The 54,603-nt window shown below is 62.2% G+C and carries 57 protein-coding genes, 2 tRNA genes and 1 pseudogene; 37 read left to right on the top strand and 23 right to left on the bottom strand.

What is annotated here, in order from left to right; genetic code table 11:
• The first annotated feature begins 41 nt into the window (after window positions 1-41).
• A complete protein-coding gene (argC, locus tag E7681_RS03970) occupies window positions 42-950 on the top strand; it encodes an N-acetyl-gamma-glutamyl-phosphate reductase (protein WP_136337983.1) in 909 nt (302 codons plus the stop codon).
• 41 nt (window positions 951-991) lie between these two features.
• Here argC and lipB read toward each other — a convergent pair whose 3' ends face one another.
• A complete protein-coding gene (gene lipB, locus E7681_RS03965; RefSeq protein WP_136337982.1) occupies window positions 992-1,645 on the bottom strand; it encodes a lipoyl(octanoyl) transferase LipB in 654 nt (217 codons plus the stop codon).
• Between the two features lie 118 nt (window positions 1,646-1,763).
• Here lipB and E7681_RS03960 point away from each other — a divergent pair, with 118 nt between their 5' ends.
• Window positions 1,764-3,362, top strand: a complete 1,599-nt coding sequence (locus E7681_RS03960) for a peptidoglycan-binding domain-containing protein (protein WP_136337981.1) — start codon at window positions 1,764-1,766, stop codon at window positions 3,360-3,362.
• A 123-nt stretch (window positions 3,363-3,485) separates the two neighbouring features.
• Window positions 3,486-3,572: transfer RNA gene (locus E7681_RS03955), tRNA-Leu, on the top strand.
• A gap of 223 nt (window positions 3,573-3,795) precedes the next feature.
• Here the strand turns inward: E7681_RS03955 and E7681_RS03950 are convergent.
• From E7681_RS03950 to E7681_RS19400, 3 genes and pseudogenes are all read right to left on the bottom strand, one after another.
• Window positions 3,796-3,981, bottom strand: a pseudogene (locus E7681_RS03950) (ATP-binding protein); the annotation flags it as partial.
• An 813-nt stretch (window positions 3,982-4,794) separates the two neighbouring features.
• Entirely contained in the window at window positions 4,795-4,947 is a 153-nt protein-coding gene (locus E7681_RS19405) for a hypothetical protein (RefSeq protein WP_168733155.1), read from the bottom strand.
• A gap of 465 nt (window positions 4,948-5,412) precedes the next feature.
• Entirely contained in the window at window positions 5,413-6,270 is an 858-nt protein-coding gene (locus tag E7681_RS19400; RefSeq protein WP_425471376.1) for a tyrosine-type recombinase/integrase, read from the bottom strand.
• Between the two features lie 327 nt (window positions 6,271-6,597).
• On the opposite strand from E7681_RS19400, the gene E7681_RS03940 reads away from it, so the two are divergent.
• Window positions 6,598-7,806: a folylpolyglutamate synthase/dihydrofolate synthase family protein gene (locus tag E7681_RS03940; protein WP_168733154.1), complete on the top strand. Its 1,209-nt coding sequence runs from the start codon at window positions 6,598-6,600 to the stop codon at window positions 7,804-7,806.
• 102 nt (window positions 7,807-7,908) lie between these two features.
• Window positions 7,909-9,138 carry an acyl-CoA dehydrogenase family protein gene (locus tag E7681_RS03935; protein WP_136337978.1) on the top strand — a complete coding sequence of 410 codons (1,230 nt, stop codon included), beginning with the start codon at window positions 7,909-7,911 and terminating at the stop codon, window positions 9,136-9,138.
• Window positions 9,139-9,293: 155 nt separating this feature from the next.
• Here the strand turns inward: E7681_RS03935 and E7681_RS03930 are convergent, their stop codons facing one another.
• From E7681_RS03930 to E7681_RS03920, 3 genes are all read right to left on the bottom strand, one after another.
• Entirely contained in the window at window positions 9,294-10,352 is a 1,059-nt protein-coding gene (locus tag E7681_RS03930) for a YeeE/YedE family protein (protein WP_136337977.1), read from the bottom strand.
• 39 nt (window positions 10,353-10,391) lie between these two features.
• Window positions 10,392-10,730, bottom strand: a complete 339-nt coding sequence (locus tag E7681_RS03925) for an ArsR/SmtB family transcription factor (protein WP_136337976.1) — start codon at window positions 10,728-10,730, stop codon at window positions 10,392-10,394.
• A gap of 99 nt (window positions 10,731-10,829) precedes the next feature.
• The gene (locus E7681_RS03920) at window positions 10,830-11,201 is read right to left on the bottom strand and encodes a thioredoxin family protein (RefSeq protein WP_136337975.1); all 372 of its coding nucleotides are present in this window, start codon (window positions 11,199-11,201) and stop codon (window positions 10,830-10,832) included.
• Between the two features lie 72 nt (window positions 11,202-11,273).
• Here E7681_RS03920 and E7681_RS03915 point away from each other — a divergent pair, with 72 nt between their 5' ends.
• From E7681_RS03915 to E7681_RS03845, 15 genes are all read left to right on the top strand, one after another.
• Window positions 11,274-12,011 (top strand): cytochrome c biogenesis CcdA family protein, encoded by a 738-nt coding sequence (locus E7681_RS03915; RefSeq protein ID WP_136337974.1) that lies wholly within the window; start codon window positions 11,274-11,276, stop codon window positions 12,009-12,011.
• A gap of 21 nt (window positions 12,012-12,032) precedes the next feature.
• Window positions 12,033-12,614 (top strand): thioredoxin family protein, encoded by a 582-nt coding sequence (locus E7681_RS03910; RefSeq protein WP_136337973.1) that lies wholly within the window; start codon window positions 12,033-12,035, stop codon window positions 12,612-12,614.
• 119 nt (window positions 12,615-12,733) lie between these two features.
• Window positions 12,734-13,204 (top strand): sulfur oxidation c-type cytochrome SoxX, encoded by a 471-nt coding sequence (gene soxX, locus E7681_RS03905; RefSeq protein ID WP_136337972.1) that lies wholly within the window; start codon window positions 12,734-12,736, stop codon window positions 13,202-13,204.
• 29 nt (window positions 13,205-13,233) lie between these two features.
• Window positions 13,234-13,650, top strand: a complete 417-nt coding sequence (soxY, locus tag E7681_RS03900; protein WP_136337971.1) for a thiosulfate oxidation carrier protein SoxY — start codon at window positions 13,234-13,236, stop codon at window positions 13,648-13,650.
• Between the two features lie 26 nt (window positions 13,651-13,676).
• Window positions 13,677-14,006, top strand: a complete 330-nt coding sequence (soxZ, locus tag E7681_RS03895) for a thiosulfate oxidation carrier complex protein SoxZ (protein ID WP_136337970.1) — start codon at window positions 13,677-13,679, stop codon at window positions 14,004-14,006.
• 60 nt (window positions 14,007-14,066) lie between these two features.
• A complete protein-coding gene (gene soxA / locus E7681_RS03890; RefSeq protein WP_136337969.1) occupies window positions 14,067-14,918 on the top strand; it encodes a sulfur oxidation c-type cytochrome SoxA in 852 nt (283 codons plus the stop codon).
• Between the two features lie 145 nt (window positions 14,919-15,063).
• Window positions 15,064-16,761 (top strand): thiosulfohydrolase SoxB, encoded by a 1,698-nt coding sequence (soxB, locus tag E7681_RS03885; RefSeq protein WP_136337968.1) that lies wholly within the window; start codon window positions 15,064-15,066, stop codon window positions 16,759-16,761.
• Between the two features lie 83 nt (window positions 16,762-16,844).
• Window positions 16,845-18,131, top strand: a complete 1,287-nt coding sequence (gene soxC / locus E7681_RS03880) for a sulfite dehydrogenase (protein ID WP_136337967.1) — start codon at window positions 16,845-16,847, stop codon at window positions 18,129-18,131.
• Complete coding sequence (locus E7681_RS03875; protein WP_136337966.1) at window positions 18,115-19,179, top strand: c-type cytochrome; 1,065 nt, start codon at window positions 18,115-18,117, stop codon at window positions 19,177-19,179. The genes soxC and E7681_RS03875 overlap by 17 nt, the downstream gene beginning before the upstream one ends.
• 231 nt (window positions 19,180-19,410) lie before the next feature.
• The gene (gene hemA, locus E7681_RS03870) at window positions 19,411-20,634 is read left to right on the top strand and encodes a 5-aminolevulinate synthase (RefSeq protein ID WP_136337965.1); all 1,224 of its coding nucleotides are present in this window, start codon (window positions 19,411-19,413) and stop codon (window positions 20,632-20,634) included.
• 177 nt (window positions 20,635-20,811) lie between these two features.
• Complete coding sequence (locus E7681_RS03865) at window positions 20,812-21,441, top strand: ATP-dependent Clp protease proteolytic subunit (protein ID WP_136337964.1); 630 nt, start codon at window positions 20,812-20,814, stop codon at window positions 21,439-21,441.
• A 145-nt stretch (window positions 21,442-21,586) separates the two neighbouring features.
• On the top strand, window positions 21,587-22,849 hold the full coding sequence (gene clpX, locus E7681_RS03860) for an ATP-dependent Clp protease ATP-binding subunit ClpX (protein ID WP_136337963.1): 1,263 nt from the start codon (window positions 21,587-21,589) through the stop codon (window positions 22,847-22,849).
• A gap of 117 nt (window positions 22,850-22,966) precedes the next feature.
• Window positions 22,967-23,350 (top strand): NADH:ubiquinone oxidoreductase subunit NDUFA12, encoded by a 384-nt coding sequence (locus E7681_RS03855; RefSeq protein WP_136337962.1) that lies wholly within the window; start codon window positions 22,967-22,969, stop codon window positions 23,348-23,350.
• Window positions 23,351-23,360: 10 nt separating this feature from the next.
• Complete coding sequence (mlaD, locus tag E7681_RS03850; protein WP_136337961.1) at window positions 23,361-23,831, top strand: outer membrane lipid asymmetry maintenance protein MlaD; 471 nt, start codon at window positions 23,361-23,363, stop codon at window positions 23,829-23,831.
• Complete coding sequence (locus tag E7681_RS03845) at window positions 23,828-24,211, top strand: DUF2155 domain-containing protein (RefSeq protein ID WP_136337960.1); 384 nt, start codon at window positions 23,828-23,830, stop codon at window positions 24,209-24,211. Before mlaD ends, E7681_RS03845 begins: the two co-directional genes overlap by 4 nt.
• Here E7681_RS03845 and aat read toward each other — a convergent pair.
• The 4 genes from aat to E7681_RS03825 form a co-directional block, all read right to left on the bottom strand.
• Window positions 24,175-24,825 carry a leucyl/phenylalanyl-tRNA--protein transferase gene (gene aat, locus E7681_RS03840; protein WP_211089763.1) on the bottom strand — a complete coding sequence of 217 codons (651 nt, stop codon included), beginning with the start codon at window positions 24,823-24,825 and terminating at the stop codon, window positions 24,175-24,177. The genes E7681_RS03845 and aat overlap by 37 nt on opposite strands.
• A 49-nt stretch (window positions 24,826-24,874) precedes the next feature.
• The gene (gene accC / locus E7681_RS03835; RefSeq protein WP_136337959.1) at window positions 24,875-26,224 is read right to left on the bottom strand and encodes an acetyl-CoA carboxylase biotin carboxylase subunit; all 1,350 of its coding nucleotides are present in this window, start codon (window positions 26,222-26,224) and stop codon (window positions 24,875-24,877) included.
• A 10-nt stretch (window positions 26,225-26,234) separates the two neighbouring features.
• Window positions 26,235-26,720: an acetyl-CoA carboxylase biotin carboxyl carrier protein gene (accB, locus tag E7681_RS03830; protein ID WP_136337958.1), complete on the bottom strand. Its 486-nt coding sequence runs from the start codon at window positions 26,718-26,720 to the stop codon at window positions 26,235-26,237.
• Between the two features lie 176 nt (window positions 26,721-26,896).
• The gene (locus E7681_RS03825; RefSeq protein ID WP_136338446.1) at window positions 26,897-27,433 is read right to left on the bottom strand and encodes a LuxR C-terminal-related transcriptional regulator; all 537 of its coding nucleotides are present in this window, start codon (window positions 27,431-27,433) and stop codon (window positions 26,897-26,899) included.
• Between the two features lie 142 nt (window positions 27,434-27,575).
• On the opposite strand from E7681_RS03825, the gene E7681_RS03820 reads away from it, so the two are divergent.
• The 3 genes from E7681_RS03820 (at window position 27,576) to E7681_RS03810 (ending at window position 30,423) form a co-directional block, all read left to right on the top strand.
• The gene (locus tag E7681_RS03820; protein ID WP_136337957.1) at window positions 27,576-29,096 is read left to right on the top strand and encodes a class I adenylate-forming enzyme family protein; all 1,521 of its coding nucleotides are present in this window, start codon (window positions 27,576-27,578) and stop codon (window positions 29,094-29,096) included.
• Entirely contained in the window at window positions 29,093-29,896 is an 804-nt protein-coding gene (locus E7681_RS03815) for a 3-hydroxybutyrate dehydrogenase (protein WP_136337956.1), read from the top strand. The genes E7681_RS03820 and E7681_RS03815 overlap by 4 nt, the downstream gene beginning before the upstream one ends.
• 92 nt (window positions 29,897-29,988) lie before the next feature.
• Complete coding sequence (locus tag E7681_RS03810; RefSeq protein WP_211089762.1) at window positions 29,989-30,423, top strand: helix-hairpin-helix domain-containing protein; 435 nt, start codon at window positions 29,989-29,991, stop codon at window positions 30,421-30,423.
• 149 nt (window positions 30,424-30,572) lie between these two features.
• On the opposite strand, the gene E7681_RS03805 is transcribed toward E7681_RS03810, so the two are convergent.
• From E7681_RS03805 to E7681_RS03785, 5 genes are all read right to left on the bottom strand, one after another.
• Window positions 30,573-31,328, bottom strand: a complete 756-nt coding sequence (locus E7681_RS03805; RefSeq protein WP_136337954.1) for an ABC transporter ATP-binding protein — start codon at window positions 31,326-31,328, stop codon at window positions 30,573-30,575.
• A gap of 12 nt (window positions 31,329-31,340) precedes the next feature.
• Window positions 31,341-32,096: an ABC transporter ATP-binding protein gene (locus E7681_RS03800; protein ID WP_136337953.1), complete on the bottom strand. Its 756-nt coding sequence runs from the start codon at window positions 32,094-32,096 to the stop codon at window positions 31,341-31,343.
• Window positions 32,097-32,108: 12 nt separating this feature from the next.
• Window positions 32,109-33,308, bottom strand: coding sequence for a branched-chain amino acid ABC transporter permease (locus E7681_RS03795; protein ID WP_136337952.1), 1,200 nt, complete (start codon window positions 33,306-33,308; stop codon window positions 32,109-32,111).
• A 3-nt stretch (window positions 33,309-33,311) separates the two neighbouring features.
• Window positions 33,312-34,343 (bottom strand): branched-chain amino acid ABC transporter permease, encoded by a 1,032-nt coding sequence (locus E7681_RS03790; RefSeq protein WP_136337951.1) that lies wholly within the window; start codon window positions 34,341-34,343, stop codon window positions 33,312-33,314.
• 119 nt (window positions 34,344-34,462) lie between these two features.
• The gene (locus E7681_RS03785; RefSeq protein ID WP_136337950.1) at window positions 34,463-35,809 is read right to left on the bottom strand and encodes a substrate-binding protein; all 1,347 of its coding nucleotides are present in this window, start codon (window positions 35,807-35,809) and stop codon (window positions 34,463-34,465) included.
• 218 nt (window positions 35,810-36,027) lie between these two features.
• On the opposite strand from E7681_RS03785, the gene E7681_RS03780 reads away from it, so the two are divergent.
• The 5 genes from E7681_RS03780 (at window position 36,028) to E7681_RS03760 (ending at window position 42,021) form a co-directional block, all read left to right on the top strand.
• Window positions 36,028-37,341, top strand: coding sequence for a helix-turn-helix transcriptional regulator (locus E7681_RS03780; protein ID WP_136337949.1), 1,314 nt, complete (start codon window positions 36,028-36,030; stop codon window positions 37,339-37,341).
• A gap of 80 nt (window positions 37,342-37,421) precedes the next feature.
• Complete coding sequence (locus tag E7681_RS03775) at window positions 37,422-37,787, top strand: response regulator transcription factor (RefSeq protein ID WP_136337948.1); 366 nt, start codon at window positions 37,422-37,424, stop codon at window positions 37,785-37,787.
• On the top strand, window positions 37,787-38,053 hold the full coding sequence (locus E7681_RS03770) for a hypothetical protein (protein WP_136337947.1): 267 nt from the start codon (window positions 37,787-37,789) through the stop codon (window positions 38,051-38,053). The genes E7681_RS03775 and E7681_RS03770 overlap by 1 nt, the downstream gene beginning before the upstream one ends.
• Before the next feature lies 1 nt (window position 38,054).
• Window positions 38,055-40,742, top strand: coding sequence for a sensor histidine kinase (locus E7681_RS03765; RefSeq protein ID WP_136337946.1), 2,688 nt, complete (start codon window positions 38,055-38,057; stop codon window positions 40,740-40,742).
• Between the two features lie 85 nt (window positions 40,743-40,827).
• The gene (locus tag E7681_RS03760) at window positions 40,828-42,021 is read left to right on the top strand and encodes a FliM/FliN family flagellar motor switch protein (protein ID WP_136337945.1); all 1,194 of its coding nucleotides are present in this window, start codon (window positions 40,828-40,830) and stop codon (window positions 42,019-42,021) included.
• Between the two features lie 4 nt (window positions 42,022-42,025).
• Here the strand turns inward: E7681_RS03760 and E7681_RS03755 are convergent, their stop codons facing one another.
• The 4 genes from E7681_RS03755 to E7681_RS03740 form a co-directional block, all read right to left on the bottom strand.
• Window positions 42,026-42,442 (bottom strand): protein tyrosine phosphatase family protein, encoded by a 417-nt coding sequence (locus E7681_RS03755; protein ID WP_136337944.1) that lies wholly within the window; start codon window positions 42,440-42,442, stop codon window positions 42,026-42,028.
• Between the two features lie 10 nt (window positions 42,443-42,452).
• Window positions 42,453-42,887, bottom strand: a complete 435-nt coding sequence (locus tag E7681_RS03750; protein ID WP_136337943.1) for a DUF6691 family protein — start codon at window positions 42,885-42,887, stop codon at window positions 42,453-42,455.
• The gene (locus E7681_RS03745) at window positions 42,887-43,312 is read right to left on the bottom strand and encodes a YeeE/YedE family protein (RefSeq protein ID WP_136338445.1); all 426 of its coding nucleotides are present in this window, start codon (window positions 43,310-43,312) and stop codon (window positions 42,887-42,889) included. Before E7681_RS03745 ends, E7681_RS03750 begins: the two co-directional genes overlap by 1 nt.
• Window positions 43,313-43,430: 118 nt before the next feature.
• A complete protein-coding gene (locus E7681_RS03740; RefSeq protein ID WP_136337942.1) occupies window positions 43,431-44,294 on the bottom strand; it encodes an MBL fold metallo-hydrolase in 864 nt (287 codons plus the stop codon).
• Between the two features lie 160 nt (window positions 44,295-44,454).
• Between E7681_RS03740 and E7681_RS03735 the strand changes: the two genes are divergently transcribed.
• The 3 genes from E7681_RS03735 (at window position 44,455) to E7681_RS03725 (ending at window position 47,196) form a co-directional block, all read left to right on the top strand.
• Window positions 44,455-44,772, top strand: a complete 318-nt coding sequence (locus E7681_RS03735; RefSeq protein ID WP_136337941.1) for a TraR/DksA family transcriptional regulator — start codon at window positions 44,455-44,457, stop codon at window positions 44,770-44,772.
• Between the two features lie 25 nt (window positions 44,773-44,797).
• On the top strand, window positions 44,798-45,013 hold the full coding sequence (locus E7681_RS03730; RefSeq protein WP_136337940.1) for a hypothetical protein: 216 nt from the start codon (window positions 44,798-44,800) through the stop codon (window positions 45,011-45,013).
• A gap of 119 nt (window positions 45,014-45,132) precedes the next feature.
• Window positions 45,133-47,196 (top strand): enoyl-CoA hydratase-related protein, encoded by a 2,064-nt coding sequence (locus E7681_RS03725; RefSeq protein ID WP_136337939.1) that lies wholly within the window; start codon window positions 45,133-45,135, stop codon window positions 47,194-47,196.
• A gap of 1 nt (window position 47,197) precedes the next feature.
• Here E7681_RS03725 and E7681_RS03720 read toward each other — a convergent pair whose 3' ends face one another.
• The gene (locus E7681_RS03720) at window positions 47,198-47,413 is read right to left on the bottom strand and encodes a hypothetical protein (protein WP_136337938.1); all 216 of its coding nucleotides are present in this window, start codon (window positions 47,411-47,413) and stop codon (window positions 47,198-47,200) included.
• A gap of 159 nt (window positions 47,414-47,572) precedes the next feature.
• Between E7681_RS03720 and E7681_RS03715 the strand changes: the two genes are divergently transcribed.
• Window positions 47,573-47,842: a DUF2312 domain-containing protein gene (locus tag E7681_RS03715; protein WP_136337937.1), complete on the top strand. Its 270-nt coding sequence runs from the start codon at window positions 47,573-47,575 to the stop codon at window positions 47,840-47,842.
• A 9-nt stretch (window positions 47,843-47,851) separates the two neighbouring features.
• Here the strand turns inward: E7681_RS03715 and E7681_RS03710 are convergent, their stop codons facing one another.
• On the bottom strand, window positions 47,852-48,727 hold the full coding sequence (locus tag E7681_RS03710) for a hypothetical protein (protein WP_136337936.1): 876 nt from the start codon (window positions 48,725-48,727) through the stop codon (window positions 47,852-47,854).
• A 108-nt stretch (window positions 48,728-48,835) separates the two neighbouring features.
• Between E7681_RS03710 and E7681_RS03705 the strand changes: the two genes are divergently transcribed.
• The 5 genes from E7681_RS03705 (at window position 48,836) to E7681_RS03685 (ending at window position 54,195) form a co-directional block, all read left to right on the top strand.
• On the top strand, window positions 48,836-50,497 hold the full coding sequence (locus E7681_RS03705; RefSeq protein WP_136337935.1) for an ABC transporter permease: 1,662 nt from the start codon (window positions 48,836-48,838) through the stop codon (window positions 50,495-50,497).
• A 45-nt stretch (window positions 50,498-50,542) separates the two neighbouring features.
• Window positions 50,543-50,618: transfer RNA gene (locus E7681_RS03700), tRNA-Thr, on the top strand.
• A 759-nt stretch (window positions 50,619-51,377) separates the two neighbouring features.
• Entirely contained in the window at window positions 51,378-52,175 is a 798-nt protein-coding gene (locus tag E7681_RS03695) for a HipA family kinase (RefSeq protein ID WP_136337934.1), read from the top strand.
• On the top strand, window positions 52,172-53,095 hold the full coding sequence (locus E7681_RS03690) for a hypothetical protein (RefSeq protein ID WP_136337933.1): 924 nt from the start codon (window positions 52,172-52,174) through the stop codon (window positions 53,093-53,095). Before E7681_RS03695 ends, E7681_RS03690 begins: the two co-directional genes overlap by 4 nt.
• 272 nt (window positions 53,096-53,367) lie before the next feature.
• Entirely contained in the window at window positions 53,368-54,195 is an 828-nt protein-coding gene (locus E7681_RS03685) for a hypothetical protein (RefSeq protein ID WP_136337932.1), read from the top strand.
• A gap of 174 nt (window positions 54,196-54,369) precedes the next feature.
• On the opposite strand, the gene E7681_RS03680 is transcribed toward E7681_RS03685, so the two are convergent.
• Window positions 54,370-54,603: integrase core domain-containing protein (locus tag E7681_RS03680; protein WP_168733153.1), on the bottom strand; the 234-nt coding region annotated here is incomplete at its 5' end.

The raw sequence follows: 54,603 nt of genomic DNA, 5'->3' as shown, positions 1-54,603 counted from the left end.
TGTAGGCGAGGGAACCATATCAAACAGATCAGGAGGACGCCATGACGACCAAGGTATTCATTGACGGCGAAGCCGGAACCACGGGGTTGCAGATCCGTGACCGCCTGATCTCGCGCCCGGACATCCAGTTGGTGCAGGTTGATCCCGCGCGGAGGAAAGAGGATTCCGCCCGGTACGAGGCTTTTGCCGAGGCCGACGTGGCGATCCTGTGCCTGCCCGACGATGCGGCCAAGGCTGCCGTCGCGCTGTCTGCCGATCTGAAGGTGCGGATCATCGACGCCTCGACCGCGCACCGGGTCAATCCCGATTGGGCCTTTGGCCTGCCCGAGCTGTCGGCCGCCCAGGCCGAGCGGATCAAGTCTGCGCGCTATGTCGCCAATCCGGGCTGCTACTCGACCGGCGCAATCGCGCTGCTGGCCCCGCTGGTTGCGGCGGGTCAGATTCCGGCCGATTTCCCGATCACCATCAACGCCGTGTCGGGCTATACCGGCGGCGGCAAGGCGATGATCGGCGAGTATGAGGACGGCACCGCGCCTGCGCATTTCGTCTATGCCACCGGCCAGAAGCACAAGCACCTGCCGGAGATCGTGAAATACGCCGGCCTGTCGGTGACGCCGATCTTTGTCCCCGCCGTGGGCAATTTCGCGCAAGGCATGGCCGTGCAGATCCCGCTGCACCTGTCCTCGCTGGGCACCGGGGCAACCATGCAGTCGCTGCATGATGCGCTGTCGGCCCATTATGGCACCGGCGGCAACATCCGCGTCATGCCGATCGAGGATCAGGACAGCCGCATCGTGCCGACCGAGCTGAACGACACCAATTTCCTGAACATCTCGGTGCGCGGCGACGCGGCCACCGGGCGCGTGGTTCTGATCGCGGTGCTGGATAACCTGGGAAAGGGCGCTTCGGGCGCTGCCGTCCAGAACCTGGACCTGATGATCGGCGCCTGAGCGCGCTGACCGAAACAGCCCGTCAGGGCGGGCGAGGGGGCTTACCCCTCGCCGAACACTTTCTCGAACGTTACGCGCAGCGCGACGTCCAGATCGCCCATTTCGACCGGTAATCCCAGATCGACCAGGCTGGTGACGCCATGCTCGGTGATGCCGCAGGGCACGATGCCGGAAAAATGGCTCAGGTCCGGCTCCACGTTGATCGAGATCCCGTGGAAGCTGACCCATTTGCGCAGTCGGATGCCAATCGCCGCGATCTTGTCCTCTTGCGGTTTGCCGTCGAACCGCAGCGGACGGTCATTGCGCACGACCCAGACGCCGACGCGGCCCTCGCGGATTTCGCCCTTCACGTTGAACTGGTCCAGCGTGGCGATCACCCATTCCTCTAGCTGCTGCACGAACTTGCGCACGTCATGCCCGCGCTTGGCCACGTCCAGCATCACATAGACCACCCGCTGCCCCGGCCCGTGATAGGTGTACTGCCCGCCGCGTTTGGACGGGTAGACCGGAAAGCGGTCGGGGTCTGTCAGGTCCGCAGGCTTGGCCGAGGTGCCAGCGGTGTAGAGCGGCGGATGCTCGACCAGCCAGATGCATTCGTCCGACTCACCTGCATGAATTGCAGCCGCGCGGGCCTCCATGAAGGCGACGGCGTCGTCATATCCGGTCAGGCCCTCTGTCGTAATCCACTCGACCATGTGTGTTTTTCCGTTCCAGCCCTACAAATGCAGGAGGCAGCAGGGCGTTTTTTGTCGCCCGTCCGAAAGGTCTGGGCTACGCTGATTCCATTGTTTCACTTTATAAGGAGCGCAAGGGATGATTTCCAAGACGCTTAAAACCACCTTGGCGGCAGCTTTGGTCCTGACCTCTATGACTGCCCCTGTCTTTGCAGATAATCTTGGCGCGGCGATTGTCGGCGGTCTGATTGGCGGGGTCATCGTCAACGAGGCCAACAAGAACAAGCGACGCACTTATACCAACAACGCCAACTCGGTCACCCGACAGCAGAACCGCGAGGTGCAGACCTCGTTGAACTATTTCGGGTTTCCAGCGGGCACCGCAGATGGCGTGATGGGGTCGCGGTCGCGTCAGGCCGTTGCGAACTATCAGGCATTCATGGGCTATCCGGCCACCGGCCAGCTGACCCAGTACGAGCGTGACTTCCTGGTTTCGTCCTACAACCGCGCGCAGATCGGCGGCCCGCAGGTCATCAAGGCGATGCAGGGCCCGCAGGGCGTGCGCGGCGTGCTGATCGTCTGGCGTGACGAGGCGCAGGGCACCCGTACCGCAGGCTATTCCACCGGCTACGGCGGCCTGCCGATCGAAGTCAGCAATGCGATTGACGAGATCGCCTCCAGCACCGAACCCAGCGCCGAGCAGCTGATGCAGCGGTCGGGCTTCATGCAGCTGGCGGATATGAACAATGACGGCAAGAACGACTACATCCTGGATACCTCGGTGTCGGGCAGCTCGTTCTGGTGCGGCGCGTCGCATTGCACCGTGATGGTCTTTGCCTCGGCGCCCGAAGGCTATCGCCGCATTGATTTCCAGGCGCGCGGCGTGACCCCGGCCAGCTTCAGCTGCCATCTGACCACCTGTTCGCTGCGCGAGCAGGGCACGATGACAGCCGCAGCGCCGGCCCAACCCGCGCCGATGCAGCCCGCCGCGCCGTCCACCGTGATGGCGTCGGGGCAGTCCGGCGGCATGGCGACGATCAAGCCGTTCAACATGGCCCCGAGCGAGCCGCCGCAGGCGTCGCTGGCCAGCCATTGCAGCAAGGTCAGCCTGCTGACCAATTCCAATGGCGGTTTCATGACCGTGTCGAACCTGCGTGATCCCGACCTGGCCCTGTCCGAGCAGTTCTGCCTGACCCGGACCTATGCCATCGGCACCGGCGAGGCGATGGCCGCCAAGGTGCAAGGCGCCAGCCAGGCCCAGATCGACACGCAATGCGACGCGTTCGGCCCGGCGCTGCAGCCCTATGTCGACAGCTTGGGCAGCTCGGACGCGATGTCCCTGAAGGGCGACGTGCAGAAGTTCGTTCTGGGCTCGAACATGTCGATCCAGCAACTGGCTGCGACCGCGCGCATCTGCCTCTACTCGGGCTATCGCCGCGACAAGATGGACGTGGCGCTGGGATCGGCCCTGCTGATGGTCGGCGTCGGCCAGACCCCCTATGCCGAACTGGTGGGTCACCACCTGTCGCAAGGCTTTGGCGCCCCGCAATCGGCGCAACTGGCACAGCCCTGGTATGACATGGCGCTGCAGGCGCTGGACAGCGGTGTGGAGCCCGTCTTTGCCCCCGGCCAGCCCGAGCGGATGGACGTGATCCGCGCGGCCTCGGCGGCGCTGAACGGTGGCGGTCTGCCGACGGCCAGCCCGGCCTCGACCCTGCCCACCTTCAAGATGGAATAACCGCAGGATACATCAAAGAAAGGGCCGGTCACTGACCGGCCCTTTTGCTTTGGCCGATCCGCGAAATTGCCCCTTCACAACCGCGCCGCCCTCGTCTATACGCGCCCCACTACCTGATCACGTGCGGCCGTGGCGGAATTGGTAGACGCGCAGCGTTGAGGTCGCTGTTCTTTAACCGGAGTGGAAGTTCGAGTCTTCTCGGCCGCACCAACTTTCCAAGAAAGTTGTTTTATTACGGGATCTTACTCGGTTGAGATCTATTTCGTCCACCCATGAACCCACCTTGTAAGCCCCACTAAGGCTAGTTGCCGGTGTTAATTGGCAGAGGAAGGCAACTTACGTAAAAGTTGGTTGTCCATGCCTGTTGATTTCCGCTGAGAAGTGACCCGGTATTTTCACCGAGATTTGACCCACCCTTATTGTTTATCAGCGGTTATGTTGTGGTCAAAGTCGTCGTCTTCTTTCGTTTTTTCTTTGCCGCCTCGGAGCTGGCCTTGAAGCGATAACTGTCGTCGCCGGTTTCGAGGATGTGGCAACGGTGTGTGAGCCGGTCGAGCAGCTCACTGGTCATCTTGGCATCGCCAAATACCTGCGCCGATTCCGAGAAGCTGAGCAAGGTGAAGCCTACGAGCCCGATGTGCAGGTCCATTGGCGTAAGGAATGCTCCACATACTGCCTCGCTCCGACCAGGCACAGACGAGAGGAAATCCCCTACCGGATCTTCGAACAGGTCTTCAGCAAGGACGTGAAAGGCCTGCCTCTGGGGCAGCGCGTGGCAGAAGAGATCATGGACACCGCTTCGTCGAGGAAGCCTGAATTTGACGATCTCGCGGTGGAGATCGGATTGAACAACAGATCGGGAGACGACGCCCGAAAGTTTCTTGAGAGCGAGCCAGCGGATGTCAGCCTGCTTCAGTTGAAAGATCTGCTGTCCAAGCAGACGCTTCGAATGGTCGAGAAACTTGCCGCGCCCGCCGTCGAGAGAGTCGAGAACCCCCTGATCAAGCTATCGAAGGTTGCAGGAGATTTCCGAGAAAGGAACGCTATTGAGGATGGCGATTACAGGATCGAGCTGCGGATCGGCGCCGTCGCCGGCGATCAACATGCCTCAACCATCGGGCTCTTTGCCTTCCTGTACGGACGATCTCTAATCGAAATCCGGAACTCTCTGGCAGATGGGATTGGATCGGTTTCCCTCGATATCGATGAGCGCCTGACGAGGCAAAGCCCTGTCCCCCCGCTCAAGAAGGAGATCGATCCTGACGCCGAGACCTCGGATGCCGCGTCTTCGGAGGAGGACGAGGGAACCGTCTGGCTGCCCGTTCCGCTCGAGTTCGTTCTCGTGAATGGAGAAGAAGGCTCGGAGATCGACAGCGAGTTGGCCGTCGAGTGGCTGCCTGATGATCTGGCTTACATTGCGCTTTTCTGGATTTCAGTCTGCGGGGAGGACAGAGTAGCCGTCACCGCTGAGCACCATGCACCCTCGAACCGGGGTGGCGAGGCTTGGATTGAGGAAGTGGCTCATCGTGTTCTGCCATTTGAGAATGGCAGCGCGCGGCCACTCCCAGAGGATGTCCTCCAGCATCCAATCATTAATCGATTGGTGGAAATCCGATCAGGGTTCCGGGATGAGGCGGGCAAGGATGGTCTCTCCTCTGAATTGCTGAACAACGTGTTTGATCAGTGGTCGGCGTTGCTAGCAGAGGCGCGCAGGGCCTTTATCCCGGACGGCGACGTCCCAGCCGGCATGATAGAGTTTCTGAATGCTGATTGCGTGCAGGGTTTCGACGGTGACCGAGTGCTCATGCTTCAGTCACACCCCCTTAAGCTCAGGTGGATTGCCGCCTACCTTTCGAAGTCATCTCAGCTGGCCGCGGATGCTATCGACGGCACTCTGCGTCTGAACGAGCAGAATGAGGCGCTGTATCTGAATTGGATCCAGGGGCTTTCGCCTCACCAGCAGCCCTCGATCCACTCTGCGGCTGATGGACATATTCTCTTCGCGGACGGCGAACGCGGTTGGACGGAGAACTTTCAGAGAGCAGCCTCGTCAGGAGGTACGGCTTCGGGCGATAGGATACACTCCAGCCTCGTCGCGGAAATTGTCCGACAGATAACGGCATACCTTCATGCCCATCCCTACAAGGCCGACGGTCTTAGAATTCTTGTTGTGACTGGCGGAGCAAGTGCGCTTCCGGCAGATATCGTCCAGGGCGTAAGGAAGGGTGAATTCAAGAACCTTGCGATGACGATAGAACTCGTCGCGCCGAAAAGTTGCTGGGATGGCATAGAAAGCAGGCACTTCTTGCCACGGCATCGCGGGGATATGTTTGCGTTTTTGCCGGGACTTTCCGAGCAATGCCCTCGCCTTGGCGGTTGCTTGCAGATCAACTTCCAATCCCATGGCCGCAGCGTAGTTCATGACGATACCCAATCGGCTCATCGCCTTGTTTGCGGTCTCACCTTTGCTGTGCCAGATCGGCGCTAGGGTGTTCTTGATGTCTTGTTGGTCGATCTCTTCAATCGGTACTTTTCCCAGCCTCGGCAATACGTGGAGCGCAAGTGGGGAAAACCAACGACCGGCCTTGCCATCATTCTTCAACTCGGCTTTGCGGGCCTCGTATGCTTCTTCGGCAACCGACGCCAGCGTGTGATTGACTTTTGCTGCCTCCCTGAGCAGACGCTGTCGCTCTTTGATCGGGTCTTTGCCTTCACGCACCACGGCACGCCATCGTTCCGCGCTGTCGCGGGCTTCTTTAAGGCTGACCTCGGACAGGGAGCCAAGCCCCATTTCCCGACGCCTTCCGTGGATTTGAACCCGGAGGAACCATTGGCCACCGCCATCGGTACGCTTGTGAAGCCACAGCCCACCTCCGTCATTGAATTTACCGGGAGGAAGGGCTTTCACCTTCAGCGCGGTTAGTTTGTTAAGCGCGGGCACCCGTCCACCTCTGTATCCACCTCAATTGCTGGGACAGAGTGAAACAAGTAGAAACAAAAGGAAACAAAAAATACACCTAAGTAGTTGAAAAAATGTGAAAATATCTGAATAGGTGAAACACACGGAAACAGCCACGAATAGGCGCGTTCAAGTCTTCAAAGCATCTCGGCCGCACCATCTCACCCCCTGATTTGGGTGGACATTTCCCGACATTCCCCGTCTTTTGCCTGCATCTGACCCCTTCAGAGCGGAACCCGAATGTCTTGGCGCGACGACCCCGAATTCAATCGGACAATGGATGCGATCTACGCGTCGTTCATGCGGCGCAAACCGCGCCTTGAGGGGCGGCATGACCGTGAAATCCGCGATCCGGCGCTGATCCTGACCATCGCGGCAGAGCTGGATCTGCTGCCGCCGCCCGAGCGCACTGTCCGCATCACCGGCTCGAAAGGGAAAGGGACCACCTCGCGCATGATTGCGCGGCTGGTCGAACAGGCGACGGGGCAGCGAGCCGGCCTGATGGTTTCACCCGAAGAGATCGAGCATAACGACCGCATGCGTGTGAATGGCGTCGCCCCGACAAAGGCCGAGTTCATCGCGCTGTTCGACCGCCTGCGCCCCGCGTTGGAGCGGGCCGAAGCGCGGTTAGCGGGCGACCAGTACCTGTCGCCGTTCGGGGTGTTCCTGCTGATGTCGCTATTGCATTTCCGCGATCAACAGGTCGATTGGGTGATCCTCGAAGGGGGGCGCGGCGCTGCGTATGACGAGGTTGGGCATATCCCCTCGCGCGTGGCCGTCGTCACCTCGATCATGTTGGAACACCCGGCAAGTCTGGGACCAACGGTCGAGGATGTGGCTGCGAACAAGCTGTTTGCCGGCGCATTGAGTCCGCGATTGGTCTGCCCCGAGGATGTGTCCGCCTGGAACGACCGTCTGGGTGTGGTGCCCGCAGACCGCGTCGTCGTGGTCACCCCGGCGGAAAGCCAACCGCTGCTGCCGGATTGGATCGTGCAGGATCAGGCGCTGGCCCATCGCGCGGCCTGCGAACTGCTGGGGCGCGAGATTGCCCCGACCGATGTCACCGGCCAGTCGGCTGCTTTCGGGCAGCTCGGGCAGGGGGTGTATTTCGACGCCTGCATCAACGCGGCTTCTCTGGATCGCGGGTTCCTGTCCCAACTGACTGCAAGCCAACAGGTGGTTTTCGTGGTCTCGCTGCCGGATGACAAGGATGCCTCCGGAATCACCGGCTACATCAGCCATCACCTGCACGCGCCTTTCCACGAGATCGCCCTGACCGGCACACGCGGCTATCTGCACTATGATCGCGCGCTGGCCGAAGGGCGCGTCGCCGCCCAGATCCACTATGAAGACGCCGCAGAACTGACCCGTGTCGCGACCGCGCTGAAACAGCGTCACGCAGCCCAGACCCTGTACTTCATCGGCACGCAAACCTTCATCCGGCTGGTCAAGCACGCCTACCAACCCTCGGCCGCTGTGACCTAGCGTCGTTTTTTCAAACACCCCCGTTTCCCGCTTTCTTTCGGCCTCGGGCCGTGGTGTATTTGGTGTGGAATGAAATTCTGCAATGAGGAATGAGGGAGAGAGATGGACTTCGGGATCAGGGAGGAGAACCGAAAGCTGCTGGATCGCGTCGCCGCGATGGTGCGGGACGAGATCGCGCCGCTGGCAGAAGAATACGAGAAAGAAGTCGCCACCGGCGACCGCTGGCAGTTCACCGCGCGCCAGACGGAAATCCTGGAGACGCTGAAGGCCAAGGCCAAAGCCGAAGGGTTGTGGAACTTCTTTCTCACCGACAGTGACAAGGGCTTTGGCCTGACCACCGTCGAATACGCCTACTTCGCCGAGGAAATGGGCAAGTCGCCGCTGGGCGCCGAGGTGTTCAACTGCTCGGCCCCCGACACGGGCAACATGGAAGTGTTCGAGCGGTACGGATCGGAAGCCATGAAAAAACAATGGCTTGAGCCGCTTCTGGCCGGCCAGATCCGTTCGGCCTATTGCATGACCGAGCCCGATGTCGCCTCGTCCGACGCCACGAATATCTCGATGTCCTGCGTGCTGGACGGCAACGAATACGTGCTGAACGGCGAAAAATGGTGGGCTTCGGGGGCGGGCGATCCGCGCTGCAAGGTCTACATCGTCATGGTGAAAACCGGCGGGGACGAGCTGCCGAAACACAAGCAGCACTCGATGGTCGTGGTCCCGGCCGGCACCCCCGGCATCGAAATCCTGCGCCCGATGGAAGTCTACGGCCAGGACGACGCGCCGCATGGCCACATGCATATGCGCTTCACCAACGTGCGGATTCCAAAGGAAAACCTGCTGCTCGGCGAAGGCCGCGGCTTCGAGATTTCGCAAGGCCGCCTTGGACCGGGCCGCATCCACCACTGCATGCGCGCCATCGGTCAGGCCGAAGCGGCGCTGGAGCTGCTGTGCAAACGCGCCCTCTCGCGCGAGGCTTTTGGTAAGCAAATCGCGCACTTGGGCGCGAATTACGACATCATCGCCGAATGCCGGATGGAGATCGAACAGGCCCGCCTGCTGTGCCTGAAAGCCGCCTGGTACATGGATCAGGGCGACGCGCGCGCCGCGGCTCCGTGGATCTCGATGATCAAGACCGTGGCCCCGCGCATGGCGCTGAAAGTCATCGACGAAGCGGCACAAATCTATGGTGCCCAAGGGGTTAGCCAGGACACGCCGCTGGCCCATGCCTGGACCCACGTGCGCACCCTGCGCCTGGCGGATGGCCCTGACGCGGTGCACCGCCGCCAGATCGCCCGCACCGAGCTGCGCAAATACACGCAGCAGAAAGTCTGAAAAAGGGGCCTCCGGGCCCCTTCTTCACCTCTGCTTAACCCGCAGAATCGCCAGATTTTCCCAAAAAAACGTACGCTTCTTTCTGAACGAAATACTCTGGGGGTTTGGGGGTGAAACCCCCATCCAAACCAACCCTGCGCGCGCAGCGCACCGCCTTATTCGACCGGTTCGAACCCTTCGATCAACTGCCGCAATCCCAACGCCGCGCCAGCGAAGATCGCAAGGAAGGTCACGGGCGCCGAAAACGCCAGCATGGAAAACGCGCTCAACCCCTGGCCGATGGTGCAGCCCAGGGCCAGCACGGCGCCGACGCCCATCAGGGCGGCTCCGGTGATCTGGCGACGCAGCTCGCGCGGGTCTTCGCAGGCTTCCCAGCGGAAATGGCCCTTGATCAGCGATCCGACGAAGGCCCCCAGGATCACGCCCACGACCGAGCCAACCGCAAAGGACGGGGCCCGCGCCGAGGCGGTCATGAAATACAGCAGGCTTTCGCCCACCGGGGCCGAGAAGCTGTGCGAGACCACCGGCACCGGGGTGAAGCCGGTCGAGGCGACCCAGTAGCTGCCCGCCCAGCCCGTGGTGATGGCGAGGCCGACAACCGCCGACCAGAAGATGCTCTGCCAATCGCCCAGGAATCCGCGCGAGGCCAGCGCCCCCAGCACGATCAGCGTGCCGATGGCCAGGCCCATCGTGTTGATGGACATCCCCGTCCAGCTGCCCAGCAGATGCGCCAGGCCCGGGGGCATGTCATTCACGACGTCGTTTTGCGGAAAGATCATCACGCGCAGCGAGGCCAGCGGGCCGGACAGCACCACGTAGGCCGACACGCCCATCACCAGCACGATGACGAAGGCGCGCAGGTCGCCGCCGCCCAGACGCGCGATGGAGCCGTAGCCGCAGTTGCCTGCCAGCGCCATGCCGTAGCCGAAGATCAGCCCGCCGAGGATCGAGGCAAAGGGCATCCAGCGGATCGACAGGTAGTAGGATTTGCCGGTGTCCAGAAACCCCAGCGCCGACAGGCCAAAGCTGCCCATGACCGCGACGCCGATGGCCAGCGCCCACATCCGCATCCGCCGGTCCGAGCCGCCGTAGAGCAGATCCTCGATCGCGCCCATCGTGCAGAAGCGGCCCAGCCGCGCGGCAAGGCCCAAAAGCAGGCCGCCGAACAGGCCCACAAAGGCCACAAGCATTTCGTCGCTCAGGATTTCCCGCATCCCCCGACTCCTCCCAGTATTCGCGCTGTCGGTGGCTGCTCAGCAGTCGTCGTTGCAGAACAGCTCGTAGACGAGTTCGAGTATACGCCGGGGTTTGTCGTCCGCCAAACGGTAATAGATCGCCTTGCCATCGCGGCGGGGCACGACCAGCCCTTCGAGACGCAGGCGCGACAGCTGCTGGGACACGGCGGCCTGACGGGCCGAGAGCAGCTCTTCGAGTTCGGTGACGGATTTTTCGCCGGTGACGAGGTGACACAGGATCAGCATCCGTCCCTCGTGGCTGACCGCCTTGAGGAAGTTCGACGCATTCGTGGCGTTATCCACGATGCGGTCCATCTCTTGATCCGTGATGGTGTCTGAGAACACCGGGAGTGTCATCGCCTGTCCCTTTTTGGCGTTATGTGGCCTCTTGAGCGAGGTCGTATACTGTTTTTGTCAAGAAGTCCATCCGGACGCTGCGTCGCAGCGGTCCTTACGTCAACTTGACGATTTCATGTAATCGGTCTTGGCCTTCAGCATCATGTCCAGCAGTCCCCAGAAGAAATCTTCGCCGGGGTATCCTTCGATCCTGCCGATCTCGGTATTGTTTTCCACCAGGACAAAGGTGGGGGTGTAGACGACCTTGCGGGCAAAGCTGATGTCTTGGGGCAGACCGTCCGACAGGTCCACCATGCGCAGCGGGGCAAAGGCGCCTTCGGGGGTGTTGGGGTAGATCGGGCCCAGCTTGGCCTTCCACTCGACGCAATAGGAGCAGCCCTGACGCTCGACCATGATCAGCTCGGTCGCGTGCAGCGGCAGCAGGGTGGCGGCCCAGGTTGCAAGGGAAAGAAGGAAAACACGCAGGCTCATGAAACACCCGATTGACGGCTTGTTGATGCACAACATAATATGAATATGTGAATTATTCAAGGAGTCGCTCGGATGCTGGACATTTCCTTTGCCGGGGCGGCACTGGCGGGGCTTCTGAGCTTTTTTACCCCCTGTATTCTGCCGATGGTGCCGTTCTACCTGTGCTACATGGCGGGCATTTCCATGTCCGAGCTGCGCGAGGATGGCGCAATCGCCCCGGGCGCGCAACGGCGTCTGGTGATCTCGGCCGTGTTTTTCGCGCTGGGGGTCAGCTCGATCTTCGTGATGCTGGGCATGGGGGCGACGGCGCTGGGATCGGCGGTGGCGCAGTGGAAGCAACCGCTGAGCTATGTCGCGGCGGGCGTGCTGTTCCTGTTCGGCCTGCATTTCCTGGGGATTTTCAAGATCGGCCTGCTGTACCGCGAGGCCAAGATCAACAGCAAGGCCGAGCCGAGCACGATCCTGGGCGCCTACCTGATGGGGCTGGCCTTCGGCTTTGGCTGGACGCCCTGCGTGGGGCCGGCGCTGGCCTCGATCCTGATGATCGCCTCGGGCATGGGCGACATCTGGCGCGGCGGTTTGCTGCTGCTGGTTTACGGTTTGTCCATGACTGCCCCGTTTATTGTGGCGGCACTGTTCGCGAAACCGTTCCTGCGCTGGATGCAGCGCAACCGCAAATATCTGGGCTATGTTGAAAAGGTAATGGGGGCCATGCTGATCGTCTTTGCGATCCTGATCGCGACCGACGCGGTCAATCTGATCTCGGACGCGATGATTCGCTGGGTTCCCTGGTTTTCCAGCGTCGGTTGATCTTTGAAAGGGAGGACGCAGATGAAACGGTTTCTGATGGTACTGGCGGCGATGGTCGGGCTGGCGATGCCCGCGATGGCGGCCGAAATGGGCGATGACGGGCTGCACAAGGAGCCCTGGTTTCGCGACACGTTCAAGGACCTGAGCGAGGATCTGGCCGAGGCCAATGCCGAGGGCAAGCGCTTGGTCATCATGGTGGAACAGCGCGGCTGCATCTACTGCAAGAAGATGCACGAGGACGTTTATCCCGACCCCGAGTTGTCGCAGTTCATCGAGGATAACTTTTTTGTCGTGCAGATGAACCTGCACGGAAACGATGCCGCGATCGACCTGGATGGCGAGGAAATGGAGCAATCCGCAATGATGCGGAAGTGGGGGATTCTGTTCACGCCCACCGTGATTTTCCTGCCCGAGGAGGTCTCGGCCGACAAGCCCGCGCCGATGCAGGCGGTGGCGATCATGCCCGGCGCATTCGGGCGTTCTACCACTTTGGATATGTTTACCTGGGTGAAGGAAAAACGCTACGATCTTGATAACGGTGAGGATTTCCAACGCTACCACGCGCGCCGAATCGAAGAGCGCAACAAAGCGAAATCAGAATAATCGAATACGCAACAATCAAAAAAATTCACAGAAGTGAATTTGTTGTTGCGTTAATGATGCGCGGTAAACTACGGTATACCGAGCTAGCACAGCCAAAAAACAAATCCATGGGAGGAATCATGCGGCTTACAACTCTGACACTGGCGGCATCGCTGGCTGCCGGCGCGGCATTCGCCAACCCGGTGGCACCTGCGGATGTGGTGTTTACCGACGATGGCGCCGTCGAAGCATCGCTGACCGGCGCACCCGGCAACCCCGAACAGGGTTTCAAGGTGTTTTCTGACAAGAAGCAGGGCAACTGCGTTGCCTGCCACAACATCGAAGCACGCACCGACCTGTCCTTTCCCGGGAACGTCGGCCCGATGCTGGATGGCGTTGGCGAGAACCGCTCGGTCGCCGAGCTGCGTGGCATCCTGACCAACTCGAAGAACACCTTCGAAGGCACGGTCATGCCCGCCTATTACAAGGTTGATGGGTTTACCCGCCCGGGTGACGACTACACCGGCAAGGCGCCTTCGGGCCCGCTGAGCCCGCTGCTGTCGGCTGAACAAATTGAAGACGTTGTTGCCTTCCTGAGCACCCTGAAGTGATCAGCAGGTACATGAACAAGGAGACGAAGATGGAATTCTCAAGACGCGACACGCTGGCGCTTGGGCTGGGGGCTGCGGCACTGACCGTTCTGCCGTTCCGGGTCAATGCAGCGGCCGACGACGCAATCGCCGCCTTCACCGGTGGTGCAGCAATGGCCGACGCAGGCGTTACCCTGACCGCACCGGAAATCGCTGAAAACGGCAACACCGTGCCGGTTTCGGTTTCGGCAGAGGGCGCAACCGCGATCCTGCTGCTGGCGGCTGGCAACCCGACCCCGGGCGTGGCCACCTTCAACTTCGGCGAGCTGGCCGGCGCACATTCGGCCTCGACCCGTATCCGTCTGGCAGGCACCCAGGACGTGGTCGCCATCGCCAAGATGGCCGACGGTTCGTTCGCCAAGGCGTCGTCGACCGTCAAGGTCACCATCGGCGGCTGCGGCGGCTAATCAGGATCCAGTAGGAGTACACAAAAATGGCAGATGGCGTTAAACCCCGCATCAAAGCCCCCAAGTCGGCGAAAGCTGGCGAAGCGATCGTGCTGAAGACCCTGATCAGCCACAACATGGAATCGGGTCAGCGCAAGAACAAGGATGGCTCGGTCATCCCGCGTTCGATCATCAACCGCTTCACCTGCGAGTTCAACGGCAAGTCCGTGATCGACATCAAGATGGAAGCGGCGATCTCGACCAACCCGTATTTCGAATTCGAAGCCGTCGTCCCCGAATCCGGTGAGCTGCTGTTCACCTGGTACGACGACGACGGGTCGGTCTACACCGACAAGAAAGCGATCGCGGTCAGCTAATTAACAATAAGAGCGCCTTGTTTCCGCATGGAAACAAGGCCGCTTCAGGGAGGAAGCTAGATGAAATTCAAGCAAATGACTGCAATCGCCGCACTGGCGCTGGCCCTGCCGACACTGTCGCTGGCCGATGCGGACGATGACAAGCTGGTCATCAACGGCGAACTGGAAATGGTCACCAAGACCGCCGCGCCGGCGCACCTGGATGGTGCGCTGAGCGAAGTGATCTCGGGCTGGCATTTCCGGGACGACGACACCCAGAAAATGCAGATGGACGACTTTGACAACGCCGGCATGCTGGGCGTTGAAGCGGCGGCCGAAATGTGGAACGCGGTCGACGGGTCCGAGGGCAAATCCTGCGCCTCGTGCCACGGCGAAGCAGAAAGCATGAAGGGCGTTCGCGCTGTCTATCCCAAGTGGAACGAGGCCGCTGGCGAAGTTCGCACTCTGGAAATGCAGATCAACGACTGCCGCACCACCCGCATGGGTGCAGAAGAGCTGAAATATGCTGGCGACGAGATGACCAACATGGTTGGCCTGATCTCGCTGCAGTCGCGCGGCATGCCCGTCAACGTTGCAATCGACGGGCCGGCACAGGCGACCTGGGAGCAGGGCAAAGAGCTGTACTACACCCGCACCGGTCAGCTGGATCTGTCCTGCGCCAGCTGCCACGAGCAGAACTATGGCAACATGATCCGCGCCGACCACCTGTCGCAGGGTCAGATCAACGGCTTCCCGGCGTATCGCCTGAAGAACGCAAAGCTGAACGGTGTGCATAACCGCTTCAAGGGTTGCGTCCGCGACACCCGCGCCGAGACCTACAAAGAAGGTTCGCCGGAGTTCATCGCGCTGGAACTGTACGTCGCCAGCCGCGGCAACGGCCTGTCGGTCGAGGGCCCCTCGATCCGCAACTAAGCCTAGTTTCGAGGGCGGCCAACGCCGCCCTCGTGACCCCAAAAAGATTGCAACACATTGAAATTCAAGGCCAATATGGCCTGACCTCTGACCGAGTGTGGTCAGGGGACTTGGACCACTCAAACTGCTCGGAGTTAACAGAGCCATGATCTCTCGCCGCGATTTTCTACAGGTAAGTATGGCCGCATCCGCGATGCTGGGCGCATCCGGTTTCGGCAATTGGGCCCGCCTCGCGGCGCAGCAGAAACTGACCCAGGATGAGCTGCTGAAGTTCGACACGTTCGGCAACGTCACGCTGATCCACGTCACCGATATTCATGCCCAGCTGAAGCCGATCTATTTCCGCGAACCCGAGATCAACCTGGGCGTGGGCGACGCATACGGGCAGGTGCCCCACGTCACCGGCGCGGATTACCGCAAGATGTACGGCATCGAGGACGGCTCGCCGAGCGCCTACGCGCTGACCTATAACGACTTCACCTCGCTGGCGCAGGCCTATGGCAAGGTGGGCGGCCTGGACCGCGTGGCGACCGTGATCAACGCGATCCGCGGCGACCGCCCCGACGCGCTGCTGCTGGATGGCGGCGATACGTGGCACGGGTCCTACACCTGCTATCACACCGCCGGCCAGGACATGGTCAACGTGATGAACGCGCTGAAACCCGACGCGATGACCTTCCACTGGGAATTCACGCTGGGCTCGGCCCGGGTCGAGGAGCTGGTCGGCAGCCTGCCGTACGCGGCCCTGGGCGCGAACATTTTCGACGCCGAATGGGACGAGCCGTCGGACAAGTTCGAATCCTACCGCATGTTCGAGCGCGGCGGCGTGAAGATCGCCGTGATCGGCCAGGCCTTCCCCTACATGCCCATCGCGAACCCGCGCTGGATGTTCCCGGAATACTCGTTCGGTATCCGTGACGAGCGGATGCAGGAAGTCGTCGACGAGGTCCGTGCCGAGGGCGCCGAGCTGGTCGTGCTGCTGTCGCACAACGGTTTCGACGTGGACAAGAAGATGGCCACCCGCGTGACCGGCATCGACGTGATCCTGTCGGGCCACACCCATGACGCCGTGCCGGAACCGGTGCTGGCGGGCGACACGATCATCATCGCGTCGGGCTCGAACGGGAAATTCGTCAGCCGCGTCGATCTGGACATCCGCGACGGCCGCATGATGGGCTTCCGCCACAAGCTGATCCCGATCTTCTCGGACGTGATCGAGGGCGACAAAGAGGTCGCGGCGATCATCGACGAACAGCGCGCCCCGTACCTGGAGCAGATGACCGAGGTGATCGGCAAGACCGACAGCCTGCTGTACCGCCGCGGCAACTTCAACGGCACCTGGGACGACCTGATCTGCGACGCCCTGCTGAGCGAGCGCGAGGCCGACATCGCGATGTCGCCGGGCGTGCGCTGGGGTCCGTCGATCCTGCCGGGCCAGGACATCACCCGCGAAGACATCTGGAACGTCACCTCGATGACCTATGGTGCCGCCTATCGGACTGAAATGACGGGCGAATTCATCGGAGTCATCATGGAAGACGTGGCCGATAACCTGTTCAACACCGACCCCTACTACCAGCAGGGCGGGGACATGGTTCGCATCGGCGGCATGGGCTACAAGATCGACGTTTCGAAGCCGCAGGGCCAGCGCATCAGCGAGATGACCCTGCTGAAAACCGGCGAGGCGATCGACCCGGCCAAGACCTATCAGGTTGCCGGCTGGGCCAGCGTCAACGAGGGCACCGAAGGCCCGCAGATCTGGGACGTGGTCGAGGCGCACATCAAGAAGATGGGCACCGTCACCGTCACCCCGCACGACAACGTGAAAGTGGTGGGGGCGTAAAGCCCCCGCGACAATCGCGCACTTTTTCCACCGCACAAATTCACGTAAATGAATTTGATAATGTAACGAGGAGGCAAAGACAGATGACAGTCCGCTTCAAAGGCAAGGCCCCGTCGCGGCGCGCGTTCCTGAAAGGGACCCTGGCGTCGACGGCCGGTGCGATTGCCGGGGCAGGGGCCGCCAGCGCCGCAACCCCCGATCCCCTGATCACCGAAAAACAAAGCTGGGCCATGGGCACCGGCGACGGCGTGGACGCCACCCCGTACGGCCTGCCGATCCAGTACGAAGGCGATGTGATCCGTCGCAACGTGGAATGGCTGACGGCTGACACGATCAGCTCGATCAACTTCTCGCCGATCCATGCGCTGGATGGCACCATCACCCCGCAGGGCTGCGCGTTCGAACGCCACCACTCGGGCGCGATCGAGCTGAAGAAGGAAGACTACCGCCTGATGATCAACGGTCTGGTCGATCAGGAGCTGATCTTTACCTACGAAGATCTGGAGCGCTTCCCGCGCGTGAACAAGACGTTCTTCCTGGAATGCGCGGCCAACACCGGCATGGAATGGGCGGGCGCGCAGCTGAACGGCGCGCAGTTCACCCACGGCATGATCCACAACATGGAATATACCGGCGTGTCGCTGCGCACCCTGCTGGAAGAGGCAGGCCTGGGCAAAGCGGGCGATCTGAAAGACAAGTGGATCTATGTCGAAGGCGCGGATGCGTCCTCGAACGGCCGCTCGATCCCGATGGAAAAGGCGCTGGACGACGTGATGATCGCGTTCAAGGCCAACGGCGAAGCCCTGCGCAAAGAGCACGGCTATCCGGTGCGTCTGGTCGTTCCCGGCTGGGAAGGCAACATGTGGGTCAAGTGGCTGCGGCGCATCGAGGTGACCGATCAAGCGGTGGAAAGCCGCGAGGAGACCTCGAAATACACCGACACGCTGGAAAACGGCACCTCGCGCAAGTGGACCTGGGTCATGGACGCCAAATCGGTCGTCACCAGCCCCAGCCCGCAATCGCCGATCAAGCACGGCCACGGCCCGCTGGTCATCACCGGCCTGGCATGGTCGGGTCGCGGTGCGATCACCCGCGTGGACGTCTCGAAGGACGGCGGCAAGACCTGGGAAACCGCGCGTCTGGCCAACCCCGGCCAGCCGATGGCGCTGACCCGGTTCTATCTGGACACCACCTGGACTGGCGAAGAGATGCTGCTGCAATCGCGCGCCATGGACGAGACCGGCTATGTCCAGCCGACCAAACACATGCTGCGCGAAGTGCGTGGCGAGAACTCGATCTACCACAACAACTGCATCCAGACCTGGTGGGTCAAAGCAAACGGGGAGGCAGAGAATGTCGAAGTATCGTAATCTCCTGATCGGGACCGCGATCGCTGCCTTTGCCGCGATGCCCGCCGCCGCAGGCCAGTTCGGCCTGGGCCGCGCCGCCCTGCCCGAAGAGGTCGCCGCCTGGGACCACGACATTTCGCCCGATGGCACCGGTCTGCCGGTTGGCTCGGGCTCGGTCGAGGATGGCGAGATGGTGTTCTCGGAAAACTGCGCGATCTGCCACGGTGAATTCGCCGAGGGCGTGGACAACTGGCCCAAGCTGGCCGGTGGCATGGACACGCTGGACCGCAAGGACCCGCTGAAGACGGTGGGATCGTACTGGCCCTACCTGTCGACGACCTATGACTACGTGCGCCGCTCGATGCCGTTTGGCGCCGCCCAGACCATGAGCGACGACGACGTCTATGCGATCGTGGCGTATATCCTGTACTCGAACGATCTGGTCGAGGATGACTTCGTTCTGTCGAACGAGAACTTCCTTGAGGTGCAGATGCCCAATGCCGAAGGCTTCATCGTGGATGACCGCGAAGAGTCCGAGAAGCATTTCTGGACTGAACCTTGCATGGAGAACTGCAAGGAACACGAGGTCAAGATCACCATGCGCGCGGCCGTTCTGGACGTGACGCCGGATCACGGTGGCGAAGACATGGCCGAAGAAGCCGCGGCAGAGCCCGCAGCCGAACCGGCCAAGGAAGAAGCCGCCGCAGAGCCCGCCAAGGAAGAAGCCAAGCAAGAGGCCGCGCTGGACCCGGCGCTGGTGGAAGCCGGCGAGAAGGTCTTCAAGAAGTGCAAGTCCTGCCACCAGGTGGGTGATGGCGCCAAGAACAAGACCGGCCCGCAGCTGAACCACGTGATGGGCCGCGTGCTGGGTGCCGAGGATGGCTTCAAGTACTCGAAGACCATGAAGGAAATGGGCGAAGCGGGCACCGTCTGGAACGACGAGACCATGCATGCCTTCCTGACCAAGCCGAAGGACTTTGTCTCGAAGACCAAGATGTCCTTTGCCGGCCTGAAGTCGGACGAAGACATCGCGGCGGTCATCGCCTATCTGAAATCCCACTCGCAATAAGCGAGGGGCGAGGGGCCGGGAAACCGGCCCCTTTTACTATAGGGAGGAGCGCCCCCTGACTGACCCCAGGGCGGCAGATTGTTTTCCGGGCGGTATGCTCCTAAAGGAGGGGAATATGCCGCAACATCAATGGTAGTCTCGGGTAGGCCGGGCTGCTATGTTCGGCGGACTGGAAAACGCGGCACCCGGCTGGCCCGGATGCAAGGAACAGAAAAAGGAAACCCCGACGGCATGGACTATCAGGGATTTTTCAAGGAGTCGCTGGCCCGGCTGCGCGACGAAGGCAACTATCGCGTCTTCGCGGATCTGGAACGGCATCTGGGCGAGTTCCCCAAGGCCACCTTCCGCAAGGACGGTGCGGAACGCGATGTGACGATCTGGTGCTCGAACGACTATCTGGGCATGGGGCAGCATCCTGACGTTCTGGCCGCGATGCACAGCGCGCTGGACCGCAGCGGCGCAGGCGCAGGCGGCACCCGCAACATCAGCGGCACCACCCATGACCATGTCGAGCTGGAGGCCGAGCTGGCCGATCTGCACGGTAAAGAGGCCGCGCTACTGTTCACCAGCGGCTATGTCTCGAACTGGGCGACGCTGGGCACGCTGGGCGCGAAAATCCCAGGTCTGGTGATCCTGTCGGACGCGCTGAACCATGCCTCGATGATCGAGGGCATCCGCCATTCGCGCGCCCGCTGCATGGTGTGGAAGCACAACGATCTGGCCGACCTTGAGGCCAAGCTGGCCGAGCTGCCGCAGGACACGCCCAAGCTGATCGCGTTTGAATCGGTCTACTCGATGGACGGCGATATCGCCCCGATCGAGGAGATCTGCGATCTGGCCGACAAGTACAACGCGATGACCTATATCGACGAAGTGCACGCCGTTGGCATGTACGGCCCGCGCGGCGGCGGTGTCGCCGAGCGTGAGGGTCTGATGCAGCGCATCGACATCATCGAAGGCACGCTGGGCAAGGCATTCGGCGTGGTCGGCGGCTATATCACCGGCTCGGCTGAACTGATTGATTTCGTGCGCTCTTTCGCCAGCGGGTTCATCTTTACCACCGCGCTGCCGCCGCATGTGGCGGCTGGGGCTGTGGCCTCGATCCGGCATCTGAAGCAGTCGGATGCGGAGCGTCAGGGCCAGCAGGACCGCGTGGCACAGCTGCGCGCGCGTCTGGACGAGATCGGCATCGGCCATATCCCGAACCCCAGCCACATCATCCCGGTGATGGTGGGCGACCCGGTGAAGTGCAAGTATATCTCGGACCGGCTGATGGCCGATCACGGCATCTACATCCAGCCGATCAACTACCCGACCGTTCCCAAGGGGACGGAGCGGCTGCGGATCACGCCCTCGCCGGTGCACACGGCCGAGGATATGGACCGCCTGGTCGGCGCGCTGAAATCGCTGTGGGGCGAGTGCAAGCTGGCCCGCCAGCCGATCGCCGCGCAGTAAACGCCGACGTATGGACATTTGAACCCGCGGTTGCCCGGTGCATCCGCGGGTTTTTCATGTCTGGCGCCGGGCAGGGGGCAAAATCCGCATCGGCCCTTGCAGCCCCCCCACCGCAACACTAAGACTCTGTTGGCACGAGGTGCGTATAGGTGCGGAACCAACAACAGGCGAGCGGATATGAAAGACCCTATTGACGTTTACATGAACACTCTGGTCCCGATGGTGGTGGAGCAGACCAGCCGTGGCGAACGCGCCTACGATATCTTTTCGCGTCTGCTGAAAGAGCGGATCATTTTTCTGTCGGGCCCGGTGCATGACGGCATGTCCAGCCTGATCGTGGCCCAGCTGCTGCACCTGGAGGCGGAGAATCCGTCGAAGGAAATCAGCATGTATATCAACAGCCCTGGTGGCGTGGTGACCAGCGGCCTGTCGATCTATGACACGATGCAGTACATCAAGCCCAAGGTCAGCACGCTGGTGATCGGTCAGGCGGCGTCGATGGGGTCGCTGCTGCTGACGGCCGGTGAGGCGGGGATGCGTTTCAGCCTGCCCAACAGCCGCGTGATGGTGCACCAGCCCAGCGGCGGCTATCAGGGCCAGGCGACGGACATCATGATCCACGCCCAGGAAACCCAGAAGCTGAAAACCCGCCTGAACGAGATTTACGTCAAGCACACCGGCCGCACCCTGGAAGAGGTGGAGCGCGCGCTGGAGCGTGACAACTTCATGTCGCCGGAAGAAGCCAAGGACTGGGGCCTGATCGACGAGATCGTTTCGAGCCGCGCAAAGGCCGAAGAAAAGGCGTAACGGACGGCGCCCCGGCTTGTGATCGGGCGGGGGCGTTTTTGACATTGTAGGCGCGCAACTGCTGCCCTAAGCTGCCTGTCCAAGGGTGGCGCGCGGCAGTCGCAAGCCGGAACCGACAAGCAAGACGAGGCCTGAAAGGGACGACATGGCGAATAACTCGGGCGATAGCAAAAACACGCTCTATTGCAGCTTCTGCGGCAAAAGCCAGCACGAGGTGCGCAAGCTGATCGCCGGCCCGACCGTGTTCATCTGCGACGAATGCGTCGAGCTGTGCATGGACATCATCCGCGAAGAGACCAAGTCCTCGGGGCTGAAATCCAGCGAGGGCGTGCCGACCCCGCGCGATATCTGCAAGGTGCTGGACGACTACGTGATCGGTCAGCAGCGGGCGAAACGCGTGCTGTCGGTGGCCGTGCACAACCACTACAAGCGCCTGAACCACAGCCAGAAAACCAACGATATCGAGCTGTCGAAGTCGAACATCCTGCTGATCGGCCCGACCGGCTGCGGCAAGACGCTGCTGGCGCAAACGCTGGCGCGGATTCTGGATGTGCCATTCACCATGGCGGACGCGACCACGCTGACCGAAGCCGGTTATGTGGGCGAAGACGTGGAAAACATCATCCTGAAGCTGCTGCAATCGTCGGAATACAACGTCGAGCGCGCGCAGCGCGGCATCGTCTATATCGACGAGGTCGACAAGATCACCCGCAAGTCGGAAAACCCCTCGATCACCCGCGACGTGTCGGGCGAGGGCGTACAGCAGGCCCTGCTGAAGCTGATGGAAGGCACCGTTGCCTCGGTGCCGCCGCAGGGCGGGCGCAAGCATCCGCAGCAGGAATTCCTGCAGGTGGACACGACCAACATCCTGTTCATCTGCGGTGGCGCCTTTGCGGGGCTGGACCGGATCATCAAGCAGCGCGGCAAGGGCAGCGCGATGGGCTTTGGCGCGGACGTGCGTGACGAAAGCGAAAAAGGCATCGGCGAAACCTTCCGCGAGCTGGAGCCCGAGGACCTGCTGAAATTCGGCCTGATCCCGGAATTCGTGGGCCGTCTGCCCGTGATCGCCACGCTGGAGGATCTGGACGAGGCCGCGCTGGTCACCATCCTGACCGAGCCGAAGAACGCCCTGGTCAAGCAGTACCAGCGCCTGTTCGAGCTGGAAGACGTGCAGCTGTCCTTTACCGACGACGCGCTGAGCGCCATCGCCAAACGCGCCATCCAGCGCAAGACCGGCGCACGCGGCCTGCGGTCGATCCTGGAGGACATCCTGCTGGACACGATGTTCGAACTGCCGGGCATGGCGGATGTTGACGAAGTGGTCGTGAACGAAGAAGCGGCGACCTCGGCGGCGAAACCGCTGATGATCTATTCCGAGGCCAAGAAGGAAGGCGCCAGCGCAGGCTGACGCGGGCATCGGCGAAAATCCGAAAGGCGGGCCTTGCCCGCCTTTTTCATGGCCCTCCGGGACTGGACCTTTGCCGGGAATTGGTCCATACGAGGGCAAGACATTTTGGAGAGACCCATGGGCATTCTGAACACTGTTCTTCGCGCGGTCACCTGGTGGAACGGCGCAACCCTGAACACCCAGCTGTACACCGCGCGCAAGGGCGTCAAGGTCGGCGAAGACGAGCAGGGCAATGTCTTCTATCGCAGCAAGGACGGCAAGCGCCGCTGGGTCATGTTCAACGGTGAGGTCGAGGCCTCGCGCATCAGCCCCGACTGGCACGGCTGGCTGCACCACACCTTTGACAACGCACCGGGCAACAAGCCGCTGGCGCACAAAACTTGGGAAAAGCCGCATCAGGAAAACCTGACCGGCTCGGCGCTGGCATTTGCCCCGGCTGGTTCGATCCGTCGCACCCGCCCGGATGAGCGCGCCGATTACGAGGCCTGGCAGCCCGAATAAGGGGCCCGACATGTCTGAAAACAAAACCGAAGTCTTCGTCGGTGGCGCGGTTCTGGCCGTCGCCATCGGATTCGTGGCCTATGCGGGCCAGATCACCGGCTTTTCCAAATCCACGACGGGCTACCCGCTGAGCGCCTCGTTCCGCTCGGCCGAGGGGGTCACGGTGGGCACCGATGTGCGGCTGGCCGGGGTCAAGATCGGCACCGTCACCGACCTGAAGCTGAACCCCAAGACGTTTCGCGCCGACACCGTGATCAGCGTTGCCGAAGGGATCGAGATTCCCGATGACAGCGCGGTCGTGGTCGCATCCGAGGGGCTGCTGGGCGGCAACTTCGTGGAGATCGTGCCCGGCGGGTCGCCGTTCAACTTTGAACCCGGTTCCGAGATCGAGGACACCCAAGGCGCGGTGTCGCTGGTCAGCCTGCTGTTGAAATTCGTCAGCGGGTCGGGCTCTGGCTCTGAAAAGGGGACGACGGAATGATCCGCTGGCTGGCCGCGCTGATGCTGCTGGCCGGTGCGGCCGTGGCGCAGGATGATTCCATCCCCGATCAGGCCAAGGAAATGGCGGCCACCGGCGCCGGCGCGGTTCTGCGCGGGCTGGACAAGGTGAACGCGCAATTCCAGGACATCGAGATTCTGAACGGCACCAGCGTGCGGTTCCAGCGTCTGGTGATCGATTTGGGCGAATGCCGCTACCCCGAGGGGAACCCGGCGGGCGACGCCTATGCCTATCTGACGATCCGAGAGGACGGCGCCGCAGAGCCGGTGTTCCAGGGCTGGATGCTGGCCTCGTCCCCGGCGCTGAACGCGCTGGATCATTCGCGCTATGACGTGTGGGTGCTGCGCTGCAAGACTTCCTGAGCGGAGCGGGGCAGGGGCGGTCCGGTAAAATCCGCGTCGCCCTCGAGCGCCTGATCCAGTAGCGCGCGGTAGCGTGCGCGCGGGATTTCAATGGCGCCAAGGCTGGCCAGATGCGGGGTAATGAACTGCGTGTCGAACAGCGTGAACCCAGCCACGTTCAGCCGATCCACCAGCCAGGCCAGCGCGATTTTTGACGCATTCGGACGGCGCGAGAACATGCTTTCGCCAAAGAACGCGCGGCCCAGAGTGACGCCGTAGACGCCGCCGACAAGGGCATCATCCATCCACACTTCGAGCGAATGGGCAAAGCCGAGAGCGTGCAACTGCATGTAAAGGCCGAAGATTTCGTCGTTGATCCAGGTCTCGGGGCGGTCGGCGCAGCCGTTCACAACGCCCGCGAAATCGCTGTTGATGCGGATCTGGTAATCGGGGCGGCGCAACCGGCGGGCCAGGCTGCGCGAGATGTGGAAGCGGTCCAGCGGGAACACGCCACGGCGGCGCGGATCGACCCAGAAGATCTCGGGCGCGTCGCGGGTTTCGGCCATGGGAAAGACGCCCGAGGCATAGGCGTTCAGCAGCAGTTCGGGTGTCAGAATCAGGTCGTCCCTGGCCATGTGCTGCCCTGTAGAAAAAGGCCGGGTCCTTGCGGGCCCGGCCGGGATGTCACTTGGCCATGTTGGCTTCGAGCCACTTTTCCAGCCAGTGGATGTTGTAGTTGCCGCTGTGGATGTCGTCCTCTTGCAGCAGGGCGTGGAACAGCGGCAGCGTGGTGTCGATGCCGTCCACGATCAGCTCGCCCAGGGCGCGATTCAGACGGGCCAGCGCCTCGGGACGGTCGCGGCCGTGCACGATGAGCTTGCCGATCAGGCTGTCGTAATAGGGCGGGATCGAGTAGCCGTCATACAGCGCCGAATCCATCCGCACACCCAGCCCGCCGGGGGCGTGGAACGCGGTGATCTTGCCCGGACAGGGCGAGAAGTTCGGCAGTTTCTCGGCGTTGATGCGCACCTCGATCGAGTGGCCGTTGATGACCAGATCCTCTTGGCCGAACGACATCGGCAGGCCCTCGGCCACGCGGATTTGTTCGCGCACCAGATCGACGCCGAAGATCGACTCGGTCACCGGGTGTTCCACCTGCAGGCGGGTGTTCATCTCGATGAAGTAGAATTCGCCCTTTTCATAGAGGAACTCGATCGTGCCGGCGCCGCGATAGCCCATCTTGCCGATGGCGTCGGCGCAGATCTTGCCGATGCGGGCGCGCTCTTCGGGGGTGATGCAGGGGCCGGGGGCCTCTTCGAACACCTTTTGGTGACGGCGCTGGAGCGAGCAGTCGCGTTCGCCCAGATGCACACCTTTGCCGTTGCCGTCGCCGAAGACCTGAATCTCGATGTGGCGGGGCGTGGTCAGGTATTTCTCGATATAGACTTCGTCATTGCCGAAGGCGGCCTTGGCTTCCGACCGGGCGGTGCGGAAGGCGGTTTCCATCTCGGCCTCGTTGCGGGCGACCTTCATGCCGCGACCGCCGCCACCGGCGGTGGCCTTGATGATCACCGGATAGCCGAACTCGGCCCCGATCTTCTTGGCGTCTTCAACGGTGGGCACACCACCGGCGGAACCGGGCACCACGGGGATCCCCAGCTCTTTGGCGGTTTCCTTGGCGGTGATCTTGTCGCCCATGATGCGGATATGCGCCGCGGTGGGGCCGATGAAGGTGATGCCGTGATCTTCGACGATCTGCACGAAGTTGGCGTTTTCCGACAGGAAGCCATAGCCCGGGTGGATCGCCTGCGCGCCGGTGATTTCACAGGCCGAGATGATCGCCGGGATTGACAGGTAGCTTTGCACCGAAGAGGGCGGGCCGATGCAGACGGCCTCGTCTGCCATGCGGACATGCATCGCGTCGGCGTCAGCGGTGGAGTGGACCGCGACGGACTGAATGCCCATCTCGCGGCAGGCGCGGATCACGCGCAGCGCGATTTCCCCGCGGTTGGCAATCAGGATTTTATCGAACATGGCCGGGCCCTTATTCGATGATCATCAGCGGCGCGCCGAATTCCACGGCCGAGCTGTCCTCGACCAGGATGCGCTTCACGGTGCCGGATTTGGGCGCCGGGATGTGGTTCATCGTCTTCATGGCCTCGATGATCAGCAGGGTGTCACCCTCTTTGACCTGGGCACCGACCGACACGAAGGAGGGCGCGCCGGGTTCGGCCTGCAGGTAGACGGTGCCGACCATCGGAGAGGTCACGGCGCCCGGGTGGCTGGCCGGATCGGCCACGGGTGCGGCAGCGGCGGCTGCGGCGGGGGCTGCCGGTGCGGCGGCTGCGGCCATGGGGGCTGCGGCGGCGACCTGCGTCACGATCTGCTGCTGGCGGCTGACACGCACGTTCAGGCTGTCGTTGTCGCCGTATTCGCGCATCACTTCCAGCTCGGTCAGGTCGTTGGCGCGCAGAAGCTCGGCCAGTGCCTGAATGAAGTCCACGTCGGAGTCATGGTTTTTCTTAGTCATTGTATCCTCGACCGGTTACGGTTGGCTGCCCTACGGATGCAGCCCGATGCCATTCTGGCAGCCTTATAGGCGATGATTTACGGCGCGGAAAGCGCCCTTTCTGCCCCGGGAATTTGGGCCTTTTGGCCGGGAATTGCGAGGGGGAAAATGCATATGCAGCGAAAAACACCCTTTTCCTACAGCGGCATCCCCGACAGTTTCGCCACCAGTTCGGCCAGTTTGCGCGCCTGGAATTTCTCCAGCAGGCGCGCGCGATAGAGTTCGACGGTGCGGTAGGACAGCTCCAGCTCAAGCCCGATTTCCTTGCTGGTCATGCCGCGGCAGGTCAGGATCGCCACCTCGCGTTCGCGCTGGGACAGTTGCACGATGGGGCGGTCCTCGGACAGGTCGGACAGCGACCAGATGCCTTTGCGAAACGGGTCCTCGGGGGTCAGCGACTGGCCCCGGACGCGGCACCAGAACAGCTCGCCCGAGCGGCGGCGCATCACGCGTTCGTCGGCATAGGTGCCGGTCTTGCGCATCTGGGCCAGACCGCGCGCGCCAATGCGTTCGTAATCCTCCATCGAGGGGTAGAAATGCGCGAAGGGCACGCCCTGGAAATCGGACATCTGGCCGCCGAATATCTTGGCGAATTCCCGGTTGCAGCCGGAAATGATGCGGTTTTCCAGCATGCACAGGCCGATGGGTGCGTATTCAAAGGCGGTGTCGGACAGGCTCATGCGGGAAGATATGCCAAGTTTCGCGCGGCGATGCAAAGCATAGGTAGTTCTACCAGTCGCGCCGCGTGTTTCTACGAAATTGCATGGCCGGCGTGGTCGTGATTTCCTGAGTGTGGGAGATTTGAGGGAGGAGCCGATGAACATCGGGTTTTGGCTGCAAAGGCAGGCACAGATCGCGCCGGGCCGTCCGGCCTTGTTTTCGGGGCAGCAACAGGTTGCGGATTACGGCGGGTTCCACGAACAGGCGATGCGGGTCGCGGGCTGGCTGACGCAGCAGGGGATCGCGCCGGGGGACCGGGTGGCGATCTTCATGAAGAACACGCCAGAGTTCCTGATCGCGCAATACGGCATCTGGTATGCCGGGGCGGCCGTGGTGCCGATCAACGCCAAGCTGCACGGCCGCGAGGCTGCCTGGATCATCGAGAACGCCGGGGCGAAGGTGGCGTTTTCCTCGCCCGGATTGTCCGAGGCGCTGTACGAGGCGGACGTGAGCTGCCCGGTGATCGACGTCAAACGCCCCGTGTTCGATCAGGTTCTGGCGGCGGACCCGCTGCCCCCCGTCCAGCGCGCGCCGGGCGATCTGTGCTGGCTGTTCTACACCTCGGGCACGACGGGGCGGCCCAAGGGGGTGATGATCACGCACCGGATGCTGGTGGTGATGTCGCTGGCCTACCTGTCGAACGTCGATCAGGTGCGGGCCGAGGACAGTGTGCTGTACGCCGCCCCGATGAGCCACGGCGCGGGTATCTACAACATGATCCACGTGCTGATGGGCGCGCGGCATGTCTGCCCGGTCTCGGGCGGCTTTGACGAGGCCGAGATTTTCGAGCTGGCCCGCCATCACCACAACATCCAGATGTTCGCGGCCCCCACGATGGTGAAACGCCTGACCCATGTCGCCAAGGCGACCGGAGAGCTGGGCGAGGGGTTGCGCTCGATCGTTTATGGCGGGGGGCCGATGTACGTGGCTGACATCATTGATGCGGTTGATCATTTCGGCCCGATCTTCATCCAGATCTACGGGCAGGGCGAGGCGCCGATGGGTGTGACCGCGCTGACCCGCGAGGAAGTGGCCGATCGTCAGCACCCGCGGTGGCGGGAACGTCTGGCCTCGGTCGGGCGGGCGCAGGCCCCGGTCGAGGTGCGGATCGGCGATGCCGAGGGCAACCCGCTGCCCGCCGGACAGCCCGGTGAAATCATGGTGCGCGGCGATCTGGCGATGCCGGGCTATTGGCAGAACCCCGAGGCGACGGCGAAAACCATCGTCGATGGCTGGCTGCTGACCGGTGATGTCGGTTTCATGGACGAAGACGGCTATGTGACGATGCAGGACCGATCCAAGGACCTGATCATCTCGGGCGGCACAAACATCTACCCGCGCGAGGTCGAAGAGGCGCTGCTGACCCACCCCGACGTGCACGAGGTCAGCGTGGTCGGCCGCCCCGATCCGGAATGGGGCGAGGATGTCGTCGCCTTCGTGGTGCCGGTGCCCGGTGCGGATGTCGATCCGGCGGCGCTGGACGCGCATTGCCTGGACCGGATCGCGCGGTTCAAGCGGCCCAAGGATTATTACCAGCTGAGCGAGCTGCCCAAGAACAACTACGGCAAGGTGCTGAAAACCGAGCTGCGCGAGCGACTGAAGGAGATGGCGAAATGATGGATCTGGCAGGGAAAACGGCGCTGGTGACGGGCTCGGTTCAGGGGATCGGGCTGGCGATTGCCGAAGGGCTGGCCGCAGCGGGCGCGCGTATCGCGGTGCATGGCATTGCGGGCGATGCGCAGATCCACGAGGTCTGCGAACGGCTGCGCGCGAAGGGGTCGCCTCAGGCCGAGTATTTTCCGGGTGATCTGCGCGACCCCGATCAGATTGCCGGGCTGATGGACGCGGTCGAGGCTTGGGGCGGGGCGGATATTCTGGTGAATAACGCCGGCATCCAGCACACCGCGCCGCTGAAGGACATGCCGCGCGAGAAGTGGGAGGCGATTCTGCAGATCAACCTGTCGGCGGCGTTCTACACGATGCAGGCGGCGCTGCCGAAGATGGCCGAGCGCGGCTATGGCCGGGTCATCAACATCGCCTCGGTGCATGGGCTGGTGGCCAGCAAGGAAAAGGCGCCCTACGTGGCCGCGAAATTCGGGCTGGTCGGGCTGAGCCGCGTCGCTGCGCTGGAATATGCGGCGCAGGGGCAGCGGGCCAAGGGCGGGGTGACGGTGAATTGCATCTGCCCTGGCTGGACCGAGACCGCGATTCTGGGCCCGCAGATCGACGCGCGTGTGGCGCAGTTTGGCGGCGATCGGGACGCGGGCATCGCCGATCTGGTGACCGAGAAACAGCCCTCGGGGCGGATGTCGGACCCGTCCGAGATCGGCGCGCTGGCGCTGTGGTTATGCGCGCCGATTGCCCACAACGTGACCGGAACCGCGATCCCGGTGGACGGAGGCTGGACCGCGCAATAGCGCCGCATGGGCTTGAATGTCTCGCAAATGTATATACATTGTATGTGCGAATTTTCGGCTGCCGAGGGCTGCCACAAGTGATGGAGAGACAGATGAGTACGACCGACGTTAAGGGCATTGGTCCCGCAATTGCGGCGCAATTAGCCGATCTGGGGGTGCATACCGCCGCCGATCTGGCAGCTGCAGACCCGGCGGTCCTGACCAAGGTGTCGGGGATCGGCCCGGCGCGGGCCGTGATGCTGATCCGCGAGGCGCAGGATCTGGTCTCGGTCCTGCCGGGTGAGCCGGTGGCGGAGGTTGTTGCGCAGCCTGAGCCGGAACCAGTGCCTGAGGCCGTTGAAGAGGTCGCCGAGGTGGCCGAGGACGCGCCCAAGGCCAAGAAGTCCAAGAAATCCAAGAAGAAGGGCAAGTCGAAGAAGAAGTCCAAGAAGGACGGCAAGCCCAAGAAGGACAAGAAAAAGAAAAAGGGCGGCAAGGCCAAGTCGAAGAAAAAGGCCAAGAAGTCCAAGAAGTCCAAGAAGAAGTGACCGCCTGACAAGAAAAATCCCGTCCCAGGAGGAGGGACGGGCGAGGTGTCGGTCGAAGGGCTTGGCGCCTTCGGCGTCAGGAGAGAGGGGTCCCTTGATTATTGTTGGCCCGCCCCGACAAGCAGCAGTACAGGGCGGGCCGATCTGGCTCAGATGGCCAGATATTCTTCGCGCAGCTCTTTGTTGGACAGCACTTCGCCGGCCGAGCCGTCATAAACCACGTTGCCGGTATCCAGGATCACGGCGCGGTCGGACAGTTCCAGCGCGCGCACGGCGTTCTGTTCCACGATCACGGTGGTGATGCCCTGTTCCTTGATCTTGCGCAGGGTGCGCTCGATCTCGTCCACGATCACGGGGGCAAGGCCTTCGTAGGGTTCGTCCAGCAGCAGCACCTTGATATCCCGCGCCAACGCGCGGGCGATGGCCAGCATCTGCTGTTCGCCGCCCGACAGGGTGACGCCTTCCTGATTGCGGCGCTCGCCCAGACGGGGGAACAGTTCGTACAGGCGTTCGATCGACCAGCCGATGGGCGGCGCGATCTGGGCCAGCTTCAGGTTTTCCTCGACCGTCAGGCCGGGGATGATGCGGCGGTCTTCGGGGACCAGACCGATACCCGACTGCGCGGCCTTGTAGCTGCTCATCAGGTGCAGCGGCTGGTGGTCCAGCCAGACCTCGCCCTTGTGGATCGCGGGGTTGTCCAGACGGGCAATCGCGCGCAGGGTCGAGGTCTTGCCCGCACCGTTGCGGCCCAGCAGCGCCAGGATCTCGCCTTCGTGGACGTTAAAGGAGACGCCCTGCACGATGTAGCTTTCACCGTAATACGCGTGGATGTCCCAGACCGACAGGTAGGCGGGGGCGGTTTCGGCCAGGTTATGGCCCTTGGAGAAGTCGGGTTTGACGTTCATGTCAGGCTCTCCTTACGCGGACTCGCCCAGATACGCTTCGCGCACCTTGGGGTTGCCCTTGATGTTCTGCGGGTCGTCCTCGACCAGGGGGGTACCCTGGGCCAGAACGGTGATGCGGTCGGCAAGGCTGAACACCACGTGCATGTCGTGTTCGATGATCGCGATGGTGATGTCGCGCTCGGCCTTGATCTGCTTGAGCAGGTCGATCGTGTTGTTGGTGTCGGCCCGCGCCATGCCGGCGGTGGGTTCGTCCAGCAACAGCAGACGCGGTTCCTGCGCCAGGCACATGCCGATTTCCAGCCGCCGCTTGTCGCCGCGCGACATCGAGGCGGTGTGCATGTTGCGCTTGTCGGCCATGTTCATGTCGACCAGCATCTTTTCCGCGGCTTCCACGATGTCCTTTTCGGACATCATGTTGCCGACGGCATGCATCCGGAACGCGCCGTCCCGCTTGGCGAAGATCGGGATCATCATGTTTTCCATGACGGTGAGATCACCAAAGATCTCGGGCGTCTGGAACACGCGGCTGATGCCCATCTGGTTGATCTCGTGCGGCTGGCGCCCCAGCACCGAGTTGCCGTCGAACATGACGGACCCGGTGTCGGGGATCAGCTTGCCCACCAGGCAGTTCAGCAGGGTGGATTTGCCCGCGCCGTTCGGCCCGATGATCGCGTGCACGGTGTTTTCGCGCACGCTGAGGTTCACATTGCCCAGGGCCTGCAGACCGCCGAAGCGTTTGTTCACGCCTTTGACTTCAAGGATACCCATTGAGTTGTCTCCTTATTCCGCAGGGTTGGATTTGGCGTTGGACTTGTCGTCGGACTTGTCCTTGCGCAGGGCTCTGGCAATGCGCTGTCCGCCTTCGACCAGGCCACCAGGCAGGAAGATCACGACCAGCATGAACAGGATGCCCAGGGTCAGGTGCCAGCCCTTACCGATGAAGGGGTGAACGATGCCGACCACGAAGTCCTCAAGCCCGTCCGGCATGAAGCTGAACCAGCCGTGCAGGACGTTGTCGTTGATCTTCGAGAAGATGTTCTCGAAGTACTTGATGAAGCCTGCGCCCAGAACCGGGCCGATCAGGGTGCCGGCACCGCCGAGGATGGTCATCAGAACAACCTCGCCCGAAGCGGTCCACTGCATACGCTCGGCGCCTGCAAGCGGGTCCATCGAGGCCATCAGGCCACCGGCCAGGCCGGCATACATGCCCGAGATCACGAAAGCAGCCAGGGTGTACGGACGCGGGTTCAGACCGGTGTAGCGCATACGCTGCTGGTTCGATTTCACTGCGCGCAGCATCATCCCGAAGGGCGAGCGGAAGATCCGCAGGCTGAGGTAGAAGGCCAGCAGCATGATGAAGGCGCACAGGTAGTAGCCGACGTTGAACTGGAACAGCCACGCACCGACATCCATCTGGAAGGTCGAGCGCATTTCCAGCCCGAACAGGTTGGTCACCGGGATCGAGCCATCCGCCGTCGCCGACTCGCCCAAAATACGGGGGTCGTTCAGCGTCAGCTGCAGGCCGGTTTCACCGTTGGTGATGGGCGTCAGCACCGAGTAGGCCAGGTTGAAGCTCATCTGCGCGAAGGCCAGCGTCAGGATCGAGAAGTAGATCCCCGAGCGGCGCAGCGACACGAAGCCGATCACCACCGCGAACAGGCCCGAGACGATCATCGACAGGATGATGGCGGGGATCACGTTCATGCTGAGCAGCTTGAACATCCACACCGCCGAGTAGGACCCCACCCCCAGAAAGGCCGCGTGGCCGAACGAGAGGTAGCCGGTCAGACCGAACAGGATGTTGAAGCCGATGGCGAAGATGCCAAAGATCACGAAACGCTGCATCAGGTCGGGATAACCCGCGTTGAATTGCGCCAGTGCACTGCCTTCGGGGAAGGGGTTCAGGATGAACGGTGCGCACAGGGCAAGGATGGCGACCAGCAGCAGAAGGGTTGCGTCTTTCTTGTTGAGACCCAGCATGGATTAGTCCTCCATCACGCCTTTGCGACCCATCAGGCCACGGGGACGCGTCAGCAGAATGATGATTGCGACAAGGTAGATGATGATCTGGTCAATCCCGGGGATCAGGGACTTGATCTCGTTCATCGAGGCGAAGCTTTCCAGAATACCCAGAAGGAAGCCGGCGGCGACAGCGCCCGGAAGGGACCCCATGCCGCCGACAACCACAACCACGAAACTCAGCACCAGGAAATCCATGCCCATGTGATAGTTCGGCGAGTTGATCGGCGCGTACATGACGCCCGCCAAGCCCGCCACCGCAGCCGCAAGGCCGAACATGATGGTGAAACGCTTGTCGATATTGATGCCCAGCAGGCCCACGGTTTCACGATCCGCCATGCCCGCGCGCACGACCATCCCGAAGGTGGTGAACTGCAGGAAGGCAAAGACCGCACCGATGATGAGGGCCGCGAAGCTGAAGTAGACCAGGCGCCAGTACGGGTAGATCACGGTGTTCGGATCAAAGCCCAGCATGGTGCCGAAATCGAACGATCCGGTGAAGGCCGCCGGGGCCGGGGTGGGGATCGGGTTCGCGCCGTAGAAATACTTGACGATTTCCTGCAGCACGATGGCCAGGCCGAAGGTCACCAGGATCTGGTCGGCATGAGGACGCTTGTAGAAATGCTTGATCAGGCCGCGCTCCATCACGAAGCCGATCCCGATCATGATCGGGATCGAGAACAGGATCGCAAGGGGAACCGACCAGTCGATGATCGCCGCCCCCGTTTCGGGGCCGAACCAGCTTTCGATGTAGGTGTGCTTTTCGACCAACGGCCGCCCCAGGAAGTCTTTCTTGGTGGGGTCAACCACCTCGTAGCTGAGGTTCAGCAGTTTCGACAGAGTGACCGAGCAGAATGCGCCGATCATGAAAAGCGCGCCGTGGGCGAAGTTCACCACGCCCAGCGTACCGAAGATCAGTGTCAGACCCAGCGCGATCAGCGCATAGGCCGAGCCCTTGTCGAGCCCGTTCAGGATTTGAAGGATAAATGCGTCCATTGTCCCCACCTTGGGTGTTGTTCAATTGGTGGCCGGCCATGCCGACAGGGCGCGCCCGGGGGCACGCTGTCTGAAAAGGGGCCGCGCGCTGGCGCGGCCCCCGTTGGTCATGGCTTGGATCAGGCGCCCGGGTTGCAGGTGCCCAGTGCGCCGCCCGCGAACATCGGGTGATCGGGGGCATAGGTGACTTGCTCGGTCGGGGTGACCTCGACGATTTCCACGAGGTGGAATTCGCTTTCCGGGGTCATTGCACCGCGCACAACCAGCACGTCTTTGAAGCACTGGTGGTCGTCTTTGCGGTACAACGTCTTGCCGTTGCCCAGGCCGTCGAATTCGAAGCCTTCCAGGGCTTCGGCCACGGCGCAGGGGTTGAACGAACCGGCGCGCTCGACAGCATCTGCGTACAGGATGGTCTGAGCATAGCAGGTCTGTGCAGCCTGCGACGGCGGGAAGCCGTACTTGGTGCCGAACGACTGAACGAATGCCTTGGTGCCTTCGTCCTGCAGTTTCCAGTCCCAGTTCTGCGAACCGACGATGCCCTTGATGTTGGCACCGGCGCCCTTGGCCATCAGCTCGGAGTACAGCGGAACGACGATCTCGAAGTTCTTGCCGTTCACCTGCTTGTCACGCAGGCCGAACTGCACGGCGTTGGTCAGCGAGTTGACCATGTTCCCGCCGTAGTGGTTCAGAACCAGAACATCTGCGCCCGAGTTCAGCACCGGAGCGATGTAGGACGAGAAGTCCGTCTGCGCCAGCGGGGTCAGCACGTTGTTGACGGTCTGCCAGCCCAGGGCCTCGGTTGCGGCCGCGATCGACGCCTGCTGGGTCCAGCCCCAGGTGTAGTCTGCGGTCAGGTGATAGGCGCGGCGGTCGTTGCCATACAGCTTCGACAGCACGGGTGCCAGAGCAGCGCCCGACATGTAGGCGTTGAAGAAGTGACGGAAACCGTTTGCCTTCTTGTCCTTGCCGGTGGTGTCGTTCGAGTGGGTCAGGCCCGCCATGAAGATGATGCCGGCCTCTTGGCACAGGCCCTGCACTGCAACGGCCACACCCGAGGACGAACCGCCCGAGATCATGATGGCGCCGTCTTTTTCGATCATCGACTTGGCCGAAGCGCGTGCGGCGTCCGACTTGGTCTGGGTATCGCCGGTGACGAATTTCACCTCTTTGCCCAGGATGCCGTTGCCCTTCAGCGCCTTCGAGCTGAAAGTCCCCAGCATACCGCCGTCGCCACCGCCGTTCAGGTGCTCGACCGCCAGCTGGAATGCGCGCAGTTCGTCTGCACCTTCATCCGCGTAGGGGCCGGTCTGCGGCACGTTGAAGCCCAGGGTAACCGACGGGCCGGTCGGCTCGTTGGTAAAGGCTGCGGCCGAGGACGCGGTGAAGATCGTCGGAAGTGCGACGCCGGCGCCGGCAACGGCACCTGACTTCAGCACGCCACGGCGAGTCAGTTTGGTATTGGACATTTAATCCTCCCGTTTCGTGAAATGCGGTTGCGGCCTCCTCTTGCGCGCAACTGCAAGCACAGTTTGTGCAAAACCATTATCAGGCCGGATAAGAAAACTTCGCAACAACGTCCTTGAACGAAACAATTTTTTTGTAAAGAAAATCACAATGCAGTAGCATACTGTGTAAACAAATTATTCCGCGCTGCAGAATGTGCTTGATAAGGATAGGAAAAAGCATGCCGCAACGTCAGTTGACAGGAACCCGCATCCGGGAACGACGCATGATGCTGGGGATGCGTCAGACCGATCTGGCACGTGACGTGGATATTTCTGCCTCTTACCTCAATCTGATCGAGCATAACCGAAGGAGAATCGGGGGGAAATTGTTGCTGGGCATCGCCCGCGCGTTGGGGGTGGAACCGTCCGCTTTGACCGAGGGGGCCGAGGCGGCGCTGATCTCGACCCTGCGCGAAGCGCGGGCTGCGGACCCCACGGCCGGGGCGGAAACCGACGCGCTGGAGGATTTCGCGGGCCGCTTTCCGGGTTGGGCGCAGCTGCTGGAACGCCGCCACCGCCGCGTGCTGGAGCTGGAGCGCACCGTCGAAACCCTGTCCGACCGGCTGACCCACGACCCCCATCTGGCCGCCGCTCTGCACGAGATGATCTCGACCATCACGGCGATCCGCTCGACCGCTGCCATCTTGGCCGAAACCAAGGGGCTGGAGCCGGAATGGCGCGACCGCTTTCACCGCAACATCAACGAAGACGCGGACCGGCTGGCGCATAGTGCCAAGGCGCTGGTGGGCTATCTGGACAGCAACGAGGACGAGGAGGAGTTCGAGCTGAGCTCTCCCCAGGACGAGCTGGACGCGTTTCTGGGCGACAGCGGCTATCACATGCCTGTGCTGGAACAGGGCGGCGAGGTGGATGTCGATTCCCTGATCGCGCAGCAGGACGTGCTGCAATCCGCCGCCGCGCGGGCGATGGCGCGCACGTATCTGGGCCGCTATGCCAAGGACGCCCGCACCATGCCGCTGATCCAGACGATTGCGGCGCTGTCGCAGCATGGGCTGGACCCTTCGGCGCTGGCGCGACATTTCGAGACCGATCTGGCGACGGTGATGCGCCGGCTGGCCGAGATCCCGGAATCGGCGGCTGGCAGCCCGGTGGGGCTGGTCAGTTGCGACGCCTCGGGGACGATGACATTCCGCAAGGCGCTGAACGGGTTCATGCTGCCGCGCTTTGGGGCGGCTTGTCCGCTGTGGCCCTTGTTTCGTGCGCTGTCGCGCCCGATGATGCCGGTGGTGCAGGTGGTGCGGCAGGCCGGACGGGGCGGGGGCGTGTTCCGCACCTACTCGATCGCGCAGCCCTCGGCCCCGGTCAGTTTCGACGAGCCGCCGCTGTTCGAGGCCTACATGTTGATCCTGCCGGTCGAGGCGGGTGAACGGACGCGGGATCTGCCCGCCGAAGTGGGGGTCAGCTGTCGGATCTGCCCCCGCGAAAACTGCCCGGGACGCCGGGAACCATCAATTTTGACCGACGGGTTCTGACATCTGTTTTGACACGCGGCCCGAGTTTGCCGATAAATGCAGAACGGAAATGACTGCACGCTCTGGGAGGGGACGACTGCATGGGCAAACATGTCCTTGTGATCGAGGATGAGCCGAACATCATCGAAGCGATCAGTTTCATCCTGTCGCGAGATGGTTGGCGCGTGGATACGCATTCCAACGGGCATGACGCGGTTTCGGTCGTGAATGCCAAGTCCCCCGATCTGGTGATTCTGGACGTCATGCTGCCCGGGCGCAGCGGGTATGACATCCTGTCCGACCTGCGCGAGGCCGACCGCACCCGCGAATTGCCGGTGCTGATGCTGACCGCGCGCGGCCAGTCCAAGGACCGCGAGATGGCGCAGAAGATCGGTGCCAGCCGTTTCATGACCAAGCCCTTCTCGAATGCCGAAGTGCTGGAGGTCGTCCGGCAACTGGTGCCCTGATGGCAAAGATCCGGCCCTCGCTGTTTCTGGAACGCAAAAGCTATCGGCAGCGGCGGGTCCGCGACGCGGCGCGGCTGATGCCGTTCCTGGGTGCCTTGCTGTGGGGGGTGCCGGTGCTGTGGGCGCCGCCGGGGCCGTACGGGATCAGTACGTCAAAGGCGATGCTGTATATCTTTGGGGTGTGGCTGGGGCTGGTCCTGATTTCGCTGGCGCTGTCGCGCTGGCTGGAGCCGGACGCCGATACCGAGCCCACGGAAGGAAACTGACATGGGCGCGCTGAACCTGCTGGTCGCGGTCTGCCTGGGCTATGTCGCCATGCTGTTCCTGGTCGCCTTCATGGCCGAGCGTGCGGCGGCGCGCGGGCGCGGGGGATGGCTGCGGTCTCCGGTCGTGTACACGCTGTCACTGTCGATCTATTGCACCGCCTGGACGTTCTACGGCGCGGTGGGCTATGCGGCGCGCTCGGGGCTGGAATACCTGACGATCTATATCGGGCCGACGCTGGTCATGCTGGGCTGGTGGTGGGGCTTGCGCAAGCTGGTACGGATCGGACGCACGCAGCGCATCACCTCGATCGCCGACCTGATTTCGTCGCGATATGGTAAGTCGAACTCGCTGGCCGTGTTCGTGACGATTGTCGCGGTGATCGGCACCACGCCCTATATCGCGCTGCAATTGCAGTCGGTGACCTCGTCCTTTTCCAGCTTTGCTCTGTATGACCCGTCGGTCCGCCAGATCGGTGACAGCGATGCCACGGCGCTGTGGGTCGCGGCGGGTCTGGCGCTGTTCACCGTGCTGTTCGGCACCCGCAACCTGGATGCGAACGAGCGTCACCACGGCGTCGTCATGGCCATCGCGGTCGAGGCGGTGGTCAAGCTGTTCGCGCTGGTCGCCGTGGGGGTCTTCGTGGTCTGGGGCGTTGGCGGCGGCGTGTCCGAGACGCTGGCCCGGATTGACGCGTCAGACATTGGCCAGTGGCAGATGCATAACGGGCGCTGGGCGGCGCTGATCTTTCTGTCGGCGGCTGCGTTCCTGACCCTGCCGCGGATGTTCCAGGTGCTGGTCGTGGAAAACGACGACGAGAACCACCTGCGCACCGCCTCTTGGGCGTTCCCGACCTACCTGATGCTGATGAGCCTGTTCGTCGTCCCCATTGCTGTGACCGGGCTGGAGCTGATGCCCAAGGGCTCCAACCCCGACCAGTTCGTGCTGACCGTGCCGCTGAGTCAGGGTCGCGACGGGCTGGCGATGCTGTCTTTTCTGGGCGGGTTCAGCTCGGCCACCTCGATGGTGATCGTGGCGGCGATTGCGCTGTCCACGATGGTGTCGAACCACATCGTCATGCCGATCTGGCTGACGCTGACGGGCGGCGGGGCGATGATCTCGGGCGATGTGCGCCATGTCGTGCTGCTGGCGCGGCGGATGTCCATCGCGGGCGTTCTGGCGCTGGGCTATCTGTATTACCGCTTTTCCGGGGGCGGTGCGGCGCTGGCCTCGATCGGCCTGATCTCCTTCGCGGGGGTGGCGCAATTTCTGCCGCCGTTGATGGGGGGCATCTTCTGGCGCGGCGCAACGCGCCTGGGGGCACTGGCGGGGCTGGTCGTGGGCTTTGTCATCTGGGTCTACAGCCTGCTGCTGCCCAGCTTTGGCCCGTCCCTGTTCATGAGCGCCGAGATTCTGGCGCACGGCCCCTTGGGTATCGGCTGGCTACGGCCGCAGGCGCTGTTCGGCATCGGGGGGATGAACCCGCTGGTGCACACGGTGATGTGGTCGCTGCTGCTAAATTCGGTCGTGTTCGTGGTCGTGTCGCTGGCCACCTTCCCGAAACCGATGGAGCGGCTGCAGGGCGCGCAATTCGTCAACGTGTTCCAGCACTCGGGCAACCCGCAGGGCTGGTCGGGCGGCATCGCGCAGTCCGAGGACCTGATGGTGATGGCGCAGCGCATCCTTGGCGCGGTTGAGGCGCAAAGCTTTTTCCAGCGCGAGGCGGCGACGCAGGGCCTGGCTGGCTACCTGCCTGAACCCTCGCCGGAATTCCTGCAACGGCTGGAGCGTGAACTGTCCGGCTCGGTCGGGGCGGCGACGGCCCATGCGATGGTGGGGCAGATCATGGGGCGGGCCACCGTCTCGGTCGAGGATCTGCTGGCCGTGGCCGATGAAACCGCGCAGATGATGGAATATTCCAGCCAGCTGGAGGCGAAATCCGCCGAGCTGACCCGCACCGCCCGCCAGCTGCGCGCCGCCAACGAGAAGCTGACCCAGCTGTCGGTGCAAAAGGACGCCTTCCTGTCCCAGATCAGCCACGAGCTGCGCACGCCGATGACCTCGATCCGGTCGTTCTCGGAAATCCTGCGCGATGCCGATGGGCTGTCCGAGGCCGAGCTGGACAAATACGCCGGCATCATCCACTCCGAGGCGATCCGCCTGACCCGCCTGCTGGACGACCTGCTGGACCTGTCGGTGCTGGAAAACGGTCAGGTCAGCCTGAACATGCAGCACGGCAACCTGTCCGAGGTGATCGAGCACGCGGTGAACGCCACCGGCGTGCAGACGGCGGGCCTGCGCATGGTGCGGGTGCGGGCGCTGGAAAACATCCCGATCTTCACCGATCTGGACCGTCTGGCGCAGGTGTTCATCAACCTGATCGCCAACGCGCAGAAATACTGCGACGCCGAGCATCCCAACCTGGCCATCCGCGTCACGCGTCGGGACGGGTATCTGCTGGTGGATTTCGTCGATAACGGCTCGGGGATTCCGTCTGACTCGCAGGCGCTGATTTTCGAGAAATTCAGCCGGATCAGCGATCAGAAGAAGGCGGGCGGCGCGGGTCTGGGTCTGGCCATCTGCCGGGAAATCATGGCCCGTCTGGACGGCGCGATTTCCTATCTGCCGGGGCAGGGCGGGGCGGCGTTCCGCGTTAGCCTGCCGATGAAGGCGGCAAAAGCGGCGGAATAATTCGCGGCTGGTAATCCTTTGCTAAGAAAGCCCGGTTTAGGGTCGGGGCGTTGGCCGCAGAACGCGGCGTTGGCCGATCGGAATCATGAGCAAAGGCAACAACATTCTGCGACGAAAGGCCGAGGCCGCGAAAATCGGGCGCGAATCTCGGGTCATTTCGCCCATGCGCGCGCTGTGCCGCTCGGTCGAGAGGGCGGCGCAGCTGGGGCTGAACCTGCCGCTGGTCGTGGTGGATGCACAGGACGGCAGCCTTGATCGTGACAGCCTGCTGGGGCAGGTCGCCGCCGGTGGGCTGATGGTGTCGCTGGATCAGGACGACGGCGCGCCGGGGCTGATCGTGCTGGACCTGCAATGCCTGACCGCGCTGGTCGAGGTGCAGACCCTGGGCTCGGTCAAGGAAAAGCCCGCCGCTGCCCGCCCAGTCACCCGCACGGATGCCGCCGTGGCGATGCCGCTGATTGACGGCACGCTGTCCGGTTTCCGGCAGCTGCTGGCCGAGTCCGGGGATGTCGCTCACTTGTCTGGGTTTCATTTCGGCAGTTGGGTCAGCGATTTGCGGCAACTGGCGGCGCAATTGCCGGATGCGGAGTATCAGACCTATCGGCTGAACCTGCAGATCGGCCAGTCGCAACGGACCGGAGAGGTGCTGCTAGCGCTGCCCGTTCCCCTGCCGCCGCAAAGTGCCGAAACGACCGAGGCAAAGCCCGCGCTGACGATTCAGGACGGGGTCATGGACGCGCCCGCCACGTTGGAGACGATCCTGCACCGGCAGGAGCTGAGCCTGGATCAGATCGCATTGCTCAAACCCGGCGATGTTCTGACGATCCCGCTGGCAGCGCTGAGCGAGGTGCGGCTGCATACCGGCGATCGTCAGGTTGTGGCCTCGGGGGTGCTGGGCAAGTTGGGTGGCAATCGGGCGGTGCGTCTGACCAGTTTCGGCCCGCCGCGCACCGTTGGGGCACCACAGATGGCTGTAAAATTGCCCCAACTATCGCAAGTCGATCTGTCCGACCCTGCACTAGTCGAACCGCCGCGTCCGCGTCGCGCGCCTCCAGCCCCGGTTGCGGCGGAAAAGCCTGCGCCCAAGGTCGAAAAACCAAAGGAGGTTCAGAAAGTCATCCGCGAAGACCCGACCGGGACCGAGGCATTGCTGAGCGAGTTGGGGCTATCCGATCTGGACGCCCCCATGAACGCGCTGTCCTTGGGCAGCCTCGACGAGGAGGAGCAGGGCGCCGGAACGTTCATGAAGGATCTGCCCGTTCCGGTCCGTTCAAAATAGAGGGTCAGGCCTGTTCCAGCCGCGGGCGCAGACCGGACAGGTCGTAACCCGCCTTGTAGGCTGTCGCCAGGATGTCATCGGCGGACATCTGACCGGCCTGGGCCAGCGCCCAGATCACGGTGCAGCGCGTACCCGACGCGCAATAGGCCAGTACGGGCCCGTCCGAGGCGTCGACGGCCGCCATTTGCGCCGAGATGTTGTCGGGCGTCATGGTCTGGTGAGTCAACGGCAGGACGAAAAACTCCAGCCCGGCCTCTTGCGCGGCGACGGCCATCGCGTCGGCATAGTGGCTGGGCGGGTTTTCCACGTCGGGGCGGTTGCAGATCACCTTGGTGAACCCGGCCGCCTTGATGGCGGCCAGATCCTCGGGGTCGATCTGGGGGCTGACGGAGTAGCGGGGGGTGATTTGACGGATCTGCATGATCTCCGCTTTATTCCGCCGGCACCGCCCTGTCCAGTGAGACGCGCAGCGCCGGTGTAATCGCCATGCCGGCCATCATCGCGGCAAAGAAAACCCAATGTCCCACGCCGCCATAGGACAGCGAGGCGACCGAGGGCCCCGGGCACAATCCGGCCAGCCCCCAGCCAAAGCCGAACAGGGTCGAGCCCAGCACCAGGTCGCGGTTGACCTCGGGGCGGGGTAGCTTGGGAAAATCGCCGCCGACCAAGGGTTTACGCCCCGGCACAAAGCGCCACGCGATGAACATCGGGATGATCGCGCCGCCCATCACAAAGGCCAGGGTCGGATCCCAGTCGCCGAACACGTCCAGCCAGCCCTGCACCTTGGTGGTGTCGGTCATGCCGGATACGAACAGGCCCGCGCCGAACAGGCCGCCAGCCACGAAAGCATAGAAAAGACGCTGCATCAGACGATCCCCAACAGATGACGGAAAATGATGACGGCGACGCCGCCCGCGATGATGTAGAACACCGTCGCCACGATCCCGCGCAGCGAGAAGCGCGAGATGCCGCAGACCCCGTGACCCGAGGTGCAGCCATTGGCGAAACGGGTGCCGATGCCCACCAGCAGACCGGCGGCGATCAGCACGGCCCAGTTGCCGGTGACGTGGGTGTCGACCTCGCGGTACAGCGGATAGAGCGGTATCGGCAGCAGGAACACGCCCAGCAGAAAGACCACGCGTTCCTTCCATGTGTCCCAGCCGGTGCGATCGACCAGCCCGCCCAGAATGCCGCTGGCCCCCATGATGCGGCCATTGGCCAGCAGGTAGACGGCGCCTCCGGTGCCGATCAGCAGGCCCCCCACAAGGCCCCATATCCAGTCGATGGGGATCGAGTTCATCATTTGCGTTTCCTTTTCCCTGTTATGTTTTTTGTGTCCGTCAGAGACGAAAAAGGCCCTGCCACCCGAGTTCGCGCAGGTCGCAGGGCCCGTGTTTGATGAGGCCGGATCAGAGCTTGTTGACCGGGACCTTCAGGAACACGTCGCCCTTTTCATCCGCCGGCGGCATCTGGCCCGCGCGCATGTTGACCTGCAGCGAGGGGATGATCAGCTTGGGCATGCCCAGGGTCGCGTCGCGCTCGGTCCGCATTTTGACAAAGGTGTCGCGGTCCTTGTCGCTGGCGACGTGGATGTTACGGGCTTTCTGCTCGCCCACGGTGGTTTCCCAGGCATAGGTATCGCGGCCCGGGGCCTTGTAGTCGTGGCCGACGAAGATGCGGGTGTCGTCGGGCAGCGTCAGGATCTTCTGGATCGAGGCATAGAGCGTTTCCGCCGAGCCACCCGGGAAGTCGCAGCGCGCGGTGCCGAAATCGGGCATGAACAGCGTGTCGCCAACGAATGCCGCGTCACCGATCACGTAGGTCAGGCAGGCCGGGGTGTGGCCGGGGGTGTGCAGCACGTCACCGCGCAGCTGGCCAATGTGAAAGCTGTCGCCCTCTTTGAACAGGCGGTCGAACTGGCTGCCGTCGCGCTGGAACTCGGTGCCTTCGTTGAAGACCTTGCCGAACGTGTCCTGCACGATGGTGATGTTCTGGCCGATGCCGATCTTGCCGCCGGTCTTTTGCTGGATGTAGGGCGCGGCCGACAGGTGGTCGGCATGCACGTGGCTTTCCAGCAGCCATTCGACGGTCAGGTTGTTGTCCTGAACGAACTTGATGACGGCGTCCGCGGATTTCGTGTCGGTGCGACCCGACGAGTAGTCGAAATCCAGAACCGAGTCGATCACGGCGCAGGCGCTGCCGGCGGGGTCACGCACGACATAGGAAATCGTGTTCGTGGCGTTGTCGAAGAATGCGGTGACTTCAGGTTTCATACGAGGGGTCCTCCATTTCGCTTAACATATATACTTTTACGCATATGTGACAAGGCCCCTGTTACGCCGCAGCTGCAAAGTGGGGTTTCAACTGTTGATTTGGGTCAAGGAGGCGCAGGCAATCCCGTGCCAATCTGCTGAGCAATCAGGAGGAAACGCGATGAAAGACGTGGCAAAATATCAGCAGATGCTGCTGTCTCGGCTGGCCGAACTGGACAGCCGCCTGCACGAGATCGAGGATGAGCTGGATGCTCCGCACTCCAAGGACTGGGAGGAGTTGGCCGTCGAGCGAGAAGGCGAAGAGGTTCTGGAATCGCTTGGCCATGCCGGTCAGGAGGAGATTCGGGGCATTCGCGCCGCCTTGCAGCGGATTCGCGAGGGCGAATACGGATATTGCGTCAAATGCGGGGACGAGATTTCGGCCGAGCGTCTGAACGTCCTGCCCGCCGCCCCCCTTTGCCGGAAATGCGCGGGTTGATCCGCGCACTGAGAGGAGAAAGACAATGGCTGAACAGACTTTCCTGGATCTGATCCAGAAACTCGAAACCGAGATCACGCAGGCGTCGGATGACGTGCGCCACGAAATCCAGGCCGAGCTGCATAAGACCGTCGAAAAGATGCGCCTGGCCGGTTTCGACATTCCGCAGCGACTGCAGGATCTGGATGCGCGCGCCGTCGAAGAGGAAATCGAGGATCGTTTCGACAACATGCCGCTCTGATCGGCACATCGCACACATAGCCCCGTGGGGGTTGCAAAGCCGGGGGCGCTTTTTGCACAGTAAACCGCAGGGTCGCTGTCGCAAATGGCGCCCCTGAGCTATTCGAGGGAGGGCGCGGTTTGAGCCAGAAAATCCGGATCGAGAGGGCAGGGCCCATCGCCATCCTGCGCCTTGCCAATCCTCCGCGTAATTTTCTGGGTCCAGTTGTCCGCGCCGATTTGTCCGCCGCGCTGACGGCGCTTGCGCAGGACGATCAGGTCAAGGGCATCCTTCTGAGCGGCTCCGAGGGGCTGTTCTCAACCGGGTTTAACGCCGCTGCGCCCGAGATGCGCGAAGGCGAACCGTCCTTGCGCGCTTTGTGTCACCAGATCGAGGACAGCGCGAAGCCCGTCGTCGCGGTGATTTTCGGCCTGGCCCTTGGCGGAGGGCTGGAACTGGCGCTCGCCGCGCATGGCCGGGTCGCGCTGGCCACGGCCAAGGTGGGGATGCCCGACATCGCGTTGGGGCTGATCCCCTCGGCGGGGGGGACGCAGCGGCTGACACGGCTGTTGGGCGCGGACAAGGCGCTGGCGCTGCTGCTGTCGGGGCAGGCGGTGGTGGTTGGCCACCCGCGCACGGCCCCGCTGTTCGACGAGATCGTGCCCGAAGCGGCCGAGAAAGCCGCCGCCATTCGCCTGTTACGCATGATCGACGGCACCGTGCCGCTGCGCCGGGTGCGCGACCGGGCTGACGGGTTCGCCAACCCCGCCGCGTTCCAGAAAGCCTTGCGCGATTGCCGGGAGGCGCTGGGGCCGGACGCACCGATCACCGAACAACGCCTGCTGGATTGCGTCGAGCGCGCGCAGCTGCTGCCCTTTGAAATCGCTGAGGAGTTCGAGGAGCTGGCCTTTGCCGAATGCGCCGAGTCCGGCTACGCGCAGGGCCTGCTGCATGTCCAACTGGCGCTGCGCCGCGCGCACAACATGCCCGAGGCCACGATGGCCAAGCCCGACCGGGTGGATCGTCTGGGCGTCGTCGGGGGCGGGGTCTCGGCTGTCACGCTGGTGCACAGCGCGCTGCTGGCGGGCCTGCCGGTGACGTGGTTTGAACGCAGCGCCGAGGCGATTGCCGCCGCGCAATCCCGGCTGGACCGGATGATGGAGGCCGCCCAGACAGACCCGGAAACCCGCCGCGCCTGCCTGACCCAGTTGACTACGACATCGGACCTGCGCGATCTCGCATCCTCGGACCTGGTGGTCGAGGCAGTGGCCGATAATGCCCACACCAAGGCGCAGGTCTTTGCCGCGCTGGAACAGGTGATGCCCGCCACGGCGGTGGTTCTGTCGCATACCGGCACGCTGCCCATCGGCCCGATCGGGCAAGCCTTCGGGCGGGTGGGGCAGGTCGCGGGGCTATACCTGCAACCGGCCGAGCCGCGCTATCGGCTGGCCGAGCTGATCCCCGGCCCCTCGACCACTGCCCGGTCGCTGGTCACGGCGGGCGAGATGCTGAACCGGATCGGCGTGCTGTCGATCCGCTGCGGCTCGGGTGGGGGAACGATCGGGGGGAGGGTGACTGCCGCCCTTCGCGATGCGGCGGCTTACGCGGTGCATCTGGGCGCCACCCCGGCGCAGGTGGACGCGGCGCTCACCGGGATTTTGCCCTACGGCGTGTTCAAGGCAATGGACATGCAGGGGCTGGCCGCGATCCAGCGGCGTGCGGCGCAATTGCACAACGCCCAATCCCACGCGCTGGGGCATTTGGCTCTGGTCGATGCGCTGCTGGCCGAAGGGCGCGGCGGGCGCAGCCACGGCGGCGGGTTTTACGACTGGGCTGAGGATCAACCGCAGCCTCGGCGGTCCGATGTTGCCGGCAAAGCATTGACCAAGACCGAAATCCTGCACCTGTGCCTTGGCGCCATGATGAACGAGGGCGCGCGCCTCCTGCGCGAGGACGTGGCGTTGCGGCCGTCGGACATTGATCTGGTGATGATCCGCCATCACGGCTTTGCGGCGGCGCGCGGTGGGCCGATGAATTCCGCCGACCGGATCGGCCTGTTCACTCTGGCGCGAGCGATGAAACCGCATGCAGCAGACGCCCCGCGCCTGTTCGCGCAGGACCCCGGCATTGCCGGGCTGATCAAGAACGGAGAGCACCTGGATGTCCTGAACGCCATCGGCCGCAGCCGGCGCAGGATCGGCTGACTTAGCCCAGGAAGACGCCCAGAATCACCATCATCAGGCCGATGACCGATAGGAACAACGCCCCCAGATTGATCGGGACCACCTTCTTGACGGCCTCGCGCAGGGCGTCGTCGCCCAGATTGGCGCGCTTGGCCTTGGCTACGCGGAAGATGCAGTAGACCAGCCCCAGCAGACCCACGACAGAAATCGCCGCACCGCCCCAAATCAGAATGTCCACGTCGCACCTCCGGGTCGTAGTGTTGTGCGGGCGACCTAGCAGGTTGCGCGATGGCGCGCAACGCGGCGCATTTTCGCATCGGGGGGTGCGGCGCTCTTGCGGCGGGGGCGTCGGGCGGGTAGGGATTTGCCCCAAACCAGACATCCGGAAGGGCAGACCATGCAGGACATCATCGAAGATCAGGCCGAAGCCAACTACCGTGTGACCGCCGGCGAGCTGCGCCAGTTCATCGAGCGTTTCGAGCGGCTGGAGATGGAAAAGAAAGACATCGCCGACCAGCAGAAAGAGGTGATGGCCGAGGCCAAGGGTCGTGGCTACGACACCAAGGTCATGCGCAAGATCATCGCGCTGCGCAAACGCGACAAGAACGACATCGCCGAGGAAGAGGCGGTTCTGGAAATGTACAAAGAAGCGCTGGGCATGTCCTGAGCCTTTGGCTCAGGCTTGCAGCATCCGCACGCCGGGGATCGCGGCGATCCGCTTCAGATCCTGTTCATACAGGGCGGTGATATGATTGACGACCTGTTCGGTCCAACCGGGCAGGTCGATTTCCATTTCCATGGCCTCGGGCCGCGCGAATTTGTCCAGAAAGGCCGAGATCACCCGGCGTTTCTGATCGTCCGTCATGATCGGGTGCTGCTTCAGGTAGGCGCGGAACCGCTGCATGCCTTCGGTCGACATCAGCTCTCCGAGCAGGTCGAAGCCGCCGTTGATCTTTTCGCCTTCGGGCAGGCCCATTAGCTCGCGCAGGATTTCCGGCCAGATCAGCGCGGTATCCTCGTTACACCAGATGGTGATCGGAAGGTCGGGCAGGGCGGTGCGGATCCGCTCGATCAGGGCCGACCAGCGCAGGCGCGCCGGGTCTGACCCCGCCAGGAACGTCTCGAACGGCATGTCCGGCGACAGGGCCAGAACTGCGGGCAGAAAGGTGGCTGGGTTGCGCAGGCTCAGGAACAGCTCGACATCGTCGACGTCGAACAGCTGGCACAGCTTTTGCAGCTTCACCTCGGCGCCGGGATAGAAAACGCCCTTGGACACCGCCCCCTTGGGCACGCCAAAGAAATTGTCGTTGGACAGCAGCAGGCGTTCAGGCTGGTCGCCCTCGATAATGTCGTCCAAAATCACGTCGCGCGCATTGGGCGACAGCGTCGCCTGGTCCATCGCCCCCAGCGTTTCGCGGATCAGCACCCGGTAGCGCGACGGCCCCGGCACGGCCACCCCAAGCGGGGCCAGCATGCCAGCGTTCTTGAGCAGGCATTTCACCAGGCGATCTTCGTCCGTGGCGTGTACGCCTGCATGGAGGATGATTTTCATCGGTTTTCTACTGCGTCCGTGCCTCTTGCCCTTTGGTTCTACTCCGGGCACTGGGCAATAATAAGGTCTTTTCTGGACAGTTAAACCGGATTCAGGCAAGGAAGCGCCATGAGCGATACCACTCTTTCCGCCCGTTCAACGGCCGCTGCCCGCCGCGCCCCCGCCAGTCTTTGGTCGATCGGGGCAGCGTTGATCGCGGCCGTGGTCCTGCTGCCGATTCTTGCGGTGATCTGGATCGCGCTGAACCCGACCGACAATATTTGGCCGCACCTGCTGTCTACCACGTTGCCGCGCTATCTGGGCACGACGCTGTTGCTGATGGGTTCGGTTGGCGTGTTGGCGGGCATGGTCGGCACCGGCTCTGCCTGGATCATCGCGCGCTACAGGTTCCCGCTGTCCAGCTGGCTTGAGTGGCTGCTGCTGCTGCCGCTGGCCATCCCCGCCTATGTCGGGGCCTACGCGCTGGTGGATTTGATGGAGTATGCCGGCCCGGTGCAAACCGGCCTGCGCGCGCTGTTCGGCTGGACCTCGGCCCGGGATTACTGGTTCCCGCAAATCCGCTCGCTTGGGGCGGCGGTGATCGTGCTGTCGGCGGCGCTGTATCCCTATGTCTACCTGCTGGCGCGTGCCGCCTTTCGCGAACAATCCGGTGCCACCGAAGAGGTCGCCATGTCGCTGGGCGCAGGCGCGATCCAGCGGTTCCGCCGCGTCGCCCTGCCGCTGGCCCGCCCCGCCATCGCCGCCGGTATGGCCGTCGTGATGATGGAGACGGTGAACGATTTCGGCACCGTGGATTACTTTGCCGTCCAGACCCTGACGACCGGCATTTTCAGCGTCTGGCTGGAAAGCAACAACGCCGGCGGCGCGGCCCAGATCGCCTGTGTCGTGCTGGTCATGGTGGTGATGCTCGTCTCTCTGGAAAAGGTCAGCCGCCGCAAAAGCCGTTTTTTCAACCTGTCGAACCGCCCCCGACCGACCGAGCGCGCCCAGCTGAAAGGTGCCGCCGGGTGGATCGCCCTGATCGCCTGCCTGATCCCGTTCCTGATGGGCTTTGTGCTGCCCGCAGGCGTGATCCTGCATCACGCGATCGAGAATGCCGAGCGTTGGTCCGATCCCCGTCTGGTCGACTCGTTTCTCAACACCCTGATGGTCGGCGGGATTGCCGCGCTGGTGACGGTGCTGGCGGCGGTGTTCATGGTCTACGGCGTCCGCCTGTCGGGCCGTCAGTTGCCCCGCCTTCTGCTGCCGCTGACCACCATCGGCTACGCCGCCCCCGGTGCTGTGCTGGGCGTCGGCATCCTGATCCCGCTGGCGATCCTCGACAACATGATGGCCGACACGATCGAGCTGCTGACTGGCATCGACATCGGCCTTGTGCTGACCGGCTCGGCCTTTGCGCTGATCCTGGCCTACGGCGTGCGCTTCTTCGCGATTGCACAGGGGGCTGCGGATGCCGCGATGGGTCGCGTGTCGCCGTCCTTGCCGATGGCCGCCCGCTCGCTGGGTCGCACACGGGGACAGGTGCTGCGCCAGGTCTATTTCCCGCTGATCCGAGGCTCGATCGGCTCGGCCCTACTGCTGGTCTTCGTGGACTGCGTGAAAGAGTTGCCCGCGACCCTGCTGCTGCGCCCGTTCAACTTCAACACCCTGGCCACCCGCGTGCACGATCAGGCCAGCCTGGAAAACCTGGGCGACGCCTCGCCCGCTGCGGTTCTGGTGATCCTAGTGGGGCTTGCAGCGGTCGTCCTTCTGGCCCGCGCCAGCCGCTAAATCCGCTTGCAGGCGGCCAATCCATCGCCTATTTCACGACCGAGTGCCCCTATAGCTCAGCTGGTAGAGCAACTGATTTGTAATCAGTGGGTCGGGAGTTCGAGTCTCTCTGGGGGCACCATGCAATCAGATAAAATCTAATATTTACAGATGTTTGCATTGTTTTGTTTGGGTGCAGTCCACCTTTTAGTCCACCTTTTGGAAAGCGATTGGAGATAGATAATCGGCTTCGATTTCTTGTCCCGCTGCGGCTGCGAGACTACCGACTTATCTATCTGCCTCTACAGGAAATGGCGACTTCGTACCCGTTCCGCAATCAGACAGTCGCGCCTTGAAGCTGTTAAAGACAGCGAAACGGCGGGTTTATATGGTCGTCATCTCTTTGGCATCCTGAAAGCGCTGGCCATCGCCCCCAAGCTCTTGTCTGTTTAATCTTCATCTTTAGGAAGTCTCATTCGTCGACAAAAGGTAAACAATACCACGCGTGGAGCGTAGTCCCCAAGAGTGCGTGCGATGGACACCATGGGCGGATTCCGGAAGATCGCCGCGAGCGCGAACCCGCTTGGGATTCACCGCGGAAGCGGACATTCCGCTAAGCCTGCCAGGCCAAGATCGATGTGCTCAGCACTGGGCGGAGAGCTGCCGTTCGCTGCACCTGCTACAATAGACACTACGCACGAAGAATGCGAACAGCCGCTTGCCCGTATCCCCCCCCGCCCGGTGGCGGCGGATAAGAGAAATATCCGCCAGAACGTCGCGATCCGGTATCTCGGCCTCACGCCCACGTGACTGAATTCGCTTCTGCCTTAGTGCTTGCCGACTCTCGCTTTGCGTGTGTATCAATGGTGCCGGGTGTATTCGCGGTTATTCAGGAAATTTAATGTCCGAAATTCAACTCGCAACCGTTTTGGCTGGGGCCACTGGCTTCAAAGAGAATAATGTCAACGACACCTTTCGCGGACAGGTTCTAACAGCAGATGGCGAAGTCCAACAGGCGATAATTAAAGACCTAAACATCGTGCAACTCTGTAATGAATTGGTTGCTCATTGCCTTGCACGTGAAGTGGGGCTGCCGATTCCGGACGGATATTTGGGACTCGTTCGCCCTGGGGTTCTAAGCGTGAGCAAAGCGCCGAACACGGCAGACGGCTCGCGCCTAGTCTTCGTTAGTGTCGATGTGAAGGTTCCGAATGTCACGTACCGATGGCAAGGGTCGGATGCAGCCGGAAGACAGGCGCTGTTGGCTGAGATTGCACAGTGGGGCAATCTGGGTCATCTGTATGCATACGATACTTGGATCGCAAACGTGGATCGGCACGCCGGAAACTTGCTGTTCGGTGGCAACAGCGAATTTTGGCTTATTGACCATGGTCACTGCTTCACCGGCCCGGAATGGAAACCCGAAGGTTTAGACCCGGATGTACAGTATCTGAACAAGCTGGGGCTCTGGTTAACGCAGTCCTTGACCTTGGAGCAAAAGAAAAAATGTGCGAAGGCCGCGCGACAGTTTGGCGTTGAGATCGACGGCTTCGATGCCGGTGAGATCTCGCAAAACAGTCGCATTGCTGACCTGTTGCCGCTACAGTATGTCGAAGCGCTGAAAGAGTTTCTTGAGAAAAGAACGGCTAGAGTGCCGCTTGACGCAAGCAAGGCACTAGGTGTGCCGCAGATGGTATGATGGAAATTTCGCTTGATACGAAAGTGTTTCCACAGTTGCGCGACGGAGTTCGGGCGCAGTGGGTACCCGTGTTCTTTGAGCCGATTTCCGGTTCATATGAGAGGTTCGTCGTGGGCGTGGCTGCCTTCAATGACCAGAGCTTCCATCTCGAGTGGGCCAACGAACTTGAGCGCCTGACCTGCTTCTACGGTTCTAATGCACGTGGCGCCATAAGCGCGATCCAGATCGCAGGTGAGTACCTTCAAGAGGACTTGGCTAAGCGCGCAGGTCGGGCGATTGCCGAACCGGACCCAGCGGTGTCAGGAATTGCGTTTGGCGATACGCGGGAGGCCGAGGGCAATAGCCTCGAAGGAATTGCTAAAAGCTGGATGGCCGCGCTTTCGTCGCTCTACCAATCCGGCATGGCACAAGACTCCCGTTCAAGGGAATTCGTGGAAGTTGCCGCTGAGACAGAAGGTTCCGGTGACCGCCTTCCTTTCCTCGTTTGCGACTATGTCAAAAGCAAAAGGGTCGGTTTCGCAGATTTCTTTAGTGCTGACCTTCGTGAAAACAGACAGCGACGCGCGAAAAGGAACAGTCAAGAACCTGTAATTGATTTCTCGGGCTCGCGATTGGTTGCAAATTTCGGAACTCTCAAAGCCTCGTCTCTCCCTAGGTCATTTGAACTGGTTAAATTGCGCCTTTGGGATTTGAATACAGTTCAGGTCCGGGACCATAACAGCATAGCTGCCCGGAACTATGAAATGATCCTGCAGCGGCCTGCGAAAGATGATCCACAAGTGTCAGACAAGCAGCAACGTCGTTTGGAAGAAGCTCTGAAAGAATTGGAAGAGCAGGCAGATGAAAAACAACTAAGACTGCGCCCGCTTGAGACATACCAGCAGATTGGGGATCACGTTCTCAAGGCTGAGGCGGCATAGATACCTATTAGGGGCGAAGCCACAGGCCCGCGTAACGATCCTCTTCTCAGCGCTCAATGCTGATGGCCAGATATTGTCCGAATTGGGTAAACTGCAGTGCAGGGTTTGTGCCATCTACGGATGGCCGGCGTCGGCCGTCACCATGTGATAGCAATCGGCCAAACGAGCGTTCTGTGGCCATTGCCGATATCAAAAACATGGCTCTCATTGCATAGATGTGGTTTCATTCAGTCACGAATCTTGTCTTTGATTTGAAGGGATGCTGTCTCTAGATGACTACGACGATCGCTTGGCTATCCTACCAAAATGGAGCCCCTTCGGCCCTGACCTTTGCGAGCGATAGTCGTCTAACTTGGAAAGTTTCGGGTCAAACCTGGGACTACGGCAGAAAGATCTACTGGTGCAAGAGTAGTCCAGACATTTTTGGGTTCGCGGGAGATGTCGTGAGTCAAAGTACCGTAGTCTCTCAGGTTTGCGAGATATTCGACTATTCAGCCTCTCGACTTGCACATAGTACCCCGAAAGATCGGCACCTAGCTTTCGTGGCCTACCTGCAATCGGCGACGGCAGAGTTTCCTAATTCAAAGAGCAATGGGCTCCACGTCCTTCATGGCCTTCGCGACGGTGAAGGTGAAAGTTGCGACTTCCGTCTCTGGAGGACCGTGAAAGAAGCTGGGACTCATAGTTGGTCTGACAAGGAGCTAGAATTCCGAGCTGATGGAAAAAAGAACCTAGTAGACGATCCGGGGCAGTTCTTCGGCGCTGGAAGCGGGGCTTCAAAGCATCGCGCATTCTGGGAACGGCGCATTCGAGAGGCGGGCAATACGTCCCGATCAGTCTTCCGGGCGCTGTGGGATGTGATCGAGACTGCGGAGGACCCAATGACCGGCGGGCTTCCCCAGATCGCCAGTCTTGGCACCACCGGCTTCGCCAAACCAGTTGGTTTCTGCAAAGATCATCGACGCTCAGTTTGTGGATTGCCTTTAGCTTCTGATGGAACAGGCGAGGACTTAGAATGGCGGGACGAAAACTTCAGGTTTCTGAAGCCTTCGTCTTTGAAGCTCAAGTCCAATGCTCCTGAGCACTATTTTAGGCGATAGTCTGTTGGTAAGAAGGTCCGCTTCTGTGTTTCGGCGCCCCAGCATAGGCTCAGATTCGCAATGACCGCTCTGGGCCGGTTCTGCTGGGTTTCCCGATTCATATAGGCGAACGGCACGCCGCGCCACCGCATGATTGTGGACCTGTCCCGTTTTTGTGCCGCCCCAAGTGCTCGTTTAGGCCACTTTCCGTTCGAAGGCCACGGGGCTTTTCCAGCCGAGGGCTGAGTGCCGTCGGCGCGGATTGTAGAAGCCGTTTATGTAGTTGAAGATCGCCATCTCATTCGCCCGCCGCGTTGGCCAGGAGTGCCGCCAGATCAACTCGGCCTTGATTGTTTTGAAGAAGGTCTCCACCGCGGAGTTGTCATAACAATTTCCCTTGCCGCTCATCGACACTCTAAAGCCGTGCTG

Origin of the sequence: Thalassobius vesicularis (assembly GCF_004799325.1) — a bacterium.
Taxonomy (GTDB): Bacteria; Pseudomonadota; Alphaproteobacteria; order Rhodobacterales; family Rhodobacteraceae; genus Thalassobius; species Thalassobius vesicularis.
This window is presented reverse-complemented; position numbering and strand designations above follow the sequence as displayed.

What these genes read in the sequence shown, in the direction of transcription:
- soxY (WP_136337971.1), top strand. Translation starts at nt 13,234, where the DNA reads ATGGAATTCTCAAGACGCGACACGCTGGCGCTTGGGCTGGGGGCTGCG.
- E7681_RS03705 (WP_136337935.1), top strand. Translation starts at nt 48,836, where the DNA reads ATGAGCGATACCACTCTTTCCGCCCGTTCAACGGCCGCTGCCCGCCGC.
- E7681_RS03805 (WP_136337954.1), bottom strand. Translation starts at nt 31,328, where the DNA reads ATGAACGTCAAACCCGACTTCTCCAAGGGCCATAACCTGGCCGAAACC.
- E7681_RS03770 (WP_136337947.1), top strand. Translation starts at nt 37,787, where the DNA reads ATGGCAAAGATCCGGCCCTCGCTGTTTCTGGAACGCAAAAGCTATCGG.
- E7681_RS03740 (WP_136337942.1), bottom strand. Translation starts at nt 44,294, where the DNA reads ATGAAACCTGAAGTCACCGCATTCTTCGACAACGCCACGAACACGATT.
- accB (WP_136337958.1), bottom strand. Translation starts at nt 26,720, where the DNA reads ATGACTAAGAAAAACCATGACTCCGACGTGGACTTCATTCAGGCACTG.
- E7681_RS03935 (WP_136337978.1), top strand. Translation starts at nt 7,909, where the DNA reads ATGGACTTCGGGATCAGGGAGGAGAACCGAAAGCTGCTGGATCGCGTC.
- E7681_RS03795 (WP_136337952.1), bottom strand. Translation starts at nt 33,308, where the DNA reads ATGCTGGGTCTCAACAAGAAAGACGCAACCCTTCTGCTGCTGGTCGCC.
- E7681_RS03765 (WP_136337946.1), top strand. Translation starts at nt 38,055, where the DNA reads ATGGGCGCGCTGAACCTGCTGGTCGCGGTCTGCCTGGGCTATGTCGCC.
- E7681_RS03710 (WP_136337936.1), bottom strand. Translation starts at nt 48,727, where the DNA reads ATGAAAATCATCCTCCATGCAGGCGTACACGCCACGGACGAAGATCGC.
- E7681_RS03755 (WP_136337944.1), bottom strand. Translation starts at nt 42,442, where the DNA reads ATGCAGATCCGTCAAATCACCCCCCGCTACTCCGTCAGCCCCCAGATC.
- E7681_RS03690 (WP_136337933.1), top strand. Translation starts at nt 52,172, where the DNA reads ATGATGGAAATTTCGCTTGATACGAAAGTGTTTCCACAGTTGCGCGAC.
- soxC (WP_136337967.1), top strand. Translation starts at nt 16,845, where the DNA reads ATGACAGTCCGCTTCAAAGGCAAGGCCCCGTCGCGGCGCGCGTTCCTG.
- E7681_RS03775 (WP_136337948.1), top strand. Translation starts at nt 37,422, where the DNA reads ATGGGCAAACATGTCCTTGTGATCGAGGATGAGCCGAACATCATCGAA.
- E7681_RS03920 (WP_136337975.1), bottom strand. Translation starts at nt 11,201, where the DNA reads ATGAGCCTGCGTGTTTTCCTTCTTTCCCTTGCAACCTGGGCCGCCACC.
- E7681_RS03855 (WP_136337962.1), top strand. Translation starts at nt 22,967, where the DNA reads ATGGGCATTCTGAACACTGTTCTTCGCGCGGTCACCTGGTGGAACGGC.
- E7681_RS03960 (WP_136337981.1), top strand. Translation starts at nt 1,764, where the DNA reads ATGATTTCCAAGACGCTTAAAACCACCTTGGCGGCAGCTTTGGTCCTG.
- E7681_RS03865 (WP_136337964.1), top strand. Translation starts at nt 20,812, where the DNA reads ATGAAAGACCCTATTGACGTTTACATGAACACTCTGGTCCCGATGGTG.
- E7681_RS03780 (WP_136337949.1), top strand. Translation starts at nt 36,028, where the DNA reads ATGCCGCAACGTCAGTTGACAGGAACCCGCATCCGGGAACGACGCATG.
- E7681_RS03815 (WP_136337956.1), top strand. Translation starts at nt 29,093, where the DNA reads ATGATGGATCTGGCAGGGAAAACGGCGCTGGTGACGGGCTCGGTTCAG.
- mlaD (WP_136337961.1), top strand. Translation starts at nt 23,361, where the DNA reads ATGTCTGAAAACAAAACCGAAGTCTTCGTCGGTGGCGCGGTTCTGGCC.
- E7681_RS03730 (WP_136337940.1), top strand. Translation starts at nt 44,798, where the DNA reads ATGGCTGAACAGACTTTCCTGGATCTGATCCAGAAACTCGAAACCGAG.
- soxB (WP_136337968.1), top strand. Translation starts at nt 15,064, where the DNA reads ATGATCTCTCGCCGCGATTTTCTACAGGTAAGTATGGCCGCATCCGCG.
- E7681_RS19405 (WP_168733155.1), bottom strand. Translation starts at nt 4,947, where the DNA reads ATGCTGGAGGACATCCTCTGGGAGTGGCCGCGCGCTGCCATTCTCAAA.
- E7681_RS03735 (WP_136337941.1), top strand. Translation starts at nt 44,455, where the DNA reads ATGAAAGACGTGGCAAAATATCAGCAGATGCTGCTGTCTCGGCTGGCC.
- E7681_RS03785 (WP_136337950.1), bottom strand. Translation starts at nt 35,809, where the DNA reads ATGTCCAATACCAAACTGACTCGCCGTGGCGTGCTGAAGTCAGGTGCC.
- soxA (WP_136337969.1), top strand. Translation starts at nt 14,067, where the DNA reads ATGAAATTCAAGCAAATGACTGCAATCGCCGCACTGGCGCTGGCCCTG.
- E7681_RS03820 (WP_136337957.1), top strand. Translation starts at nt 27,576, where the DNA reads ATGAACATCGGGTTTTGGCTGCAAAGGCAGGCACAGATCGCGCCGGGC.
- hemA (WP_136337965.1), top strand. Translation starts at nt 19,411, where the DNA reads ATGGACTATCAGGGATTTTTCAAGGAGTCGCTGGCCCGGCTGCGCGAC.
- E7681_RS03845 (WP_136337960.1), top strand. Translation starts at nt 23,828, where the DNA reads ATGATCCGCTGGCTGGCCGCGCTGATGCTGCTGGCCGGTGCGGCCGTG.
- E7681_RS03790 (WP_136337951.1), bottom strand. Translation starts at nt 34,343, where the DNA reads ATGGACGCATTTATCCTTCAAATCCTGAACGGGCTCGACAAGGGCTCG.
- E7681_RS03930 (WP_136337977.1), bottom strand. Translation starts at nt 10,352, where the DNA reads ATGCGGGAAATCCTGAGCGACGAAATGCTTGTGGCCTTTGTGGGCCTG.
- E7681_RS03715 (WP_136337937.1), top strand. Translation starts at nt 47,573, where the DNA reads ATGCAGGACATCATCGAAGATCAGGCCGAAGCCAACTACCGTGTGACC.
- soxX (WP_136337972.1), top strand. Translation starts at nt 12,734, where the DNA reads ATGCGGCTTACAACTCTGACACTGGCGGCATCGCTGGCTGCCGGCGCG.
- clpX (WP_136337963.1), top strand. Translation starts at nt 21,587, where the DNA reads ATGGCGAATAACTCGGGCGATAGCAAAAACACGCTCTATTGCAGCTTC.
- E7681_RS03875 (WP_136337966.1), top strand. Translation starts at nt 18,115, where the DNA reads ATGTCGAAGTATCGTAATCTCCTGATCGGGACCGCGATCGCTGCCTTT.
- E7681_RS03915 (WP_136337974.1), top strand. Translation starts at nt 11,274, where the DNA reads ATGCTGGACATTTCCTTTGCCGGGGCGGCACTGGCGGGGCTTCTGAGC.
- E7681_RS03695 (WP_136337934.1), top strand. Translation starts at nt 51,378, where the DNA reads ATGTCCGAAATTCAACTCGCAACCGTTTTGGCTGGGGCCACTGGCTTC.
- aat (WP_211089763.1), bottom strand. Translation starts at nt 24,825, where the DNA reads ATGGCCAGGGACGACCTGATTCTGACACCCGAACTGCTGCTGAACGCC.
- E7681_RS03800 (WP_136337953.1), bottom strand. Translation starts at nt 32,096, where the DNA reads ATGGGTATCCTTGAAGTCAAAGGCGTGAACAAACGCTTCGGCGGTCTG.
- E7681_RS03810 (WP_211089762.1), top strand. Translation starts at nt 29,989, where the DNA reads ATGAGTACGACCGACGTTAAGGGCATTGGTCCCGCAATTGCGGCGCAA.
- E7681_RS03750 (WP_136337943.1), bottom strand. Translation starts at nt 42,887, where the DNA reads ATGCAGCGTCTTTTCTATGCTTTCGTGGCTGGCGGCCTGTTCGGCGCG.
- E7681_RS03910 (WP_136337973.1), top strand. Translation starts at nt 12,033, where the DNA reads ATGAAACGGTTTCTGATGGTACTGGCGGCGATGGTCGGGCTGGCGATG.
- E7681_RS03940 (WP_168733154.1), top strand. Translation starts at nt 6,598, where the DNA reads ATGGATGCGATCTACGCGTCGTTCATGCGGCGCAAACCGCGCCTTGAG.
- E7681_RS03685 (WP_136337932.1), top strand. Translation starts at nt 53,368, where the DNA reads ATGACTACGACGATCGCTTGGCTATCCTACCAAAATGGAGCCCCTTCG.
- argC (WP_136337983.1), top strand. Translation starts at nt 42, where the DNA reads ATGACGACCAAGGTATTCATTGACGGCGAAGCCGGAACCACGGGGTTG.
- E7681_RS03925 (WP_136337976.1), bottom strand. Translation starts at nt 10,730, where the DNA reads ATGACACTCCCGGTGTTCTCAGACACCATCACGGATCAAGAGATGGAC.
- lipB (WP_136337982.1), bottom strand. Translation starts at nt 1,645, where the DNA reads ATGGTCGAGTGGATTACGACAGAGGGCCTGACCGGATATGACGACGCC.
- accC (WP_136337959.1), bottom strand. Translation starts at nt 26,224, where the DNA reads ATGTTCGATAAAATCCTGATTGCCAACCGCGGGGAAATCGCGCTGCGC.
- E7681_RS03760 (WP_136337945.1), top strand. Translation starts at nt 40,828, where the DNA reads ATGAGCAAAGGCAACAACATTCTGCGACGAAAGGCCGAGGCCGCGAAA.
- soxZ (WP_136337970.1), top strand. Translation starts at nt 13,677, where the DNA reads ATGGCAGATGGCGTTAAACCCCGCATCAAAGCCCCCAAGTCGGCGAAA.